The organism is Hymenobacter chitinivorans DSM 11115 (assembly GCF_002797555.1).
Taxonomy (GTDB): domain Bacteria; phylum Bacteroidota; class Bacteroidia; order Cytophagales; family Hymenobacteraceae; genus Hymenobacter; species Hymenobacter chitinivorans.
The window spans coordinates 1,604,083-1,661,753 of the sequence record NZ_PGFA01000001.1 but is presented as its reverse complement, the minus strand read 5'-3'; the positions used below and the strand labels follow the sequence as shown (position 1 = coordinate 1,661,753).

The window sequence follows — 57,671 nt, the reverse complement described above, 5'->3', positions numbered from 1 at the left end:
GATGTGGGGACGCTGTTAGGTCGGTCATCCTGAGCAAAGCGAAGGACCTTCCTCGCCTACCCCACTACAGCTTCTGCCAACGTGCAAAGCCCTTTACTGCCGTGCGGTGGTAGAGGGCTTTTGTGCGTTGAATACCGCTTATCAATTAGGGAAGGAAGGTCCTTCGCAAGCTCAGGATGACCGACGACCTATTATTGCGCGGGTCTTGCCTATTTTAGCCCGCGGCCAAACGCAACTGCGGGTGTCCTACGTTATGAGCACTGTGAATTCCTTCCGCCTCTTCGCCTGTCTGCTGCTGGTCCTGCTCGGGGCAGCCCGCCTGGTCCCGGCCCAGTGCCTGGACCCGCTGCCCAGCAACTGTGACCAGCCTTTCGAGGCCTTCGACGTGCAAACCAACCAGCCCGTGCAAAGCTTCTGCGTGGGCCGGCCGGTGCGCATCGTCATTACCTGCCCCGGCCGCGCCGGCGTGGACCGCAACGCGCTGTACTACCAGTTTGTGCCCGGGGCCCGTACCTCGGCACCCTGCACCGGCTACAGCAGCCGCACGGCCACCTTCACGCCCACCCAGCCCGGCCCGGTTACGGTAGCCGAAAACGCCCAGGCCGGAGCTGGTACCGGCACTATTTTCCTGCGGGTCTACGAAGTATTTGCCACCACCAAGCCCACGTTTCAGGTCGAAGCCTGCGCCCCCGGCTTCGTGCGCGTCAACGTTACCGACCAGGCGTATGATGCTTACTCCATCCGCATCAATGATGGAGCGGTGCAGCCCGTGAGCAAGGGCGCCGGTCCGCAGGTATATGCCGTGGGCAGCACTACGGGCAAAATTGTGGTCAAGGGATTTTACGCCTCGGGCGGCCTGTGCGTGGGCGCCGACAGCACCACCTACGCCACCCTGGCCGCCCCGCCCACCCCGGTTATTCGCCATTTGGCGCTTTCGGGCACAAGCTTGCAGTTGCAGCTCGATGCCTTGCCAACCGGCTACCGCTACGAGCTCCAGCAGGCCGATGCGGCTAGCCCCGGCGGCTACCGCTCCCTGCCCCAGGCCGTTTTCTCGGGCACCGGCGCCACGCTCAGCCCCGTGGCCGGCCCGGAGTGCTACCGCGTCGCCATCCGGGACGTGTGCCAGTCGGCGGCTCTGCCGGTGTCGCCGCCGGTCTGCGCCCTTTTCCTGGCCGCTACTTCCACCAACGGGCAAAACGAGCTGACCTTCGGCGGCACGGGCGCTTCATATTCGCTCCGGCGCAACGGCCAGGTGCTGGCCACATTGCCCGCCGGCTCTACCCGCTACACCGACGCGGCCGTGACCTGCGGGGTGCAGTACTGCTACCAGCTCGAAGCCCTGAGCGGCCCGGCCGTGGCCCGTACTACCGTGGTTTCCAACGAGGCCTGCGTGACGACCACGCCCAGCCCGGTGCGACCCGTGCCCCAGCTGGTGGCCAGCTTCACGCCCGCCAATCAGGTGCAGCTCACGGCCACCGTACCGGGTCTGCCAGCCGGCGGGCGGGTGCGCTACCTGCGCAGTACCGCCACCGGCACGCCCACCGAAATCGGGCTGACCGGCCGCCGCAGTCTGCGCGACTCCACCCAGCGCTTCACCCCCGAGGCCGTGGCCTGCTACCAGGCCCAGTTCGTGGACGACTGCGGCAATACCTCGGCCTTGAGTGCGCCCTTTTGCCCGGTGCTGCTCACGGCCAAAGCCGCCGACCTGGAGAGCAGCTCCGTGCAGCTGAGCTGGAGCGAGCTACGCGGCCCCGACCCGGCCGTGCAGTACACCGTGCAGCTCGTGGATGCCAACGGCGCGGTACTCAGCCAGCCCGCCGCCAATGCCACTGGCCAGGCGTTTCTGGACCAAGCTCCGCCCCCCGACCGGCAGGTATTGCGCTACCGTATTGCGGCCACCAGCCCCGGCCTGAGCCAGCCCAGCTACTCCAATATTGCCGTGGTAGCCCGGGAAATGAAAGTGGTGCTGCCCACGGCCTTTACGCCCAACGGCGACGGGCTCAACGACGTGCTGGAAGTGAAAGGGCGGTTCCTGTCTACGTTCACCTTCACCGTCGTGGACCGCAACGGCCAGCAGGTGTTCCGCGGCACCGACCGGACCCAAACCTGGAACGGGCGGGTGGGCAATGAGCAACCCGTGCCCGGCGCCTACGTCTGGCGCTTCGAAGCCACCGACGAAACCGGTAAACGCGTGGTGCAGCACGGCACCATCACACTGCTGCGGTGAGCCTTAGTTGGTAGTTGTCAGTTGTAAGTTGTTAGACCTGTCATCCTGAACGCAGTGAAGGACCTTCCTCGCCTAACTGACTACAGCCTCTGCCAACGTGCAAAAGCCCTTTTCCGCGTAGGCAGAAAAGGACTTTTCACATTTAATAAGGCTTGTGACTCAGTAAGGAAGGTCCTTCGCAACCTTCACCCGCAGCGGATTTGCCCGCCATTAATCATTCCTCTCCTGCTTTTGATGCAGGCCTGGACAACGCTTGGCTATGTCCGGCAGCCCTACGCCCGGAAAAGGTGTTTCACGCTCCGAATCAGGAGTAAACATCCTACTCCTATTTACCGGCACGCATACCAAACCCAACACCCTGGCATCTACCTTTTGCACAAAACAGGTATACAGTAAAATTAATTATCCGCATCTGTTTACGCAAATAGGTAACCAGGCAAGGCCAATTTGCTTTACTGTATATCCATCGGGATTAGCGGTGAATTCTACCAAAAGGGATGCTTGTGCCGCCTGATTTGTACATCATGCGGTGGCTCGTTGCCAGAAACTATTTCTCAATCATGAGCTTCTGGGTCTGAACTTGGCCGCCCAGCAGCAGGCGGCAGGTGTAGAGGCCGGCGGGCAGGGCTTTGCTGTCGAGGGGGCGCTGGTAGAGCTGGCCGGCGGTGGCGGGCTCGTCGTAGAGCGTGGCTACCAGCTGGCCCAGGGCGTTGAAGATCTGCAGGCGGGCGGCGGCGGTTTGCGCGCTGCGGAAGCTGATGGTGGTGCGCTCGGCAAACGGGTTGGGGTAGGCTTCAAATACGCCGGCCGATTCTGCTGCCGCGGTCCGGGCTTCGCCGGCGGGGTCGGTGGCGCAGGTAGCCAGCTGGTCCTGGTGATTAGTCAGGTGGGCGGCTACGGCGCTGTTGTCCACGCAGAGCAGCTTGCCGTGGTGGCACACCAGCACCTTGTCGTTCTTGTTGCCGCAGCGGGCCTCCACTACTTTCAGCGTAACCGAAGCCGTGGCCGTGCAGCCGTACTCGTTGGTGACCGTCACGGTATAGGCGTAGGTACCGGGCGTGGCGGCCGTGAATACCGGCGCGGCCGCCGCGGCATCACTGAGGCTGGCGGCGGGGCTCCACTGGTAGCGCAGGCCGCCCGAAGCCGTGAGCGTAACGCTTTGCGGACCGTAGCCCAAGTACAGTGTCGTGGGTGCGCCGCCAGTGTACACGGAGCTGCCTGGCGTCACGGTAATGGCCGCCGTGGGAAGGCTGCCGAGCACCGTCACCGTAGCGGGGGCCGTGGCGGAGTTGCCGTTGTCATCCGTCACGGTCAGGGTTACGGGGTTGGCGCCCAGGGTGGCGCAGCTGAACACGGCCGGGCTTACCAGTAGGGAGGCAATACCGTAGGCGTCGGAGGAGCCGTTGTCCACGTCGGCGCCGCTGATGCGGGCCTGGCCGGTAGCGTCGAGGGTGACCGAAATATCCTTGGCTAGGGCCAGCGGGGGCACATTATCCACGGTCGTGAAGGACCAGACTTCCCCGGCCACGGTTTCCCCATCCCGGCTTTCGTCGCCGTCGTAGAGGGCATCCACGCGCCAGTAATACTGCTTCAATTCAGCCTGGGCGGCCAGCAGCAGGCTGGTTTCGGCGGTGGTGGCTACCAGCTCCAGGCTTTGGGGCGAGGCGCCAACGAAGACGTGGTAGCGGCTGGCGGTGCCGTTCCAGCGCAGGGTCAGGTTGTCGGGCTGGGTGGCGGCGTCGCCGCTTACGGGCGCCACGTTGGTGGCGCTGCTGCCCAAGCGGGTGGTCGTGGCGCCTACCAACGTAATATTCGGAGTGGGCGGTGGGGCCATGCCGCCGCCGAGGTAGTAGCTGGGGTGGGGCGGCTGGTTGTAGGCCGAGTTCTGCAAAGCCACCTGGGTGCGGTACTGCGCGTCGTGCATCAGCGTGGGCAGGCGGTAACTAGTCGGAATCGTGGTGGTCAGCACAATCAGGCTCTGGTTGTCGAGGCTGCGGGTAATGACTTCCTCGCGCCAGTCGCCGAGCACGTCGGCACTGACGCCGGGGTTGCGCTTGGTGGAGTTGTTATAGCCCATGTTGAAGGGCTCGGCGTAAATCGAGGCCAGGCGAGTCACGGAGTTGGTGGCCGGGTTCCACTTGTCGATTTTGTCGCCGTCGAGCAGCTCGCGCTGCAGGTCGCCGTCCCACCACAAGCCGAAGTTGATGCTGGGCCGGGAGGTGCTGATTTGCTGGCCGGTGCAGGTATACACGCCGCCGGTGGAGCCCCATACTTCGGCGCCCTTGTAGCGGGGGTCAATGTCGGCGGCCATGGCCCGGCCGACGTCACCGGTGGTGGGCACGCCGAAGATGAGCTGGCCGGTGCGGGCGTCGCGCAGCTGCAGCCCGTTGGTGCCGTACTTAGCCGGCTCTTCCTGGCACTGCCACACTTCCTGGCCGGGCCGGTCGGGGCTCAAGTCACTCATGTGCAGGGCGTCGCCGTGGCCGGCCCCGCTGCTGAACAGGCCCCGGCCGTTGTCGTCAATCGTGCTGGCCCCGTTGCAGACTTCGTCCCGGCCGTCGCCGTCCACGTCGCCCACGGTGAGCTGGTGGTTGCCCTGGCCAGCGTAGGCCGAGTTGCCGGTGGTGTTGGAGTCGAACACCCAGCGCTGGGTGAGCTGCCCGCCGCGCCAGTCCCAGGCCACGCGCACCAGGCGGGTGTAGTAGCCCCGGCCCATGACCAGGCTGGGCCGCTGCCCGTCGAGGTAGGCAATGGCCGACACGAACCGGTCGACGCGGTTGCCGTAACTGTCGCCCCAGCTGCTCACGGTGCCCCGGGCGGGCACAAAGTTGGTGGTAGCCATGGCCGCGCCGGTCTGCCCGTTGAAGACGGTCAGGAACTCGGGGCCCGAGAGGATATAGCCCGCCGAGTTGCGGTAGTCGGCCCCGGCCGAGCCGATGACCTTGCCTTGGCCGTCCACGGTGCCGTCGGCGGTTTTGACGGCCACTTCGGCCTTCCCGTCGCTGTCCAGATCATAGACCATGAGCTGGGTGTAGTGGGCCCCGGCCCGGATGTTGCGGCCCAAATCGATGCGCCACAGCCGGGTGCCGCTGAGCGTGTAGGCGTCCAGGTAGACGTTGCCGGTATAGCCGCTCTGGGAATTGTCCTTGGCGTTGCTGGGGTCCCACTTCACCACGACTTCGTACTGCCCGTCGCCGTTGAGGTCGGCCACCGAGCAGTCGTTGGCCGAGTAGGTGTAGGCCTCCCCCGCGGGCGTGGTGCCGCCGGCCGGAACCTGGAGGGGCACTTTCAGAAACTGCTGGCTGAGAGTGGGCGCGGTGGCCGAGCCGGCCTGCTCCACCCCGTTGATTACCGCCCGCACGCTGTAGGTAGCGTTGGCGGAGGTGTTGTCCACGAAGTTGGTGGAGCCCGTAATCGGCGTCGGGTTGGCCTTGGTGGCCCCGCGGTACACGTTGAAGCTGATGCCGGCCGGGTCATTGCCGAACAGGCGCCAGCCCACGTACACCTGGCTGGGGCTGGTGCGCACGGCCACCACGCCGCGGTTGAGCTTTTCGAGAAACTTCTGGGCCTGGGTCGGCAGCGTGAGCAGCAGCCAGGCGAGGCAGAGCAGCCAGGCCCTGCGGCCTTGTAGTAAGGTTGTTTTCATAGTAGGAATTTTGGAAAGTGGAAGGTCGGGGCGGGGGCCGGCTTGGCGGCGGGCAGCGGGGTGAAAGTCCTGAATCCCAAGCGGGCAGGTGTCCTGCACTATCCTGCTACGCCATAATTATTTCCGGAGGCAGCGGCCCCTTCTCTTACAGTCAGCCGGCCAGTAGCGCGAACTTTAGCTACCAGCAGACGGGCGCGGGCATGACAGTACAGGGAAGCTGCGGGTAGGGCGGCGGCTACTTTTAGCTCCTTCCCTACCCCGCCCCATGCCGACCTTCTCTCCTACCGCTTTGCTGGCCGCTATGCTGCTCACCGGCGGCGCTGTGGCCCAGCCCACGTCGCCGTACAAATTCGACTTCGGCAGCGGCAAAACAGCGCCCGGCTATACCGCCGTGGCCGCCGATGCGGCCTACTCCCCCGCGCAAGGCTACGGCTTCGACTTTGGCACCAGCGTGACGGCCGTGGACCGGGGCGGCAAGGACGCGCTGCGCAGTGACTTCGTGACCAGCCCGCAGCCGTTTTACTTCTCGGTGCGCCTGCCCGAGGGCAACTACACCGTGACCCTGACCCTGGGCGACGCCCAGGGCCCTTCCACCACCATGCTCAAGGCCGAGTCGCGCCGGCTGCTGCTCGAAACCACCCCGACCACGCCCGGGCAGTTCACGACCCAAACCTTTACCCTCAACGTGAAAAGCCCCCGCATCAGCGCCACCGAAACCGTTGGCCTCAAGCCCCGGGAGCTGGGCAAGCTGGATTGGGACGACAAGCTGACCCTGGAATTTAACGGCCCGAATCCCTGCCTGGCGGCTTTGGAAATCAAGCCGGCCCCGCGGGCTACCACCGTGTTTTTGGCCGGCAATTCCACCGTCGTCAACCAGGATGATGAGCCCTGGGCCGCCTGGGGCCAGATGCTGCCGCGCTTTCTGGGGCCCGGGGTGGCCGTGGCCAACCACGCCGAGTCGGGCCTGACGCTGGGCTCGTTTCTGGGCTCCAGGCGCCTGCAGAAGGTGCTGAGCGTGCTGCAGCCCGGCGACTACCTCTTCATCGAGTTTGGCCACAACGACCAGAAAGAAAAAGGCTCAACCGACGGGGCCTGGCAGTCCTACTCCGAGCGGCTGCGGCTGTTTGTGCGCGAAACCAAGCAAAAGGGCGGCATTCCGGTGATTCTGACCTCCACCAGCCGGCGCTCCTTCGGCCCCGACGGCCGCATTGAAAATAGCCTGGGTGACTTTCCCGCCGCGGCCCGCCAGGTGGCCCAGCAGGAACAGGTGGCCCTGATTGACCTTACCCTTATGACGACGAAGCTCTACGAAAGTATGGGCCCCGAGGAGTCGAAAAAGGCCTTTGTGCACTACCCGGCTAACACCTACCCCGGCCAACCCCAGGCCCTGGCCGACAACACCCACTTCAACCCCTACGGGGCCTATGAAATTGCCCGCTGCGTGGTGGAAGGCATCAAGGCCAATAAGCTGGGCCTGGTCAAGTTCCTGCGCCCCACACCCGCCTTCGACCCCGCCCACCCCGACCCGCTCACCGCCTGGCAGTGGTACGGCAGCCCCCGCAGCGCCGTGACCAAGCCCGACGGAAATTAGAGCCGCGTGGCCCGCGCCCGTCGGCACCCGCTTCGACAACACACTGGACTTGTGGATTTTTTCCTGCGAGTACAGCGCATTTCCGCGGCCTTCCGCCCCTCCTATATGAAGTACCTCGTTTTTCTGCTGGTATTGCTGCTGCCCCTCGGAGTCCGGGCCCAAACCCATCCGCCCGGCCAGCTTGCGCCCAAGCCCCTGTTTCGGGACCCGGTGTATGACGGGGCCGCCGACCCGGTCGTTATCTGGAATAAAAGTGAGCAGAAGTGGTGGATGTTCTACACCAACCGCCGGGCCACCGATACTACCGCCACGGGCGTCACCTGGGTGCACGGCACCCGCATCGGCATTGCCGAATCGGCGGACAGCGGGGCCACCTGGCGCTACCGCGACACGGCCAATATCAACTACCGGCCCACGCCCCAGTACACCCACTGGGCCCCCGACGTGGTGGAGGATAAAGGCACCTACCACATGTTTCTGACCTACGTGCCGGGCGTGTTTGCCGACTGGAACCACCCCCGCCAGATCCTGCACCTGACCAGCCCCGATTTGCTCAACTGGCAGTACGTGTCGACCCTGGCGCTGGCTACCGACAAAGTCATTGATGCCAGCGTGTACCGCCTGCCCGACGGCACCTGGCGGCTGTGGTACAACAACGAGCGGGACGGCAAGAGCATTTACTACGCCGACAGCCCTGACCTCACCCACTGGCAGGATAAGGGCCCGGCCCTCAAGGAGCGCGGCGAAGGCCCGAAAGTATTCCGCTGGCAAGGCCAGTACTGGCTCATTATCGACCAGTGGCGCGGCCTGGCCGTGTACCGCTCCCCCGATTTGAAAACCTGGACGCCCCAGCCCGAGCGGCTGCTGGCGCTGCCCGGCACCGGGCCCGAGGATCAGGCCATCGGCGGGCACTGCGACGTGGTGGTGCGCGGCGACGGGGCCTATTTGTTTTACTTCACCCACCCCGCCCGCCGCCCGGGCACGCCCTCGGCCGCCAACCGTATAGCCACCCGGCGCAGCCTTATTCAGGTCGTGGAGCTGCACTACGCCGACGGGAAGCTGACCGGCAACCGCGACGAGCCGACCTACATGCAGCTGGGCCCAGGCGGCAAGCGGGGTCGGAGGCGGTAAGTGTGAAGGAAATTTCAGCACCATCGTCTGTCATCCTGAGCGCAACGCAGTGGAGTGAAGGACCTTCCTCGCCTACCCCACCACAGCTCCTGCCAACGCACCAAGGCTCGTTACCAGGCTAGCGGCAAAGGCATTTGGCACATTGATTTGGAGCATTGAATGACGTTTGTCACTGAGGTGAGGAAGGTCCCTCGCAAGCTCAGGATGACAGGTTTTTTTATTTACTCTCTTACGAATGCCTGCCCATGCCTCTTTCTCTCAACCCCCTGGTTGCTAAAGCTACTCTGGCGGCTAGCTTGTTGCTTGCACCACCAAGTATTCACGCCCAGCAACTGCCCAAGGGCCAGGCGCTGCTGTTTGCCTACTTCAAGGGCAACAGCCGCGACGGCCTGCACCTGGCCTACAGCCGCGACGGCTACCGGTGGACGGCCCTCAAGCAGGACAGCTCGTTTCTGCGGCCCGCCGTGGCCCAGGACCGCCTCATGCGCGACCCCTGCATTCTGCGCGGGCCCGACGGTCGGTTTCACATGGTCTGGACGGTGAGCTGGAACGACAAGGGCATCGGCTACGCCTCGTCTGCGGATCTGGTGCACTGGTCGGCGCAGCAGTTTGTGCCCGTGATGCAGCCCGAGGCCGGGGCGCGCAACTGCTGGGCCCCGGAAATCAATTACGACGCCAAAACCAGGCAGTACGTCATCTACTGGGCCACCACCATCACCGGCCGTTTCCCCGAAACTCAGGCCAAGGGCGAGAGCGGCTACAATCACCGCCTCTACTACACCACTACCCAGGACTTCCAAACCTACGCCCCGGCCCAACTGCTCTACGAGCCCGGCTTCAACGTCATCGACGCCAGTATTCAGCCGGATGGCAAGCGCTACGTCATGTTCCTGAAAGACGAAACTCTGGAGCCCACGCCCCGCAAAAACCTGCGCCTGGCCTACAGCCAGCACCTCACGGGCCCTTACAGCCAGCTTTCCGCCCCCATCACCGGCGACTACTGGGCCGAAGGCCCTACCGCCGTGCGCCTGGGCCCAGACTGGTTGGTGTACTTCGACAAGTACCGCCTGCACCGCTACGGGGCCGTCCGCTCCCGGGACCTGAAAACCTGGACCGACGTCTCGGACCAGATTCAGCTGCCCGCCGGCCTGCGCCACGGCACCATTCTGCCCATTTCGGAAGAGGAGTTGCAGGTGCTGCTGCGGGAGTGAGTTTTGGTTAGTTGTTGGTTGTTAGTTGTTCGTTGTTGGTTGTCAGTTGTTAGACCTGTCATCCTGAGGTGCAGCCGAAGGACCTTCCTCACCTGCCTCACTACAGTTCCGGCCAACGTGCCAAAGCCCTTTGGCTGTTCTTTAGTGGAGACTCCTACACATTGAATCGAGCTTGTTACTAAGGCGAGGAAGGTCCTTCGCTGTGCGTACGCCAGATGGAGGATGACAGCCGCCCAACAACTGACAACTAACAACTGACAACTAACAACTGACAACCAACAACCAACCCCAAGAACAGGAAACTACAGGACACCCGGCAACCGGCGGGGCAGTAGGTTAGCGTTTGGTAGCCCGGCTGCCGTTCTTCGCACCTTCCCCACCCTGCCGCTCATGGGCCTTTCTACTTCCTTCCGTACGCTTGCCGCCGGTCTGCTGGCCGGCGCAGCCTTGCTGACTATTCTGCCCGCCGCAGCCCAAACCGCGCCGACCAAGCAGGTGCAGTACCTCTCGGGGCGCGACAACAAACCCACCGTGCAGTGGGACTTCTACTGCACCGGAGGCCGAAAAAGCGGGTTCTGGACCAAGATTGCCGTGCCCTCCTGTTGGGAGCAGCAGGGCTTCGGGAGCTACAACTACGGCCGCGACTACAAAACCTACGGCAAGAATTTCCGCTTCGCCGACGAGCAGGGCCAGTACAAGCACCAGTTTACGGTACCCGCCGGCTGGCAGGATAAGCAGGTATTCATCGTCTTCGAAGGCTCGATGACCGACACCGAGGTGAAGGTGAACGGGCAGAGCGCAGGACCCATTCACCAGGGCGCGTTTTACGAGTTCAAGTACGACATCACCGACAAGCTCAAGCCCGCCGGCCAGAGCAATTTGCTGGAAGTAACGGTGAGTAAGATGTCGGCCGAGCAGTCGGTCAACAACGCCGAACGGCTGGCCGACTACTGGGTGTTCGGAGGCATTTTCCGGCCGGTGTATGTTGAAGCTTACCCCCGGCAGTTCATCACCCACACCGCCATTGACGCCAAGGCCAACGGCACGTTTGGCATGCGGGCCTTCGTGCGCAACGTGCCAGCTGGCAGTCAGGTGCAGGCCGAAATCCTGGACGCGGCCGGCCAGGTTATCGGCACGGCCAGCGCGGCAGCTTCTCCCCAGGATACCGTCGTCACGCTGCGCACCACGGTGAGCAAGCCCCGGCTCTGGACCTCGGAAACGCCGAATTTGTACCGGGTGCGCACTACTTTGAAGCAGGGCGCTACTACGCTCTACCAGACCACGGGCAAGTTTGGGTTTCGCACCATCGAGGTGCGGCGCGGGATGGGCATTTACGTCAACGGCACCCAGGTCAAGATGAAGGGTATCAACCGCCACAGCTGGTGGCCCGAAACCGGCCGCACCCTCAACGACTCCATCCAGCTGGCCGACGTGCGCCTGCTCAAGGAGATGAACATGAACGCCGTGCGCATGTCGCACTACCCACCCGACGTGAAGTTTCTGGACCTCTGCGACTCCCTGGGCTTGTATGTTCTGGATGAGCTGGCCGGCTGGCAGAAGGCCTACAGCACCAAGGCCGGCGAAAAGCTGGTGCGGGAGATGGTGATTCGGGACGCCAACCACCCCAGCATCATCTTCTGGAGCAACGGCAACGAGGGCGGCACCAACAAGGAACTCGACGACGATTACGCCCGCTACGACTTCTCCCGCCGGCCCGTGATTCACGCCCACCACCGCCCCGGCAACCAGCACAGCGGCATCGACTGCAACCACTACGAGAACTACTACAGCACCCAGAAAATACTCAGTGACTCGCTCATCTACATGCCCACCGAGTTTCTGCACTGCCAGGACGACGGCGGCGGGGCCGTGGGCCTCAACGACTTCTGGGAGCTGCACTGGAAGTCCCAACGCTCGGGCGGGGGCTTCCTCTGGGCCCTCGTGGACGAAGGCATCGTGCGCACCGACCAGCGCGGTATCATCGACGTGAACGGGGTAAACGCGCCCGACGGCGTGGTGGGCCCCCACCGCGAAAAGGAAGGCAGCTTCTACGCCATCCGCGAAATTTTCTCGCCGATTAAGATTGGCCTCCAGGAGCTGCCCGCCAAGTTCAGCGGCACGGTGGAGGTCGAAAACCGCTACCACTTCAACAACCTCAGCCAATGCTTTTTTCAGTGGGAGCTGGTAAACTACCGCAAGCCCACCGACCCGTTTGCCGGCTCGATTTCGGGCAAGAAAAGCCGGCTCAAAAGCCCCGATGTCAAGCCCCGGGCCACGGGCAAATTGAAGCTGGACTTGCCCAAGGACTGGAAAAACTACGACGCGCTGGTGCTTTCGGCCTTCGACCCGCAGAAAAACCTGGTGTATAAATGGACCTGGAAAACCGGCGGCAACCCCAAAGTCCTCGACGGCGTGGTGGCCCTGACGACGGCCGAGAAAAGCCCGGTGGAAATAACCGACGCGGATTCGTTGCTGACGCTGAAGGCCAACAACATCGTCGTCGTCTTCAACAAAACCACCGGCCGAATCACCGGCGTGAAAGGCAACAACGGCGACAAACTGTCCTTTGCCAACGGCCCGGTGCTGGTCAGCGGCACGGCCACCTGCACCGGCCTGACCCACCACGCCGAAGCCGACGGCGAAGTAGTGGACGTGGCGTACTCGGGGGCCATGAAGGCGGTGCGCTACAAGATGCACGGCTCGGGCTGGCTGCGCATGGACTACGAATACACCCTGCCGACGGGCGACTACGCCTTCAGCGGCTTGAGCTTTACCTACCCCGAAAACTACGTGCTGGGCGCCAAGTGGCTGGGCAAGGGCCCTTACCGGGTCTGGAAAAACCGTCTGCAGGGCGTCGGTGACAACGTCTGGGAAAACGCCTACAACAACACCCAAACCGGGGCCGCCCCCTGGATTTACCCCGAGTTCAAGGGCTACTTCGCCGACATTGCCTGGCTGGAAATGAACACCGTGGAAGGCAAATTCCTCATTGCCTCGCCCGACAAAGGCCTCTACGTGCGCCTGTTCGACTTCTACGGCCTCTCGGGCGTGAAGCCCTCCCCCGGCTTGCCCGCCGGCAACCTCTCCTTCCTGGACGCCATTCCGCCCCTGGGCACCAAGCTGGCTTTGAACATCGACTCGAACACCAAGAACCTGGGGCCGCAGAGCGAGCTGAACCACCTCAGCGGCTCCACCCGGCGCACGTTGTACTTCTACTTCGGCCTGCCGCAAACCACGGCCAAGCCCCAGCCCTACACGGCCCCGGTGAAGGACGACTTGTTCTAGACTTTTTTTGTAACGCGCGGCTTATTCCTCCCCTACCGAATACAACGTGACTTTACCCGAGGCTTCAAGCAGAGCAAACTGCTTACGGTCGGCAGTGGGCAGGGCGGCCAACAATTCAGCCTGGCTTTCGATGGTGCGCACCAGGCGTGGGCCTTCGGCGGCCAGGTAGTACAGCTCCGCGGCCTGAATATCGACCACGGCGACGTACTCGGGAGCTACAAAACGCAGGTCCATGTTGGCGGCGCAGGCCGCTTCGGTTTCCGGGCCGGGCTTGCGGTTGTGCGGCGTGTGGGGCTCCCAGAGCCGCAAGCCGTTTTGCGTAGCTACCGCCAGCTGCAGTTGGGCCGCGTAAGGCGAGCGGGCCAGCTGCACCACCGGGCCCGGCAGCTCGTGGGCCGCGAAAGGGCCCATTTCATCCAGAATCACCAGCCACTGATTCCAGTAGGAATAGTAGTTACCGGCCGATTCAACCAGCTCGCAGGGCCAGTTCCGCTCCACGGACGTGAAGCTTGGCGCTACTTCCTGCAGGTCGTAGGTGCGGGTTTCCAGAACCTGGCCGGCCCGGCTAAACACCTGCTCCTGCACCGTGCTGCCATCCTGCAGGCTGGCCACGGCTACTCGCTCACTCGTCAGCAGGGCCACCCGCGCGGGCCAGTCGGGCAACCAAATCGGGCACTCCACGGTGAGGCTCTGGGCGAAGTACTTGTTTTTGGGCAGCACCTTGGCTTCCAGCATTACCCCGCGGGACGGGCGCAGCAGCACGCGGGTACTGTGCCGCTCATCGGCTACCAGCACCACCCGCAGGCCGGGCTCCACGGGGTTGGACCAGGAGTAGTACTCCACGTTGCCGTACCAGTTGCAGCGGGCCAGGTACAGCTGGTTGTCGCGCTGCCCCACTACCAGCCACTGCGCCCCGTGGCTGGTAGCGGTGAGCCAGGTGATGGTAGCGTCCAGCTGAAAGCCGGCCGGTGCTGTCGGCAATGCGTCGCGCAGGCGCTTTTGCCGGCCCGTGGCGTAGCGGCTCACGTCGGCGGCCAGCAGCCGGTCTTGGGGCAGAAAGTGGCGCAGCAGGCCCAGGGGGGCGGTGTTGCCGGCGCCGGCTTCGGCACTCACCACTTCGTAGGCCACTTCCCGGGACGTGGCCAGCAGCTCGGCATCGGGGTGCTGCTCAGTCACGGCGGCCAGCACCTGGAGCAAGGCCACGCGCTGCCCGGCGGGCGTGTGCTGCCGGTAAACGAAGTTCACCTGGGCCCCCAGATCCGGCTCCGGCTCGGCCGCCGCCAGGGTAAAATACTGCTTCAGGCAGTTTTCCGCCTGCCGGGAATCGGCCCAGCCCGCCAGCAGAGTCTGCCGAGCCTGGGCCGGGTTTCCGAGCTTATCGTGGAGAATCCGGGCCGCGTCGAGGTGGTCCTGGTTGCCGAGCTGCACTTCCACGCTGCGCTCGTAGTGGCGGGTGGCCCGCTCGGGTTGCTCCAGCTGCTGGTACAGGTCGCCGGCTTTTTCGTGCTGCTGCAGCTCCTCGTAGATTTCCACGGCTTCGAGCAGCAGGCCGCCGTTTTCCAGGCACCGGGCCGCGGCGGGCAGGTTTTTGAGGTGGTCTTTGTGCAGGGCTGCCGCTTCGCGGTGGAAGCCGCCCTGCTCCAGGGCCTGGGCTGCGGCCAGGTAGTTGCCCAGCAGGTGGGCCTGGATGTAGGCGGCCTTTTTATGGCGGCCGGCCTCCATTTCCCGGCGGGCCGCTTCCTCGTAGCGCTGCCGCAAATTATGGCTGTACTGCCCAATATCCCAGGAATCGACGGCCCGGCCGCCGCCCAGATTCCAGAGGCTGAAGTCGGTGAGGCGGGGGCCCAGGTGGGCGGAGGGCGCCGCCGTGCCCCGGTCCTGGTAGGGCCCGCCGAGGGGAATGGCGTACTTGAGGGCCTCGTCCATGTTTTCCCCGAACAGGCGCAGCAGCCGCTCGATTTCGTTTTGCCGCTTCTGCTCCAGATTCTTGATGTTGCCGCCCAGCCAGTTTTCCAGGCGGCGCAGCACGCCGGGCCCCGCGGGCCGGTTCGCGGCGCGCGGCGCCGGCCGGTACGGAGCAGACGAAGCGGTGTCCCCGCTCTTCAGAAAACGAGCCACGGCCCCAACCAGTAGCAGCAGCACTACTACCAGGGTCCCGGCGCCGCTACTGGCCGCCTGCAAAGCCCCGTAGGCCAGAGTCACCGTAATCAGCAGGGCCAGCAGCAACCCCACGCCCAGACCCACCCCCCCAAGCACCGGGCCACCCAAAAACCCGCGCAGGGCCTGAATAAGTGCCAAGGCACCGGTCAGCAGCCCGTGGCGCAGGTTTTGCCAGAGCCGGACGGCGGGGCCGGGGTTCGTTTCGGTGGGGTCCAGCAACTGGGCCAGCGGCTCGGAGCCCACGTCTTCCCGGATGGCCTGCACCACTTCCTCGGCCGAGGGCCGCAGCACTTCCACCCGCTGCAGCCGCGGCTTGGGTGGTAGCCCGGGCCGGGCCAGGCCCCAGTCGGTGGCCCGGGGCGGACCCGTGCGCAGCAACGTGCTCAGGTCCAGCTCGTCGGTCTTTTCGAAGCCTACCAGGCCCAAACCAGGATGCAGCAGCTGCCGGGGCCAGAGCAGCAGGCGGCCCAGCTCCTCGGGGGTGGTGGCCGGCCACAAACCGGCCTGCACCGGCACGTAGAGCCGCCCGGCCACCACGCCGTAGGGCTCCAGCACATCGGCCGGCAGCGGGCCGTTGGCCACCACGAACAAGCCGCCCACCTGCCCCGAGCGAATGGACTCGGGCACCAGGTAGCACTGCAGCTGACTGGCCTCCAGGCCCCAGCGCCCGATTTCGCGCAGCCAGGCGGCCGGCTCGGCGCCGCGCAGAAAAGCCGCGCACCCCGGGCGCTGGGCGGCTTCGTGGTAGCGGAGGGTGAGTTGCATGGCGGGGGGGTTAGTCAATCAGGCTGCTGATAAAACGACGGAGATACTGCTCGTAGAATTCGGGGGCCGACAAGCTTTGCTCGCGCGCTACGCCGGTAAAGTAGGTGGGGCCGCACACGGTGCCATCGGCGGCCCAGAACGCCAGGGGCTGGCCCAGCACCAGCGTCAGGGTTATTTCGGGCACCGAGGCATCGGCGCTGCGCAGGTGGAGCAGGCCGCGGGAGTCGACGACGGCCTCGCTGCCGCCGGGCCAGCGGAACCGCTGCAGCCGCACCCGCTCGTTGCCCGGCAGCGTCGACTCGTCCACAAACTGAGCTGCATACGGAATGTCGGAAGCCCGGTGTGACGACGAATTCGGTGACGGGCTATTCAGGTAAAAATCGTCGCTGTGGGGGCTTTGCTTACGCCGCAGCTGGAGGACGTGGTGCTCAACAACGAAGTCACCGGAGCCATTCACGCCCAGGCGCTTGATGCGCAGCAGCGGAGTGTAGCCGTTGTTGATGTGGCGCTTCACACGGCCAAAATCGGGCTTAAATCCGCTGCTGGCCGCCTCCGGCAGCCGGGCCAGGGCTCTTTCCTTAATGTTCCAGGCCTGGCAGTCGAAAACCAGATTACTGGCCCCGCGCCGCACGTAAAAGCACAAGTCCTTGAACACCACCTCCACGACTTCCGAGTGGGTCAGCTCCGCATCCAGGTCCACGGACTCGACCTCCATTTCCGGGCCGCCGATGCCCAACCGGTACACGCGCAGCACCTCGGCGCTGCTAACCAGCACGTAAAGCTCCGTAGTACAGTTGGTGCCAACGGAATAGTCGCCCGGCTCGATTTCGGGTAGCAGTTCCCGGGCCCCGGTGTGGGGGTAGGGCCAGTACAGCACCCGCTGCACATCGGTAACGGCCAGCACGCCCACGGCCCGCTGGTAAAAGGTGTTGCGCGGCGACACGCGCAGGCCGGTGGTCGGGAACAAGAGCGGGGCCGGCTGCTGCTGCAGAAAAGCCGGGCCACTCGTCGGGGGCAAGTTGCGCTGCGGGCGGCGGGGCGCGGGCGCCAGCAGCAGTTCCTCCAGGGCAAAGCTACTGGTGCTAAGCAAGGTGCGGTGGCCGTTGTGAAACTCATAGAGCTGCAGCTCCCCGCTCCGGCTCACCGTAAGCAGGTAGTGCAGCGCCGTTTTGGCCTCGGCCAGGGCGTCCAGGAACTCCGGCGCCCGCAGCAGCTCGGCGTCGGTAATGAGCAGGGAATCGGCAGCGGCGGGCTGGGAGCGGGCAAAGTCCAGCAGGGCCGCCCCGGCGTGCAGGGCCACGTCCAGCCGGCTCAGCGTTTCCACCACGCCGTCGAAGGAAGCCAGGTCGATGGGCTCGGCCTGCTGCCCACCCAGGGCGTAGGCCTGCACCGGGGCCGGCGGCCGGCCGTGCTGGGAGTTGCGCGTCCAGGCCAAAGCGGCGGCCAGGGCAAACACCCGGGGCACGCCCCACATTCGCAGGGTGGTATCGAGCAGCACGGCGCGGGGCCGCACTTCCGGCGCGGGCGGGGCCTCGCGGCGCAGGTACAGCGCCTCGTTGTTGACCAGGCGGGCCATCAGCGTCAGGTCGTCGTGGGCCAGCTCGCTGAGCAGGAGCCGGTCGAAGTTGCCCCGGTTGGTTACGTCAGCAATGCCTCCGAGCGGCTGCTCACTGGCCTGGCGGGTGTGCAGCGGAATGCGCAGGGCCGCTACCAGCCGCTGGGTAAGCCGGGCCAGGCCGGCCGTGCGCGGGTCCTGGGTGAGCTGGTCGAGCAAGTCGGTGGGCTCCTCGGCCGGGACCTCGGGCACCACCGGCTCGGGCAGGGGCGCGGGCACCTGGTCGAGGCCGGTGCGCAGGCGCAAGGCCAGCAGCTCGGTGCTGGGAAAGCGCTGAAAGGCTTGGTCGAGGCACTGTAAATCGGCCAGCAAATACTCTGCCCCCACTACCGGCCCATTCTGGCGCAGCGCCTCGTCCAGGCGGCCACTGGCCCATTGCGCCAGCGCCCCCTGACTTTCCTCAAAGCTTAACGTGCGCCCTACTGTCGGCTTTTGGCCTTTAGCTCCTCCGCGGTGAGTAGTTGCGGGCGGAAACACTTCCTGAAACAAGTGCAGCTTCTTCGGGCCCGTGCGCAGTTCCGGCGGCAGCGCGTGCACCAGGTCCATAAAGCGGCAGGCCTGGTTGAGGTAAAACTGCAGCTCAGCGGTGCCCTTCCGGCCCTTGAACACGGAAGCCAGGCCCGCCAGCACGCCCTGCCCGCCCGACGTGGGCCACCCCTCGGAGCAGGCCGCCAGCAGCAGCAGCACGGCTCCCAGCGGCGGCACCCCCCGGGCGGCCAGCGCGGCCACGACTACCTGCAGTTCGTCGCGGTAGCTGATGGTGACGCCGTTTTCCCACTCCGCAATTTCGCCCGCCTCGGCCCAGCGCCAGAAATAGTTGGTGGGCGCCTGAAAGTACAGCCGGGCGGGGTCATGGGTCGGCGGGGTTGACTGATTACTCATGCTGCGAAGCCCTCGGCGGTTAAGCGTACGGCACCGCGCGTCACGGGCACCACATCGGTGGCCAGAATTTGCTCCCAGCGGCCATCCGCCCGAAACAAGACCACCCCATCGGCGGCCGGATCAAGCTTGCGGGCCAGCAGGGGTGCCAGCAGCGGGGCTTCCAGGTCGAAGCCGGCGGGCAAGAGCAGACCGTGCTGCAGCCAGTATTCCTGCCCGGCTACCGGGGGCAGCGGCGTACCCAGCACCAGCACTTCGGCGTCGGAGGAAACGGCAAAACGCAGGCCCCGCAGCCGGATTTCGGGCGCGGTTTCGACGTAAGCCAGCCACTGGGGCAAAGTAGTGAGCAAGGCCGCGCCGGCTTGGGCCCGCCCCGAGGGCAGCAGCCGCACGCGGTACGAGGGCACCGTTCGGGCCGGCACGGCCGCCGTGGGTAGTTCTAACGGCACGAATTCGGCAATGGGCTGCCACACTAGCGCCGGCAGCCGGCCGGTGGGCGTGCGGTGGCCCGCCGGGAAAAGCCGCTCCTGGGCGTCGGCCGCGTAGGTTGCCACGGCGGGCAGGGCCCGTACGGCCACGGGCAGCTCACCCGTGGCCGGCAAACCGCGCAGCCACAGCTGCCCGGCGGCTTCGGCCGCCCGCAGGCCGGGCACGGTGCGCACGTGGCCCAGGACCGGCCGGTCGGCGCTGGCCAGCACGATGACGCGCTCCGTCATCATGCCTGCAATACTTTCTGCCACAGCGCGTCCAGGGGCTCCTGCACGTAGCTGCGCTGCACCTCGTTGGGCAGCCACTGGGTGCGGCCGTGCAGGTAGCGCAGCTGGTCCTTGATGACGGTGCGCTCCGCCAACGACGTTTCGGGCTGGTCCCACTGGGCCGTCAGGGCCTGGACTTCACTCAGAATGGCGTCGGCGTTGGGGGCTTCGGAGCCGGCGGCGCGGGGGTGCTGGCCGGGCTGCTCATCGGCCAGCACCACGGCATCGACGATACCGGCAATGATTTCGCGCTGCTCGTCGGTGTCCCAGATATAGCGCAGCACCCACATATCGGAGGCAATAACGGTGGGGCGCTGGCAGAGCAGGGCGCTGGCAGCCAGCAGGCGCTGCAGCTTCACGGCCCGCCGGTCCGACACGGCCACGCCGGCCAGGCGCAGCTTGCTGATCAGCTCCACGTACTGGCTTCGGATGGGCCGCAAATCAATGGTAGGAATGAGGGCCTGCAGCTGCAGCACTTCCGCCGCCGTAATAGTTGGCGCCTCGGCCCCACCCCGCTGCTCCAGGTTCCAGCCGGCTTCCAGCACGTCGGCCAGGGCGTCGGGGGCCACGTAGTCGCAGTGCACGCGCACCAGGAACCGGTCGAACAGCGCCTGCAGCGCTTCGTCTTCGGGCAGGTGGTTGCTGGCCGCCACCATGAGCAGGGCCGGCAGGGCGCGGGTTTCGCGGCCCCGCCGGAACACCCGCTCGTTGAGCACCATCAGCAGGGAGTTGAGAATGGCGCTGTTGGCGTTTAGCAGCTCGTCGAGGAAAATCAGGTTGGCCTCGGGCAGCATGCCTTCGGTGTTGGTTACCAAGTCACCCTCGCGCAGCTTACGAATGTCGAAGGGGCCGAACAGCTCGTTGGGCTCGGTGAAGCGGGTGAGCAGGTATTCGAAGGTTTTGCCCTCCAGGCGCTGGGCCAGGGCCCGCACCAGGGCGCTTTTGGCCGTGCCGGGCGGACCCAGCAAAAACAGGTTTTCGCGGCCCACCAGGCACAAACTCATCAAGTCAATGATGTCGTCTTTGCCCACGAAGGTGGTTTTGAGGTGGCGGGTTACCTGGTTGAGCTTTTCGACCAGGGGCCCAGACTCAGTCAGCATGTTTTCCATCGGTGGTTACAAGAGTAAAGGCCTGAAAATCGGGCCAGAGCGTGGCGGCGTGGGCACCAAGGGCCGCCTGTACCAGGGCCCGCAAGTGGGGCTGCCCCGCCCGGCGCCGGTCCTGGGCCCGGATGAGACGGTCCACGTATTCCTGGCGCAGAGCCGGGTGGTCCAGCACCCGGGCTTCGGCGGCCGGCTCGGGCAACTCGGGCCCGCCGAATGAGAGGGGCCACTGCCGGGCCAGGGCTTGCAGGCGGGCCACCAGCGCGTCACCGGGGGCCAGGCCCTTCGCCAGACGCAGCAAATCGGGTAGGTAGCGCAGCAGCAGGTCGGCCGAGTACAGCACCTCGGGCGTGATGAGGCCAGCAAAATCGGGCAGGGTTTCGGCAATAACGGCTTCGTCGAGCTCCCGCACCAGGGTCAGCTGCACGGTGTGGTAGAGCAAGCCGGCCGCCCACAAAGCGGCAGGAGCGTCAAAAGCCGGGGCCGAGTACGGAATTTCGCGGGCATCGGCGGCGTAGTAGGCTTGCAGCAACTCGGTAGCAGCCAGCAGGTCATCGGGCGCAAACGCACTGGGCCGGCCCACCAAGGTTACGCTGCCGGTGGTTAGCAAATCCTGTAAAAAACTAGTGAGCAACATGATAAGCAAACGAGGATAGCGCAGCTGCCCTTCGGGAATAAGCCTTCGGATAAACGACTCCTAAAGTATTCTATTTCCTCTGTAGTTGGGCAACAAAAGGCCTTTTCCCCCGAAATTAAGCTTTTCGCCCGCGGGCCGCGGCGGAGCCTGCCGGAACAAAAAACGCTGCTAACTTGGGAGGTCAGCAGCGTTGCAGAGTGGGTTTGCCGGGCAATGCGGCGGGACAGACTATTGCACCTGCACCTTCATGTCGGAGAAGTCGCCGGTGAGCAGAATGGTGGTTTTCTGCTCCGGGGCGTCACTGACTGGGTCCCGCTGGTCGGGGGCGGTTACTTCGAAGTGCCCGCTCAGCAGCTGGCGCTTTTCGTCGTAGGCCGTAATGGTCACGTCGCCGGTGAGGGTCTGGGTTAAGTCGCTGAAGCGGTAGATGCGGGAGCCGCCGTTGTTCTGGTAGGAGTACGAGACGAATACCGGGTCGGTGGCGCGGGTGCGGCAGCGCAGGGCGTAGGTACCCACCCAGCCGGGCTTGAGCTGGGAACGGTAAATTTCCAGGTGGGGGGCATCAGGGCCGGCGCTGAAATCGAGGGCCAGCACCACCGGAAACAAGCGGGCTTCGGCTTTGATATCCTTGCTGGGGTAAATGGTCCCCGAGCCGGTATTGGTCGTCGGGTCGTGGAAGAAGTGGGTCAGACGGTAGATGGGCGTCGGGTCGGCGGGGGCGGGGGCGTCCGTGTTTTTATCGGAGCAAGCCGTGAGCAAAGTGGTGGCCGCCAGAGCCGCGGTGAAAAGGGAACGGGTAAAGATGGACATAGAAGCGGGATATAACGGAGAGAAGATTCGGCTGGACGGGCCTTTCCAAGGACTATACCAAACCACTCCACCCCCACCCGGCACCGGGCCCGCCATGGGGCTAACTGAAGCCAGATACCCCGCCGCTCAACCCGTAAACAGCTGGTTATCTGCCTACCAACAAAAGGTCCGTTTTTCGCCAGCAAATTGCGCAAGGCCCCGCAGTCTTCGTGGCCCGCCCCGCGGAAAACTTAGTTGACAGCCTTGGCGGTGGGCAACTTCATCCCCTGGCCCAGGTAAAAGCCCGGGTGGGGCGGCTGGTTGTAACCCACGTTTTCCCGGGCCACGCCCAGGCGGTAGGCCCGGTCCTGCATCAGGGTCACGAAGCGGTGCTCGGTGGGAATGGTGGTGGTAAAAATCAGCAGGGCCGTGTTGTCGGTGGTGCGCCAGATGACTTCCTCGCGCCAGTCGCCGAGCAGGTCGGCCGAAAGGCAGGGCGTGGCTTTGGTCCCGTTGCAGGACGCGGCATTCTGCGCTTTGCCGTCGAGCAAAGTCGTTAGTTGCCCGTTTAGATAATCCCACTTGTAGACGGAAGTGCCGTCGAGCAATTCGCGCTGCAGGTCGCCGTCCCACCACAGCCCGAAGTTGACGGAGCGCGGGGCCGGCCCGATTTTCTCGCCCTTGCAGGAAAGCAGGCCCAGCTCGGGGTTGCTGACCCACAATTCGGCGCCGGGGTAGCGGGGGTCAATGTCGGCGGCCATGCCGCGGCCCACATCCTGGCCCGGCAGCGCGGCCACCAGAATTTTGCCGGTACCGGCGGCGTAGAGGGCCGCGCCGGGGCCGTTTTCGTGGCCGGGCACCTTGTCCTCGTTTTCGTGCACGCCCCAGGCCTCCAGGCCCGGCGCGCTGGGGTCGAGGTCCGAAACGTGCAGGGCGTCGCCGTGGCGCAGGCCGGTGCTGAACAGGCCGCGGCCGTCGTCGTCCACGACCATCGAGCCGTACACGATTTCGTCACGGCCGTCCTGGTCCACGTCGTTCACGCTCAGGCCGTGGTTACCCATGCCCGAAAACGGGTTTTTCTCGTCTTGGGAGTCGAACACCCAGCGCTGGGTGAGCCGGCCGCCACGCCAGTCCCAGGCGGCCAGCACGGTGCGGCCGTAGTAGCCCCGGCACATAATGACGCTCGGCTGCTGCCCGTCGAGGTAGGCTACGGCGGCCAGGAACCGGTCGGCGCGGTTGCCGTAGCGGTCATTGCCGCCGTTGCCCCCGATGCCGCCCCAGCCGTCGAGCGGGGCGCGGCCGGGCACGTAAGCCGTGGTAGCCAGGGCCGCCCCGGTTTGCCCGTTGAAGACGGTGAAATATTCCGGGCCGGCCAGGATGCGGCCAAACTTACTGTCGCGGGCCGTGGCCACCAGTTCGCCGTCGGTGGGCACGGTGAGGCTGCGGTAATCCTTGCCGGCGTCGCCGATGGGTTTGCCTTGCCCGTCTACGGTACCGTCGGCGGTTTTGCAGGCTACTTCGGCTTGGCCGTCGCCGTCGAGGTCGTAGACCATAAACTGGGTGTAGTGCGCCCCGGCGCGGATATTGCGGCCCAGGTTGATGCGCCAGAGCCGCCGACCAGCAAGGGTGTAAGCATCGAGCAGCACGGGGCCGGTGAGGCCGGCCGAGCCATTGTCGCGGGCGTTGCTGGGCTCCCACTTCAGGATGATTTCGTACTGCCCGTCGCCGTCGAGGTCGGCCACGGAGGCATCGTTGGCCGCGTAGGTGTAGGTGCTGGTTTCGGGGCCGCTGCTCACGCTACCGCCCGGCGGGGTTTGCAGCGGGACGCGCAGGAAGTTCTGGGCCCAGACGGCGGCCACTCGCTCAGGCTTGCCGGCCTTCCCTCCCACCACTTCGACCGAGTACCCCTGCGGCAGCGGCGACTTATCGGTCAGCGGCACTTTATCCAGCCAATTGGTGCCGGTAATAGGCTGGCTGGTGATTTTTACTTTCTGGCCGGTGACCAGGTGACGGTAGAGCGTGAACCGCGCATCGGCCGGATCGGAGGCCAGCAGGCGCCAGCTCAGGAAAATGCGGCCGTCGGGCTGGGCTACGGCCACCAAACCCCGGTCCAGCTGCTCGGGCAGGGCTTGCGGCGCAGTGGGCCGGGCTCCGGGCAGCAGCGGCTGCCCCGCCCCGGCCGGCGTCAGGCCGGCGGCCAGCAGCAAGGCCCACACGGCGCCCCGGATGGCCAAACGGCCGAAGCGGGCCGGGCCCGAGCGTTGAACCCAGGGCGAATACACGGTGCTCATAGAAAGGGCTGGAGGAAAGAAGAATAGGCCAATGAACCGCAACAAAGCGCTAAGCCGGGTAAAAAAGAAGCTGCCCCAACCGAGGCAGCCTCTTCACTGCATGAAATAAATACTTATTCAACCAGGGCTTAGTTGTAGCCGGGGTTTTGCTCCCAGAAGCCGGGGTTGATGCGCAGCTCCTGCTGGGGAATCGGAAAGAGCAGGTCGTGCTCATCCAGGACGCGGCCCGTGCCCACGGCGTTGTCTTTCAAGAACTTGTTCATCACCGGCAAGGCCCGCTCGGTGCGCACCAGATCAAACCAGCGCAGGCCTTCCCCGGCAAACTCCCAGCGCCGCTCCCGCTCCAGGGCCAGGCGAAAGTTTTCCTTGGTCATGCTGGCCAGCACGGGCACCCCGGAGCGGGTCCGGATACGGTTCACCAAGGCTAAGGCGGCCGAGGGCACCGGGGCACCGGCCCCGGCTTCCTCGTTGAGCACCTCGGCCTGCATCAGCATCACGTCTTCGAAGCGGATGATGGGAAAGTTGTTGGGGTAGTCGCGGTTGTTGACCGGGTCCTTGGTGCCTTTTTCCAGGAACTTGATAAACTGGGCCCGCAGCGTGGCCGTGCCCACTTTGGTAATGGAATCGACGGTTGCGGCCTTGCGCTTGTCGGCCTTGGGCCAGCCGGCGCCGAACAGGTCGGGACCGGGCAGGGCGTCAATCTGGCTGGGCTGGAAGGGCGCGTAGGTAATGGGGAAGTTGTTGCCCTGGTCCCAGGGCACGGTGCTGCCCAGGCCGGTGCCGCCGGAAATGTACTGCACCTCAAACACGCTGAACTTGTTGTCGTTGGCCACCTTGAACAGGTCGGCGTAGCTGGTAGCCAGGGCCCCGGCCGAGCCTTCCTTGGCCAGCACCTCGCTGAGCTGCTGCTTGGCCAGCGGCAGGGCGCTGCTTTGCTTGAGCGGGTAGCCGTACATGGTCAGGTAGACCTTGCCCAGCAGGGCTTTGGCGGCCCACTTGGTGGCCCGGCCCTTGTCGGCCGCGGCGTAGGTTTCGGGCAGGGAATTAGCCGCGTACTGCAAATCGGCCACGATGAAGCTGTAAACGTCGGCCACCGAGGAGCGCGGCACTTTCTTCGACTCCTCGATGCTGAGCACCTTGTCGGCAATGGGCACCGGGCCCCAGTAACGCACCAAATCGAAGTAGGCCAACGCGCGCAGGAAGCGGGCCTCGCCCTGGAACTGGCTGGTGCGGGCAAAGGTGAAGGGCTGAATCTTTTCCAGCAGCATGTTGGAGCGGAACACCAGCTCGTAGAGGTCGGTCCAGGTGGCCTGCAGCTGCCCGGTCTGCGACACGGCCGTGAAGTTGCTGATGTCGCTGTAGTCGCGCTGCACGTTCAGGTTGCCGATGAGCACGTTGTCGGACCGGATTTCGGAGATGTTCCAGTGGGAGCTCTGCGGAAACGACAGGGCCGCGTTGTAAATAGACAGCACGGCCTGGTTGAGCTGGCCTTCATCCTTGTAAAAGTCGTCGGAGCTGTTGTTGGCCGCGGGCGTAATGTCGAGCACGTCTTCGCTGCACGAGGTCAGCACGGGGCCGCTCAGGCCCAGCAGGGCGGTAAAGGCCAGGAGTTTAAATGCTTTCATGGGAATGGCGAGTCTTGGAGAGAGTGGACAACCAGCTTACAGCGTCACGTTGAAGCCCAGCGTGAAGGTGCGGGCCTGGGGGTAGCCGCCGTAGTCGCCGCCCTCGTTGTTGGCCGCCTCGGGCGTAAAGCCGCCGGAGTACTTGTGCCAGATGTAGGCATTTTCCACGGCCACGTAGAAGCGGGCCCGGTCGTAGTACTTGAGCTTAGGCAGGTTGTAGCCCAGGGTAATGTTTTTCAGGCGGATGTAGTCCGAGCTATACAGCCAGCGGGTGTCGTAGTAGGCGCCGGTGGTAGCGTTGATGCTAGGCGTCATCCCGTCGCCCTGGATTTCCTCCGACTGCCAGCGGTTTTCCCACTTGGCCAGCTTGTTATAGAGGTAGCCCATGCCGGGCCGGTCGATGCTGCGGCCAATCATGGAGTAGATCTGCCCGCCCTGCTGGGCGTTGATCAGAAAGCTCAGGTCAAAGTTGCGGTAGGTGAAGTTGTTGGTGATGCCGAAGATGAACTTGGGCTGGGGGTTGCCCACGATGGTACGGTCGGCCTCGGTGATGATACCGTCGCCGTTCACGTCGCGGTACTTGGAGTCGCCCACCTTGGTGCCGCTCATGCGGGGGCTGTTGTTCACTTCTTCCTGGGTTTTATACACCCCCACCACGTCGTAGAGCAAAAAGGCGTTCAGGGGCTGGCCCACCTGAATAATCTGGGTCAGGTTGCTGAAGCCGGCCACGATGGGCGTGTTGTTGTAGTCCAGGGCCAGCACCTCGTTGCGGTTGTAGGAGGTGTTGAAGGAGGTGCCCCAGGTGAAGGCGCCCACCATGTTCTGGCTGTTGATACCCACTTCCAGGCCCTGGTTGCGGATGTCGCCCACGTTCTGCCAGCTGGTAGTATAGCCGGTGATGGACGAAATCGGGGCCCGCAGCAGCAAATCCTTGGTGCGGCGGTTGTAGGCGTCGGCCGAAATCTGAATCCGGTTGCTGAGCATCCCGAAGTCGAAGCCCACGTTGAAGCTGCCCGTCCGCTCCCAGCCCAGGTTTTCGTTTTTGTAGGAGCCCGGGGCAAAGCCGGTCTGGGCCACGCCGTTGAGCGAATAGTTGGTCGAAGCCAGGATGGAAAACTGGGCGTTGCTGGGAATCCGGTTGTTGCCGGTCACGCCGTAGGAAGCGCGCAGCTTCAGGTCGCTGATGGCCGTGATGCCGCGCATAAACTCCTCGCTCGACACGCGCCAGCCCACCGACACGGCCGGGAAGTAGCCCCAGGGCTGCCCAAACTTGGCCGACCCGTCGCGCCGCAGCGAGGCCGACACCAGGTACTTTTCCTTGTAGTCGTACTGCACCCGGCCGAAGTAGGACAGCAGCCAGTTGATGTCGGGGGCCTGGAAGTCGGAAATGCTGGGCGTGGCGTTGTTGCGGTTCACAAATGGCGACCAGTCGTTGGGCAGGGGCGTAAATTCCTGCACGCTGCCGTCGTTGCGAAACCGTTCCACCGAATAGCCGGCAATGGCGTTGACGCTATGGTCGCCGAGCTTGCGGGTGTAGTTGAGCACGCTCTGGAACAAGTAGCGCGTGCCGCTGCCCTGCGTCAGGCGGGCCCGGCTGAGCTGACCCACGTAGGTGGCCGTGGCCCAGTCGCGGCTGGTGTTGGTCGGGAAAAACTGCTGGTCGTTGAGGTAATTGTTGTCCATGGCGCCCAGCAGTTGCAGCTGCAGGCCTTTGTAGATATCCACATTCAGCCCCATGTTGGCGTTGAGGCGGGTGCGGGTCGTGTTAATGTCGCTGCGCTCCATCACGGCCACCGGGCTGATGTAGCGGCCCGACCAGGCGTAGGCCGGAAACGGCTGGGCGCCCACCAGCACGCCGGCGCCTTTCTGCGACACGGGCGGCATCTGCACGGCGTTCATGGCCTGGTTGTCCTTGCCATCTACCCGGCCCAGGCTGCTCCATTCCGTCGACGGGGCCAGGGTCATCGTGAGCTTAATGCCCTTGCGAATCCGGGCGTCGAAGTTGGCCCGCAGCGTGGCCCGCTTCAGGTTGGTGCCCACGAAAATACCGTCCTGGTCGAGGTAGGAGCCGTTCACGTTGTAGCTGAAATCGTCGCTGCCGCCCGATACCCCGATCTGGTACTGCTGCATCACGGCTTTGCGAAACACCGCATCCTGCCAGTCCACGTAGTCGAGCGAGTCGGTACCGTAGGCCCAGCGGGGGTCGTACATGTAGGTCGGGTTGGGCGTAGAAAGCGGAATATTCAGTTCCTTGGCGCGGTACTCCATCGGGTCACTAGCCTTGTAGGGCTTGTTGACGGCGGACGTTTTGCCCCGGTTCACCCAGGCTTCGTCCACACCTTCCTGGCGCTGCTTAATCCACTGTTCGGGCGTCATCATGTCGATGCGGCGCTCCAGGGTCTGCACGCCGGTGTAGCCCGAAAACTGCAGCTTGGCCTTGCCTTTCTTGCCCCGCTTGGTGGTCACGAGCACCACGCCGTTGGAGCCGCGGGAGCCGTAAATAGCGGCCGAGGCGGCGTCTTTGAGCACTTCAATGTTGGCTACGTCGGTTGGGTTGATACCGCGCAGGTTTTCCACCGGCACCCCGTCCACCACGTAGAGCGGCTCGTTGGAGGCGTTGATGGAGCCCGTGCCCCGCACCCGGATCTGCAGCTCGGCCCCCGGCTCCCCGGTCACGGTCTGCACCGTGACGCCGGGCATCTGCCCGGCCAGGGCATTTTCGATGCGGTTGACGGGCCGCTCCTCAATTTCCTTGGCCGTGACGCCGGCAATGGCGCCGGTGACGTTGCTGGCCTTCTGGGTGCCGTAGCCCACGACCACCGTTTCGGCCAGCATCTGGGCATCTTGGCTGAGTACTACATTAACGTTTGTGCTAGTCCCGAGGGCAACTTCCTTGGTCAGGTAGCCTACGAAGGAAAAAACCAGGGTGCCGCCGGCGGCCGGGATACTCAAGGAGAAAGTACCATCGGGGTTGGTACCGGTGCCGATGGTAGTCCCCTTGAGCACGACCGTCACGCCGGGCAGGGTTTCGTTGTTTTCGGCCGTCGTCACCTTGCCGGTGATGGTGCGGTTCTGGGCCAGCAGCGGCCCGGTCAGCAGCAGCAAGACCAGCAGCGGCAGTACTCGGACCACGTAGTACAGCTTTTTCATAGGGTGTGGGTATTTAGAAGTGCGGGAGAGTTTCAGGCAGTTATTCAACTTCATGAAGGTAGAGTGAGTATTCACTTTCGGTGTCCCGCACTCTCCTGCTCTTCAGAATTTTATTCCGCATCTTTGCTGGGCACAAAAAAAGCCCGGCACGAAGCCGGGCTTTTTTGGAAGGCCGCTGAGGATTTATACCCTCAAGTCGACGGCTAAAAATGTACAACGCTACAAGGCAGAACCGGCACTCTCCTGCCCTACCCGGCCTGCTTATTCTCCTATTCTCAGTTGTTGTCTGTAGCAGCCAGGGTGGCCTACTCCACTTCGCTGACCGTAGTAGCCACCGGGGCAGCGGAGGTTTCCCGGGCCGGGACTTTAGCTTCTTGCGGAGCCGCCGTTTCCGAGCCCAAATAGTTGCCGTAGCCCACAATAACGGTGCTCAGCACCACGGCCAGAATACCCAGGGACACGGTGCGCATGGTCAGGCGGTTGGCGCCCCGCCACTCGTGCAGGTACAGGCCCCAGAACGAGCTGAAGGCAATGATAAAGGCCATGTGCAGCGTCCAGCCCGAGAAGCGGAACTCGCCCATCTGCGAGTCGCCCATACCGTAGAAAAAGAATTGCAGGTACCAGGTGAAGCCGGCCAGGGCGCAGAACAGGACGTTGCGCAGGGCCGGGGCGGTGGGGTTAAGGTAGTCGGTGTAAGTCTTGTTCCTCAGGTTGAGGTAGATGCACCAGACGGCGTTGGTGGTTAGTCCGCCGAGGAGCACCACCACCAGCACGGCGTTGTTCATGTAGAGCGGGTCGGTGCCGGAGGCCTTGGCCAAATCGGCAATGGGCTGCCCGGCGGTGAGGCCAAACGACATGCAGGCACTCATTACGCCCGAGAAAATGGCCACACCCAGGCCCTTGCGCAGGTCAAACTCGGCCACGCCCGCCTTTTTCTGGTCGGCTGTCAGGTGCTTTTCCTTCATGATGCCGGCCAGCCCGCAGATCAGGATTCCCATCACGCACACCACCAGTCCCATCAGGATCATCTGCCCGGAATCAGAATGCACCAGGGCCGGAAACGTGCCGAGCCAGATGGGCGGCACCACCGTGCCAAACACGGCGCACAAGCCCAGCGTGACGGCCATACCCAGCGAAAGGCCCAAGTAGCGCATGGCCAAGCCGAAAGTCAGGCCGCCGAAGCCCCAGAGCACGCCCCACATGTAGGTCCAGGCCAGGGTGCTGCCGTCGGCCTGGGCCAGCACGCCAAACAGGTTCTTGACCGTGAGGGAGCCCATGATGAGGGGCGCAAACACCCAGCTCACGATGCCGCCCACCAGCCAGTAGCTTTCCCAGGACCAGCCTTGCACTTTCTTGTAGGGCAGATAAAAGCTGCCGGAGGCGAAACCGCCCAACGCGTGTAGGATTACTCCCCAGATGACTGCCATAACGGTAAATGTGGTGGGTTTAGGCAAATCTGCCCTTCTCACGGCACCCAACTATCCTGTGCTCTCCTGCCAAAAATAAAGTAATGGCTCACTCATTTTCAAGCTAGCTTTCAAGGCCGGCAAGTAACAATTATTTTACTCCTGAGCAGGAGAGTGCAGGATGTTGGCCCGAAGGCAGCCCGCGTAATTTGTTGAAAAGCAATCCTTATCTGTTTTCCAGAACACCCATAACAGAAGCGCCATCATGGAAAAAACGCTGACCTTTCAACACGTTAGTTACCTCTGGGACGAAGCCAAGGCGCTGGAGATGAGTGGCGACGAAGTAGCCCTGTTCCTATACCGCTCCAACCTGCTCGGGGCCGACCTGCGCCTGACCAACTACGCCGGCGGCAATACCTCGTGCAAACTCACCGAAACCGACCCCGTCACGGGCCAGCCGGTGGAAGTTATGTGGGTGAAGGGCTCGGGCGGCGACATCGGTACGCTCACCAAGGCTGGATGCGCCAACTTATACGTCGACAAGCTCCACGCCCTGAAAAGCCGGTACCGCGGCCTGCAGTTCGAGGACGAAATGGTGGCCCTGTTCGAGTACTGCCTCTTCGACCCCAAGTGCGCCACGCCCTCCATTGATACGCCCCTGCACGGTCTGCTGCCCTTCCGCCACATCGACCACCTCCACCCCGATGCCCTCATTGCCATTGCCGCCAGCAAGGACGGCGAGCAAATCATGCGCGCCATTTGGGGCGACACCATGGGCTGGCTGCCCTGGCAGAAGCCCGGCTTCGATTTGGGTTTGCAGCTGGAGAAAATCGTGGCCGACAACCCGAACCTGCGCGGCGTAATCCTGGGCGGGCACGGCCTGTTTACCTGGGGCAATACGAGCTACGAATCCTACATCAACACCCTGGAAGTCATTGAGATGGCGGCCACGTATCTAGAGGCCAACTACGGCAAGCACAAGCCCGTCTTTGGCGGCGTGAAGCTCGAAAACGGTCCCGACACCGCAACCCGCCGCGCCCAGGCCGCCGAGGTAATGCCGATGCTGCGGGGCCTGGCCTCCGGGCAGCGCCGCATGGTGGGCCACTACACCGACGACGCCCGGGTGCTGGAGTTCGTCAATTCCCACGATTTGGCCCGCCTGGCCCAGCAAGGCACCTCCTGCCCCGACCACTTCCTGCGCACCAAAATCCGCCCCCTGGTGCTCGACGAGGCCACCATGCGCCAGCCCCTGGCCGCCGTGAAAGAGTACCTGCAGGAACAGTTTGCCGCCTACCGCCAGGACTACGCCGCCTACTACGAGCGCAGCAAGCACCCGAACTCCCCGGCCATGCGCGACCCGAACCCGGTGGTGATTCTGTGGCCCGGCGTGGGCATGTTCTCCTTCGCCAAAGACAAGCAGACTGCCCGCGTGGCCGCCGAGTTCTACACCAACGCCATCAACGTCATGAAGGGCGCCGAGGCGGTGAGCGAGTACACCGGCCTGGCTGAGCAGGAAGCCTTCAACATCGAGTACTGGCTGCTGGAAGAAGCCAAGCTCCAGCGCATGCCCAAGCCTAAGAGCCTGTCGGGCCAGATTGCCTACGTCACCGGCGGCACCGGCGGCATCGGCCTGGCCATCTGCGAATTGCTGCTGCAACACGGCGCCGTAGTCGTAGCCACCGACCGGGACCGGCTCGACGAAACCCAGGCCACGCTGCGCAAGCGCTACGGCCAGGACAATGCCCTGACCGCGCCCATCGACGTAACCGACGCCCCGGCCATTGCCGACTCGCTGCGGGCCACCGTGCTGCAGTTCGGCGGCGTGGATATCGTGGTGAACTGCGCGGGCCTCTCCATCAGTAAGCCGCTGAGCGAAACCACCCAGGCCGACTGGGACCTGCTCAACGACGTGCTGGTCAAGGGCCAGTTTCTGGTAACCCAGCAGGCCGTGGAGATTCTGCGCAAGCAAAACCTGGGGGGCGACGTGGTAAACATTGCCAGCAAAAACGGCCTGGTGGCCGGGCCCAACAACGTGGCCTACGGCACGGCCAAAGCGGCCCAGCTGCACATGTCACGCCTGCTGGCCGCCGAGCTGGGCGCCGATAAAATCCGCGTCAATACCGTGAACCCCGACGCCGTGCTGCGGGGCTCCAAAATCTGGGAAAGCGGCTGGGCCGAGGGGCGGGCCAAGGCCTACGGCGTGAGCGTGGAAGAGCTGCCGGCCCACTACGCCAAGCGCACGTTGCTGGGCGAGGAAGTCCTGGCCGAGGACATTGCCAAAGCGGTGCTGGTCTTCGTGGACGGCTCGTTGAGCAAGAGCACCGGCAACGTGCTCAACGTGGACGGGGGCGTGGCCATGGCCTTCGTGCGCTAAGCTCGGCCATTGGCAAAAACAGCCCTGGCAAGACCTGGCAGGCCGATTTTCGGATTGGTTTGCCAGGTTTTTTGCTGACCGGGAAATTCCGGCAAATCGTTAAATTTAGGCTACCCAACCACCTGACTCCCAACTCCCTATTCGGCAGTAAAACGATTGTTTAGCTTCCTATCAGTCCTTGGCCAGCGGAGTAGCGCCGGTTCGGGCGTTGCCAATCCGCGCTTTATCCGTTATCATGACCTTCCCTTTCCCACCCACGCTCTTTTCCTGTCATGCTAGTAAACTCGGATTTTCGGAGTCGGAATGCTGCTTCGGGCACTAAAGAAACCTCCCGTGACGCAGCCCCCGGCATGTATACTCTCCAACTGAAGCCCCAGGATAAAACCCCGAAGTACAAGCAGATTGTGCAGTCGGTTATCATGGACATTGAGCGCGGCATCCTACGCAACGGCGACCAGCTCCCTTCTATTTCCGAGCTCAGCGTGGAGCACTACCTGGCCCGCGACACGGTGGAAAAAGCCTACCGCGAGCTGCGCGAGCGGGGCTTTATTACCTCGGTGCAGGGCAAGGGCTACTACGTGCAGGCCAACGACGCGGCCAAGCTCAAAATCCTGCTGGTGTTCAACAAGCTGAGCTCCTACAAGAAAATCATCTACTACGCCTTCCTCGAAGCCCTCGGCGACCAGGCCACCGTCGATTTGCAGATTCACCACTACAACGTGAACCTGTTCCAGGAAATCATCGAGAAGAACCTGGGCAAGTACAACTACTACGTGGTGATGCCCCACTTCACCCTCGACACGCCCAAGGCCACCTACCAAGCCATCCTAAACACGATTCCAAGCCAGGAACTGGTGCTGCTAGACCGCGACGTGCCCGAGCTCCAGCACGACTGCCTGCGCGTGTTCCAGGACTTCGACAAGGACATTTTCAACGCCCTGGAAAACGCCCAGGACCTGCTCGACAAGTACTCCCGCCTGGTCCTGATTCTGCCCTCCGACGCCAACCACCCCGAGGAGCTGCCCTGGGGCTTCCGCTCCTTCTGCCTGATTCACAACAAGACCTTCGCCGTGGTCGAAAACGCCATGAGCGAGGTGCTCGAAACCGGCACGGCCTACGTCGTCATCCGCGAAACCGACCTGGTGGAGCTGGTCAAGAAAATCCGCCAGACCAGCTACCTGCTGGGCCGGGAAGTAGGCATCATCTCCTTCAACGAAACCCCGCTCAAGGAACTGCTCAACATGACCGTCATCACCACCGACTTTGAGGCCATGGGCCAAACCGCCGCCACCAAGCTGCTGGAAAAGCACCGCGGCAAGGTCAAAAACCCGTTCTACACCATCCGGCGCGGCTCGTTGTAGAAAGAACAAAATCGTCTGTCATCCTGAGTGCAGCGAAGCGAAACGAAGGACCTTCCTCACCTGAGTGGCAAACTGTATTCAACGCACAAAGCCCTTTACTACTCACCCAGTAAAGGGCTTTTACATCTGATAAATGCAAGCCACATATGGTCGAAATACACGGTTGGATAACCTTACGCTACAGCGACTATCATTCCGAGGAAGCGCCCCAACGGGAATTTATAGCCAGGTTCAAAAGCTACTTAGAGCAAACCAACATCTGGCCTGGATTTGCCCACTTGTGCCAGCTCACTGTGTACAATGGAATGGAATGCTTTACCATCACGGCCCAGCACAACCACCCTGGCCAGCCTTTTTACCCGCTGGAAATCTTCACTTGGGTCGCCCAGGAGTCTACGGGCAGCTATGGGCTGTTGCACTTCCATGACGACGAAGACCGGGCCTTACACAACGAGTTTCAAGTGTATGTTCTAAAGCGCGGGAAACTCAGCAAGGCGGCCGACACTTTTCTGTCGCCTTATGTTGAAGAGGTCGAGCGGGAGTACGATGAAGAAAACCCGCCCCTGGATTAAAGCCGACGACCTACCGATGTCTGTGGTGGCCAATCAGAATGAGGCTTTTCACATTGAATAACCCGCAGTGGGTTAGGTGAGGAAGGTCCTTCGCTTTGCTCAGGATGACAGACGGGTTCAAAATAAAACCCCGAATGCAGGAGAGTTCAGAACAGTTTGAGCAGCCCCAGATGGCTAATTTGCTCCTGTTAAAACCTGGTTCCCACCACTGGCTCCCGATAAGCCCCAGCTCTATCCGTCGAGCCCCCAACCCCTCCTGCCCATGTTCACCGCCCAACGCCTCCACGACCTCAATCAGCCCTTGCAGGCCGAGCATCAGCTGCAATTCCAGTACCTGGCCGATTTGCTGAGTCGGCGTAACCAGGACGCCCAGGAAGTCGTGCGGGAGCTGGTCAAGTTTCAGGTGGCTATTCCGAGCTGGGCCCTGGGCACCGGCGGCACCCGCTTCGGCCGCTACCCCTTGGGCGGGGAGCCGCGCAACCTGGAGGAAAAACTGGGCGACGTAGGCCTCTTGCACCAGCTCAACGGCTCGTCCAACTCCATTTCCCTGCACATTCCCTGGGATATTCCCCAGGACATTGCCGGCCTCGAGCAGCTCCAACAAGAGTATGGTCTGGTCATCGACTCGGTCAATTCCAACACCTTCCAGGACCAGAAAGACCAGGCGTTTTCCTACAAGTTTGGCTCCCTGAGCCATACCGAGCCGGCCGTGCGCCAGCAGGCTATTCAGCACAACATCGACTGCATCAACTACGGCCGGCAGCTGGGCGCCCGCACCCTGACCGTATGGCTGGCCGACGGCTCCAACTTCCCCGGCCAGCAGCACCTGCGCCGCGCGTATCTGCGCACCCAGGAGTCGTTGGCGGCCATCTACGAGGCCATGCCCTCCGACTGGCAGATGCTCATCGAGTACAAGCCCTACGAGCCCCACTTCTACTCCATGGTCATTCCCGACTGGGGCACTTCCTACTCGCTGTGCCAGAGCCTGGGTAAAAACGCCAACGTACTCGTCGATTTGGGCCACCACCTGCCCAACACCAACATCGAGCAGATTGTGGGCCGCCTCCAGCAGTTCGGCCGCCTGGGCGGCTTCCACTTCAACGGCTCCATGTACGGTGACGACGACCTCACCACCGGCAGCATCAAACCCTTCCAGCTCTTTTTGATCTTCAACGAGCTGGTCGACGCCGCCCGCGACACCTCGGTTACCAACCCGCTGGTAGCCTACATGATTGACGCCAGCCACAACACCAAGGACCCGCTGGAAGACCTGCTGCAATCCGTGGAAAACATCCTCGGCGCCTACGCCAAGGCGCTTTTAGTTGACCGCGAAGCCCTGCACGAAGCCCAGGAAACCAACGACGTGGCCCGGGCCGAGGAACTCCTGCGCGACGCCTTTCTGCTCGACGTGCGCCCCTTAGTAGCCGAAGCCTACCGCCAGAGCGGCGGGGCCCTGAAGCCCGTGCAGGCCTACCGCGCCGCCGGGGTGCGCGAGCAGCTTATTCAGCAGCGGGGCAAACGCAGCGTATCGACCGGACTATGAAAAAGCGCATGAAAAAGTCGATTTACGCCGTCTTTGACATCGGCAAAACCAACAAGAAGCTCATCCTCTTCGACGAAGACCAGCAGATTATCGACGAGCAGCTCCACGTCTGCACCGACGTGCTCGACGACGACGGTTTCGACTGTGACCATCTGCCCCGCCTCACCGAGTGGGTGCTCCGCCACTGGCAGGATTTGCGCCAAAGCCCCCACTACTCGGTCAAGGGCGTCAACTTCACCGCCTACGGGGCCAGCTTCATCCACCTCGGTGCCGACGGTCAGCCCGTGGCCCCGCTCTACAATTACCTCAAGCCCATTCCCGAGCACATCCAGCAGCAATTCTACGCCGCGCTGGGCCAGTCGCCCGACGAATTCGCGGCCGATACCTGCTCGCCCCGGCTGGGCATGCTCAACTCGGGCCTGCAGCTCTACTGGCTCAAATACGCCAAACCCGAGCTCTACGCCCAGATTCATACCTCCCTGCATTTGCCCAACTACCTCTCCTACCTGCTCACGGGTGAGAAGTTCAGCGACTACACCTCCGTGGGCTGCCACACCGCCCTCTGGGACTACCAGCGCCGCCAGTACCACGACTGGGTGCGGCGCGAAGGCATCGACGAAAAGCTCGCCCCCCTCACCAAAGACTCCATTGCCTCCGTCGTGGACGGCATTATGGTGGGCGTGGGCCTGCACGACAGCACCTCGGCCGTGATGCCCTACCTGGCCGAAAACGACGAGCCCTTCGTGCTCATTTCCACCGGCACCTGGTCCGTCACCATCAACCCCTTCAACAGCCAGCCCCTCACCCCCGAGCTGCTGCGCCGCGACTGCCTCAGCTTTATGACGCCCCGGGGCCAGGCCACCCGCGCCTCCCGCGTCTTCCTGGGCCGGGAACACGACCACCAGGTGGAACGCATTGCCAGTTACTTCCACGTCAAGCCCGATTTCTACCGCAGCATCGTGCTGGCCCGCCCCTACGACGAAACCTCCACCCTCTTCACGCCCGCCTGCATGGCCGGCACCGGCCCCTTCCCCGACCAGCCCGCCGCCGACTGGGACCTCTCCGGCTTCCGCACCGCCAGTGATGCCTACCAGCACCTCATGCACGGCCTGATCAACATCCTGCTCGAATCCATCCACCTGGTCTGGCAGGGCGAGAAAACCATCTTCGTCGACGGCGGCTTCGCCCGCAACCCCCTGTTCATGCAAACCCTGAGCTGGAACTTCCCCAAAGCCGAAATCCGCACCCTGGAAGTCCCCCAAGCCACCGCCCTCGGCGCCCTGGTCCACCTGGAACAAGGCGAAGCCTGGAAAAAAACCCAGCTCCTGTTTACTTGATGATTGCTGATTGTTGGGAGTTGATTGTTATCGTTGAACGGCAACAATCAACTCCCAACAATCAGCAATCAGCAATCATCAATCATCCTACTCCTTCAAACTGGTATTGGTGTATTTGATGAGCGTATTGATGCTTTTAGGTAGTAGTTGCAGTTGAGTAAAGATGTGCGTGTATTGCTCAATGGTTAACAACTGACGGACTTTAGCTTTTTCATTCCAGTCCAGCGCTTCCATTAGCGAGCCTCGTGCTATCCGGTAGAATTTGATTTTATCCTTCTTCCCGTAGCGCCCAAATCCTTCTGCCAGATTAGCCGAAACACTATCGACAGCCCTGATAAACTGCGAGCCGACTGTGTTCTGCGCCAAATAATTCCAGCACATTACAGCATCCCACACGCAATTGCTCAATGCAAAGCTGATCCGGTATGCTTCGACATCTCCCAACCGAAAATGGCGCGCAGCATCTTCCATGTATAAATAAACCCAATAATCCAGAACAATAACAATCAACTCCCAACAATCAACAATCCCCCAATGCGCGTCGCCCTCTTCATTCCCTGCTACGTCGACCAGTTCTACCCGCAGGTGGGCATAGCCTCCTTGCAGCTCCTGCAAAAGCTCGGCGTGCAGGCCCACTTCCCCGCCCAGCAAACCTGCTGCGGCCAGCCCCTGGCCAACAGCGGCTGCGAGCGGGACGCGCTGCCCATCTACCGCCACTTCGTCGACACCTTCCACCGCTACGACTACATCGTGGCCCCCTCCGGCAGCTGCGTCTACCACGTGCGCCAGCACTTCGACAAGCTCGCCCAAACTCCCGAAGTACAACACGTCCGCGCCGCCACCTACGACCTCATCGACTTCATCACCCAAGTCCTCGGCGTCACCGAGCTCCCCGGCCGCTTCCCCCACAAAGTCGGCCTGCACCTGAGCTGCCACGGCCAGCGCGGCCTGCATCAAGCCAACGAATCGGAAATAACCCCCGTGCGCGACGGCCAACTGCGCCGCCTGCTCGCTTCCCTCGATGGCATCGAGCTCACCGAGCTGGACCGCAACGACGAGTGCTGCGGCTTCGGGGGCACCTTCTGCATTTCGGAAGCCGCCATTTCCGCCCGCATGGGCCAGGACCGCGTCCAGGACCACCTGCGCAACGGCACCACCGTCCTCACCGGCGGCGACATGTCCTGCCTGATGCACCTGCAAGGCCTCATCCGCCGCCGCCAGCTCCCGCTGAAGGTGCTGCACGCCGTGGAAATCCTCAATGGGATTAGTTGTTAGTTGCTCGTTGTCAGTTGTTAGGCTCAACGAATCCGAACAACGAGCAACCAGAACCTAACTAACAACTGACAACGAACAACGAACAACTAAACATGAGCCATTCCGCCCGCGCTGCCACCTTCGTTGCCGATGCCGAGCGCACCACCTGGCACGACGAAACCTTGTGGTTCGTGCGTCAGAAGCGCGACAAGGCCGTCTACGCCGTGCCCGAGTTTCAGCAGCTGCGCGAGCTGGCTTCCCAAATCAAGGACCACACCCTCAGCCGCCTCGATGAGTACCTGCAGCAGTTCGAGGCCGCCGCCCGGCGCAACGGCGTGCACGTGCACTGGGCCGCCGACGCCCAGGAGCACAACGCCCTGGTCCTCGACCTCATCCGCCGGCACGGCGCTACCCGCATAGTCAAGAGCAAATCCATGCTCACCGAGGAGTGCCACCTGAACCCCCACCTGATTGGGCACGGCATCGAGGTCATTGATACTGACCTGGGGGAGCGAATTATTCAGCTGCGCGAGGAAGCCCCCAGCCACTTGGTGCTGCCGGCCATTCACCTGAAAAAGGAGGACGTCGGCGACACGTTTCACCGCCACTTAGGCACCGAAAAGGGCAACCACGACCCCCAGCAACTCACTGAAGCCGCCCGCCAGCATTTGCGGGCCAAATTTCTGGCCGCCGAAGTAGCTATTTCGGGCGTCAACTTTGCCGTGGCCGAAACCGGCGGCGTGGTTATCTGCACCAACGAGGGCAACGCCGACCTGGGCGTCAACCTGGCTAAAGTGCACATTGCCAGCATGGGCATCGAAAAGCTGATTCCCCGCCTCACGGATCTGGGCGTATTTACCCGCCTGCTGGCCCGCAGCGCCACCGGCCAGCCCGTGACGACCTACACCTCGCACTACACCCAGCCCGCGGAAGGCAGGGAAATGCACATCGTCATCGTCGACAACGGCCGCACCCAGCAGCTGGGCCGCCCCGACTTCCGGGCCTCGCTCAAGTGCATTCGGTGCGGGGCCTGCATGAACACCTGCCCGGTGTACCGGCGCAGCGGCGGCCACAGCTACGACTTCACCGTGCCCGGCCCCATCGGGGCCATCCTGTCGCCCAACATCGACCTGAAAAAGCACAGCTCGTTGCCCTTTGCCAGCACGCTCTGCGGCTCCTGCACCGACGTGTGCCCGGTCAAAATCGACATTCACACCCAGCTCTACAAGTGGCGCCAAGTGCTGGCCGAAGCCGGCGAAATTCCGACCGCCAAGAAGTGGAGTATGAAGTTTATGGGTCGTTTCCTGGCCAGCCCCAAGGCCTTTGGGCTCGGCGGCAAAATGGCCCGCACCGGCCTGCGCCTGCTGCCCTACCAGCTCACCCACGCCACAGCCTTCAACGCCTGGGCCGTAGCCCGGGAGCTGCCCGAGCCCCCCCAGCAAAGCTTCCGCGACTGGTACCGGGAAACGGTGAGATAGTGAGACGGTGAGTTTTTGTTCTTATTTCCTTGCGAGGCGCCGCCGAAACAATCCGTCCTCTGCGCAGGTAGTCACGTTTTTTACCCGGAAAGCCTTTTGTCGTTGCTAGGCAAGAAAGGACTTGTCACGGAAGGATGCTCGGCACCTTTCGGAGGCCGGATGGCTTCGACTGCGCCCCGTAAGGACACATTCCCCACATTTTGCACATTAAGCGTTAGCGCATTCCCCACATTCCAACACCTTAGCACATTACCTGTCTTGTCTTCTTCGCGCGAAAAAATCTTGGCAGCGGCCCAGGCCAACAAGCCCGCCCAAACGCCTTTGCCGACTATCCCGGACTTTGGCGGTGATGCCTCCGTGGAACGGTTCACCCAAGTGCTGGGCAGCATTGGGGGCCGGGTGGTGTGGGTGGCCAGTCCGCAGCAGCTGGTGCCCGTGCTGCACCAGCTGTTTCCCGAGGCCGAGCGGATAGCCTCACCCCTGTTTGCCAGCTCGGTAGCGGTGAATGCTCAAACGCCCACCCAGGTGCTGGCCAACGTGGACCTGGCCGTGCTGCCGGGCGAAATTGGAGTGGCCGAGAATGGGGCCGTTTGGCTGCCGGAGGCCAACATGTTGCACCGCGCCCTGCCTACCGTCACCCAGCACTTGGTGCTGGTTCTCGACCACCGCCGCATCGTGGCCACCATGCACCAGGCTTACGCTCAGCTGCCCGGCACCGGCGGTTACGGGGCTTTCGTGGCCGGCCCGTCCAAGACGGCCGATATTGAGCAGTCGTTGGTAATCGGGGCCCACGGCGCGCGCAGTTTGGTGGTGCTGCTGTACTAAACCTGCCCTACTGCACCGGCCGGTAGGCGCACAGCTGCCCAAGACCTGGAACCGGCGGGGTATTGTCTAACTAGCAAACAAAAAGTCCCTGACCACGCGGCCAGGGACTTTTTTGTCAGCAATTAGTAGCTAACAATTACTGGATAACGATGCGCTGCGTGCGGGTCTGGCTGCCGTGGAAACGTAGCACGTAGATGCCCGGCCGCAGCAGGCCCCGGGCAATGCTCACCTGAGTTTGCGGCCCCACGTCCACCGTCGAAAGTACGCGGCCCGTTACGTCCAGCACCTCGATGCTGCGCACTTGCAGCGGGTTGGCACCCAAAACCACCGTGAGCTTGTCGTGGGCCGGGTTGGGGTATACCTCGATGCCGCTGGCTACTGCCGAGGGGGTGTTGGCCGTAACCGTGCAGTTGGTAGCCGCCCCGCCCAGGCCGCTGATAGAGGCCATGGAAGTAGCCAGCACGAGCTTATCCAGCTTGGCCCCGCCGCCGGTGTTATAGGCAATGGTCAGCGTGTGGGCCCCGACGGGCAACACCAGGTCCTTGAGCTTCGTCCAGCTCCAGCCGCTGCCGGCATTCACTTCCTTCACGCTGACGTCGTCGATATAGTAGGTGGTAGCTACCTGGCCCATGTCGAACAGGAAGGTAGTCGACGCCAATGACGCCGTGATGGTCCAGGTGACCTGCTGCCAGGCCGTACCGATGGTTTGGTCGGCCTGGTACTGGGCGCCGCTCGGGCCGGTAGAAAGGCGGATGGAGCCCCCGGCCGCCGCGGCCCGCACCCAGTACGAAATGGTGTACTGCTTGCCAATGGTGGTCGAAAAAGCCGCGCTGCTCACCTGCACCCGCCACTGGTTGCCGGGCTGGGCCGTCGGGTTCACCACTTTCATCGAGCCCGTACCCGTATGCGCCTCGGCCGCCACCGTATTGGCACTGATGGTGGCGCCGGTCGAGTTCAGGGTCGTCCAGCCGGTCAGCCCGTTTTCGAAGCCCGCATTGCCGATCAGCTGGCTGCCGATGGACTGGAAGGCCTCGTTATCTACCTTGAGCCAGTAGCCGCACTCTTCCCCGGCCGGCACGTTTTGCCGGGCCACCACATTGTAGGTAGCGGCGCTGTCGATGGTAAAGGGCATAGTCAGGTAGGAAACCGTGCTGGTAGGAGCCGCAGTGGAGCTGCTCAGGCCGGCCTTCACCCGCACCGATTTCCCATTTGAGGCATCGGCATCATTTACTACGTCCCAGCTCGAGCCCACGGTGGCGCACTCGGCTTCCAGCCACAGGCGCTTGCCCAGGGGCTCAGCGGGCAGCACCGGGTTATTGGTGCCCCACCACTGGTACCAGCGCTGGTAGTTCAGCTGCGGATAGGGGTGCACCATGATGTTGGTATTGACGCTGGTGTTGCCCACCAGAAACTTGTCGACAAAGGCCTCCACGGCCGGCCGCTGGGTGGTCGGGATGGCGCAGTGGTTGTGCCCGCCGTCGATGTAGAACCCAAACCGGTCCCCAATGCCGAAGGTCTTCCACACCTCGTGGGCAGCCCGGGCCGATACGTAGGCCGAGGGGTTGGCCAGCCACTCGAAGTCGGTGTTGCCGGTTACGAGCAGGGCCCGGGGCGCAATCATAGCCATCAGCTCGTGGTGGTCGTGGGGCAGCTTGGCCACGTTGGCATCGGCAAACTGCTTCATGTCCTCGCGAAACCACTTGTAGTCGGTAGCGCCCAGCTTTTCCACCGCGCCCAGGGTTTCCGACACCCGCCACGCCGGGGCCCCGCCCCCACCCGATTCCTGAGCAATAGTCAGGGCAATCCGCTCGTCGAAAGCACCCGAGAACAAAGCCATTTTCCCGGCGTAGGAGCAGCCCGTTACCCCAAGGCGGCTTAGGTTGACGGGCAGGCTGGCCTGCACCAGCTCCAGGCCGTCGATGAGGCGGCTCACGCCCCAGGCCCAGGCACTGTACTGGCCCGCGTTATCCAGGTTCTGGTCGGGATAGAGCCGGTAGTAGGGGTCGGTGAGCTGGGGGTTGCCGTAGGTTGTTACCTGGTTGTGATTGTAGCGAATGGTGGCAATGTTGCGGCTGGTAAAAATGTCGGCCGGCACGCTGCCCGAGGCGCTATTCATGCCGATAATGGCCGGGAAAGGCCCGCTGCCGGTGGGCAGCACCACTTCCGAGGTCAGCGTCAGGGTTTGGCTGCTTACCGTCACGTTCACCGTCAGAATGCCGGCGGCGTAGCTGGCCGTAATGTTCTGGGGCCGAGTGGGCTTGGCACCGATTTCGTAGTTCTCAATTTCGGCCTTGATTTCATTGCGCCGGCACTCCCAGGTGCTGAAGCTCGTGGAGCGGCCCCGCCCATCGGACCACATAAACGGGTCGGTGAGCGGCTGCACCACGGGTAGCTGGCTAAAGGTGGGCAGCGGCGGGGCCGTGCAGGTTGCGCCCGTGTTTTCGGCCGAATATACCAGTGGAATCTGGGCCCGCAGGCTCAGGTGCAGTAGCGTAAAAGCTAGCACCAAGAGCCCGGTTTTGGCTTGGCGCCAGCGGTGCCCGGCTGAAACCTCAGTAACGAGTAGTGCGGAAAGATTGATTTTCATAGAGAAAGGGTTTGGTGGGTAAGGAAGCGTACAGTAATCGGGGGACGGAACCGGCGGCTGGGTGCGGTAGGTGGCGCAATGCTGGACTTATTCCGCAAACGTTTCCGGGAATAAATCCAATTGCTTCACCCCATTAACCCAGCCTGGGCCTCACAGCTAGTTATGCCGCTAATGACCACCTAGAGCCGTTTCTACCGGAAGATACTGCCCCGCCATAGCCACGCTACCCCGCGGCCCGAACCGAGGAAAATGAAAGTACCGCAACCGTTTGCGGAAACGTTTGGATATCCATCGGGCCGCAAACTATTTTACTCAGTCTCTCCCCCCGCCGGTACCGAAGCCGAGGGCTGGTTTCGCCGATTGACTACCTACCGGCAAAGAATAATGCAAGTTTTCCAAGTCGGTAGCCGAGGCCCTACCCTTCTACCCCGACCTAGATTCCGGACCAGCACAGGGGCGCCCACGGGTACTTTCTCAAGGACGTAAAACGACCCACCGGGCCGGCAAACAGCCAGCCCGGTGGGTCGTAGCAACGAAGTCCGCCGTTTAAACCAGTACGTTGCCGCCATCCACCACGATGCTCTGACCGGTACCGTAGCGCTGCTGCATCAGGTAGAGGTAGGTCTGGGCAACGTCGGGAGCTTCGCCCACGCGGCCAACGGGCAGGCTCTGACCAATACCGGCGTACATGGCAGCCCGGTCGGGGGCGGGCATAGCGGCCCAGAGGTCGGTTTTTACCACGCCCGGCGCCACGTTATTGACCCGAATCGGGGCCAGCTCCACGGCTAGGGCCCGGGTAAGGGCATCGATGGCCCCGCAGATGCTGGCTCCCACGGCCCAGCCTTTACCGGGCCGCCGGCTGGCAATGCCGGACGTTAGGGTTATGGAGCCGCCAGGCCGCACGTACGGCTGGGCGTGCTTCACCGCGGCCAGGGCGCCGTAGTAACGCAACTCAAACGCCCGCCGGATGAGGGATAGGTCGGTTTGGACCAGCTCGCCCAGCAGCAGCGACTCGCCGGCGGTAAAGACGAGGTGGTCGAAAGCGCCGATTCGCTCGAATAGAGCATGCAGCTGCGCTTCCTGGGTAAGGTCGGCGAGGTGGCCGGTGCTGGCTCCGGGCAAACTCTGTAAGGCCGCCTCGAGGCGCGGCTGGTTGCTGGAGACGATGACAACCTGGGCGCCGACGGCGGCAGCCAGCTGGGCCGTGGCCAAACCGATACCGGCGCTGCCGCCGAGCACCACAACGCGCTGGCCGATTAATACTCCTGGGGTGATTTGCTCGTGCATGGGGTTGAAGGACGTTGGTTGAACCCGACAAAGGTCCGCGGCGGCCCCGCCCCAGCTACTTACCAAATGGTAAAAACGGCCCTAGCGGCTGCCCCGGCGAATCCGGCTCAAGGACTGGGGCGTGATGCCCAGGTAGGAGGCCACATCGGTGAGCGACACGCGGCGGGCAATGTCAGGCTGCCCCTGCAAGAAGCGTTGGTAGCGCGTGGCCGAGTCCTGGCCCAGATAGGCGTTGCGGGTTTGAATCTTGTCGAGCAGGCCCTGCTGAATGATTTGGTCGATGCGGGGGCGCAGGTAGGGCAGCTGCTGGTAGAGTGCCTCCAGCCGGGGCTTACCGATGACCAAGACCCGGGCCGGGCAAGCCGCCAGTATGCTTTCGGCGGCGGGCACTTCGTGGGTAAAGCTGCGCAGAATGGTGCAGAACCGATTTTCAGCCAGAAAAAAGTGGGTCACCTCCTTGCCCGTTTCCTGGGTTACCACAATGCGCAACACGCCCTGGTCAATAAAAAACAGCTCCCGGCACACTGCCCCCGCCGCAAACAACGTCTCGCCTTCGGCCAGGGACCGGGGCGTCCAGGCGCCGGCAATCAACGTCTGGTCGGGGGCCGGCAGCGGTCCAAACAGTTGCAAATACGCCAGCAGAGCAGCCGCCATGGGAATAGGATAAAAGAACAGAAATAGTGGGGCAATATCCCAAAAACAAAAAAGCGGCCCCTACCAGAGGCCGCTTTTTTCTCCCAATCCAATAAAAAGCTCTAAAATTTCATGCCCGTGCTGTTGATGACGGCCACCGGCTCCTGGTCCTGGGCCGTGATGTTGATGTTTTTCACGTGCCAGCCGGTGCCATAGTTGATGCCGCCGGCAGTTTCGGCCGTCATGGTAATATTTTCGAGGGTCATATTTTCCAGCAGGGAATTGGCCTGGCCCTCGGCCGAAATGGCGGTTTTGGCGTTGCGCACCCGCACGTTGGTGATGGTCACGTCCTTGAAGTGGGGAATGCCCTTCTCGGCGGGCTCCACCTTGGTGAGCATGGCTTTCCAGTGGGCGGGCAGGGTTTCCTGGGTGTAGCCCTCGGGCAACGACGAGTAGCTGTAGGCCGGGTTCCAGTTCATGGTCATTAGGATGGCCGTGCCCACGCCGTCCATTTCGATGTTGTCGACGGTAATATCCTCCACGGTGCCGCCCCGGGTGAGGGCCGACTTGATGCGGATGCCGACCTTGGTGCCCTTGGCCGTGAGGTTGCGGGCAATGACGTGACGGATGCCACCGGAAGTTTCCGAGCCGCAGGTAAAAAGTCCGTCGCCGGCCCCGGCCACGCAGTTCTGAATCAGGATGTACTCGGCGGGGCGGTTCACGCGCAGGCCGTCGGCGTCGCGGCCGGCCTTGAGGCAGAAGTTGTCGTCGTTGCAGTCGATGTCGCAGTTCTGGACCAGCACGTAGGAGCTCGAATCAATGTCGATGCCGTCGGTGCTGGGGCCGTGGCCGCCGATGTTGTTGCGAATCGTCAGCCCGTCGGCCGTTACGTTTTTGGAGTAGAGAATGTGGACCGTCCAGAACCCGGCCCGCTGCAGGGTAATGCCCTGGAGCGTCACGTTCGAGGAATTAGCCACTAGCAGGGTGCGGGGACGCTTGGCGTCGTAGTCAATAATCCAGCGCAGGCCCTTGGGGTCGTAGTCTTTGCGCATGGCCCAGTAGTTGTCCCAAAACGGCTTGCCCTGCCCGTCCACGGTGCCTTCGCCGGTAATGGCCACGTTGTCCTGGTCGAGCACGTTGATCAGGGCGGCGGGCCACTTCATTTCGATGCCGGCCACGCGGGTGGGTAGTTCGGGGTAGTCTTTCAGGTCCTGGCTGCCGAGCAACGTCACGCCCTTGGGCAGGTTCAGGGTCACCCCTTTCTTGAGGAAGATGGAGCCCGTCAGGTACTGGCCGGGCGCAAACGTAACGACGCCACCTTTCTTGGCCGCCGCGTCAATGGCTTTCTGAATGGCTTGGGTATTGAGGGTTTTGCCGTCGGCCACGGCCCCGTACTTGGCCACCAGAAACGTGTTTTTGGTGGCGGGTCGGGTTTTGGCGCCGGTTTCCTTGACCCAGGCCGGGTCAGTAGCGGCCGGAGGGACGGTAGAAACGGGAGCCGAAACAGGCTCGGTGAAGCTGCCGAGCCAAGTGAGTAACGGCAGCAGGAAAGTCAGGTTGAGCAGCATACGGGTGGAGCGAAAAGCGGAAAGGCCAGGTAATGGGTAAGCCGAGGTGACGCGTGGCCGGCGGCAGGAAGTCAAATTCCCACATAAGCTTTCCGGCTACCCTGTGGCCACGCGTCGGTCAACTAGGCTCTCCAATTATTCCAAAGGTGGGCCTTGCCGGTGCCCGAACCCTCCCGTACCCTCCTGCTGCCGGCGGTTTGGCGCCGAAGCCGGCCGGTAAACCGGGGTTTGCGTGAGCAAGTACTCACTGCGGCACTTCGCTGAACCGCATTGCCAGGGCTAGACGCAGCCCGTTTTTTAGTGTGACGCCAGCGGCTCGGGGCTGATTCAGCGGCTACTCTATCCAATTTATGGCCAGCCTGGTATTTGCACGGCTGAGGCGACCTGCGGCCAAATATTCTATTGCCGAGCTATTTACCGCTGAAACTGCCGCTCTGTTCTGGTCCAGACGTAAAATTACATCCCCAAATAATCCCACCCAGCAGTCTACAGGAGAGTTTGGGGTGAGTGAAGGAATAATTTGGCAACGCCTTGCGGCTTTCGGCCCCATTCATTTCACCTCTCACCCCGCGTACCCATGAAAAAAACTTCTACCTGGTGGCTGGCTGGTCTGGCAACCTTCGCGCTGCCCGGGCCCCTGCTGGCCGAGCGGCTGCCGGCCCTGACGCTGGCCGTAGCCCGCCCGGCGGCCGTGGCCGAGTGGCAGGTGACGGGCAAAGTAACGGCGTCTAACGGTGAGGCCCTGCCCGGCGTCACGGTAGTGCTCAAGGGCACGACCCGCGGCACGACCACCGGACCCGACGGCAGCTTCGCGCTGGCCGTGCCCGAAACGGCCGGCACCTTGGTTTTCAGCTACATCGGCTACCAAACCCAGGAGCAAAGCTTCAGCGGGGCCACGACGCTCAGCATCCGGCTGGCCGACGACGCCAAGGCCCTGGAGGAAGTGGTGGTAGTGGGCTACGGCACCCAGAAAAAGGCCGACGTGACGGCCGCCATTGCCCGCTTCGACGCCAAGCAGCTCGAAGAGCGGCCCATTGCCCGCGTGGATCAGGCCCTGATCGGGCAGCTGGCCGGCGTGCAGGTCAAGCAGACGACGGGCGTGCCGGGCCGGGGCTTTTCGGTGCAGGTGCGGGGCTCGGGCTCCATTACGGCCGGCAACGAGCCGCTTTACGTCATCGACGGATTTCCGCTGGAAACGGCTGCCCAGAATGCCGGAGGCCGCTTCGGCACGGGCAGCCCGCTGGACAACATCAACCCGAACGACATTGAAAGCATCGAGGTGCTCAAGGATGCCGCGGCGGCCGCCATCTACGGTTCCCGGGCTTCCAACGGCGTGGTGCTGATTACCACCAAAAAGGGCAAAAGCGGCAAGCCCCGCATCAACCTGAACACCTACGCCGGCTACAGCCAGGCCGTGCGCACCCTGCCCATGCTCAGCGCCGAGCAGTGGGTCGACCGGGCCACCGAAATCATCAACGCCACCTGGGTCGGCTCGGGGACGGGCCGCACCGCCGCCCAAACCACAGCCGAGCGGATGAAGATTCTGGGCGTGAACACCATCAACCCCACCTACATGGTCGACGACCGGTGGTTTGAGCCCGGCCACCCGGGCCTGACCTACGTGGACTGGGAAAAGGAAGCTTTTCAGAAGGGCGCCACCCAGGACTACCAGGTGTCGGCCAGCGGGGCCAACGACTTCGTGAACTACTACGTGTCGGGCGACTATTTCACCCAGACCGGGATTCTGCCGGGCCTGGGCTATAAGCGCTACTCGGGCCGGGCCAACCTCGACATCAAGGCCACCGACAAGCTCAAGTTTGGCCTCAACCTCTCCCCTTCCTACTCCGTGGCCAAGGACCCCGGCGTGGAAGGCAAGGACGCGCTGATTCACCTGCTCACCTCGATTACGCCCGTCGTGGAGGCCGAGGCCGGCCTGAACACCAACACCGGCGACTTTACCAGTTACCGCTGGGGCGCCACGCGCAACAGCCCGCTGCGGCAGCTGGAAAACAACACCGGCGAAACCCGCACCATGCGCACCCTGGCCACGCTTTACGCCGAGTACCAGCTGGTCAAAAACCTGAACCTGCGCTCCACCCTGAACCTGGACAACAGCGACGGGGCCACCAAAGCCTACAGCCCGGCCTTCGTGAACGGCAGCCTCGGCAACCGCCAGGCCCAGGGCTCCTACAACGGCTACCGGCGCACCACCTTCGTCAACGAAAACACCCTGGCCTACAGCTTCAACCTGGGCGGCAACCACGACTTTTCGGCCCTGGTGGGCTACGCCTATAACGTGACCAAGCTCGATGCCCAGCGCCTGACGGCCGCCGGGGGCTTCGTCAATAGCGCCGTGACGACCATCAACGGAGCGGCCAGCGTGTCGGGCACGGCCAACAACTTTACCACCGAAACCCGCAACGTGCTGGTGTCTTACTTCGGGCGGGTGCAGTACTCGTATCTGGGCAAATACCTGGTGTCGGGCACGGTGCGCCGCGACGGGTCTTCGCGCTTCGGGCAGAACCAGCAGTTCGGCGTGTTTCCGTCGGTGTCGGCGGGCTGGCGCCTGTCCCAGGAAAGCTTTCTGCAGAGCCTCAGTGCCCTGAGTGAGCTCAAGCTGCGGGCTTCCTACGGCCTGTCGGGCAACAACAACATCGGCGACTACAGCAGCGTGGCCACCCTGGGCAGCTACGGCTACAGCTTCGGCACGACGCCGGTGAACGGACAGGCGCCGAACCGGGTGAATAACCCCGATCTGAAGTGGGAAAAGTCCCAGACCCTGGACGTGGGCGTAGACTTCGGGGTGCTCAAAAACCGCCTCACCGGCTCGTTCGACTACTACACCAAAACCAGCAAGGATTTGCTGCTCAACGTGCCCATTCCGTCCTCGGCGGGCTTTACCACCCAGCTTACCAACGTGGGTGAAGTGGTGAACAAGGGCTGGGAACTGGAGCTGAGCAGCCGCAACCTGACCGGCGCCTTCCAGTGGAACACGGCCGTGAACCTGGCCCACAACACCAACAAAGTAGTGCACCTGGGCCAGGGCGACGCCCCGATTCAGGTGGTGTCGGCCTTCGATATTCCCAACAACATCCTGCAGGTCGGTCAGCCGCTCTACAGCATCTACGTCGTCAAGCAGATCGGCATTTTGTCGCAGGCCGACCTGGACAGCAAGGCCGCGCTGTACGGCTCCCAGACCGTGGGCGACCCGAAGTACTTCGATGCCAACGGCGACGGCAAGATTGACCCCAACGACCGGGTCATCGTGGGCCACCCGAATCCCGACTACGTGGCCGGCATCACCAACAGCTTCAAGTACAAAGGCTTCGATTTGAGCGTGCTGGTTCAGGGCCAGTGGGGCGGCTCGATTTACTCGCTCTTCGGCCGGGCCATCGACCGGACCGGGCAGGGCTACGTCGACAACGTGCCGGCCTTCTACACCGAGCGGTGGCGCTCGGCCGACAACCCCGGCGCGGGTGAGCGGGGCAAGGCCTACTCGACGTTCGGCCGCATCAAAAACACCGACTGGCTGTATTCGTCCGACTACTACCGGGTGCGCAATATCACCCTGGGCTACGATCTGGGCCTGGTTATTAAGAAAAGCATTGCCCAGGGCGCCCGCATCTACGTGACAGCCGAAAACTTCTTCGGCCAGGACAAATACGACGGCGGCTACAACCCCGAGGCGGTGAACACCGACGGCGGCGACGCAAGCTTCCCCGTGGGCGTCGACTACGGCGGCCTGCCCCTGACCAAGTCCCTGGTACTGGGCCTGAACCTGACTTTCTAACCGCAATTGCTGCCACAGAGCTTTTCACCCATGAAAAACCGCTATACCACCCTGGCCGCGGCCCTGCTCCTGACGCTGAGCGCCTGCGAAAAAGACCTGGACCAGGCCCCGCTTTCGAGCGGCTCAGTGCCCACGTTCTACCAAACGCCCAACGACTTCGACCAGGCCCTGACGGCCACTTACGCCGGCCTGGTGGCCTACCCCGACCGGCTCTACAACCTCTCGGAAATGCGCTCCGACAACATCTACGGCGTGGGCGAGGCCGGGGTGCGCGACTGGGAGCCCATCAACAACTTCCAGACCACGCTGGCCACCAACCCCTACATTGCCGAGGCCTGGACCACGAATTACAACGCCATCCTGCGGGCCAATACCGTGCTCGATCAGCTGGCCGGCACCAACGGCAGCGTGCTGAGCGCGGCCGTGCGCAGCCGCACCGAGGGCGAGGCCAAGTTTCTGCGGGCCTTCTACTACTTCGACCTGGTGCGCACCTTCGGCCGGGTGCCCCTCATCGATAAGGCCCTGGTGCCGAGCGAGGTGCTGAAAGTACCCCGTACCCCGGTAGCGCAGGTGTACGAGCTGATAATTTCGGACCTGCAAACGGCCATTGCCAACCTGCCGCTCATTTACGACAACGCCGTGACGGCCGACAAGGGCAGCGTGGGTCGGGCCACGGCCAGCGCCGCCAAGGCCCTGCTGGCCCTGGTCTACCTCACCCGCTCGGGCCCGACTTACGGCATTCAGGGTCCGGGCCTGGGCAGCAATGAGTACGGCAAGGCGGCTACGCTGCTGAACGAAATCATTGCCAGCGGCAAGTTTGGCTTCGTACCCAAGTACGCGGATATTTTCAGCTACACCAACGAAAACAACCGGGAGGTGATTTTCGACGTGCAGTACATCAGCGGGGGTACGGGCCGGGGTGGCACGCTGCCCACGCTGGTGTCGCCGGGCGTGTACTTCGCGGCGGTGAAGATTCCCTTTGCCGGGGCCGAGGAAATCAAGCCCGTGGCCAACGACCTGCTCAACTCCTACCCCACCGGCGACGGGCGCAAGGACTTCAACTTCCAGATGGGCTACACCACGCTCACCAACATCAAGGAAACCAGGGCCTTTGAGCGCAAATACCTGAACGAAACCCTGCGCGGCGTCGACCGGTTCGACTGGCCCATCAACTTCATCGTGCTCCGCTACACCGACGTGCTACTGATGCGGGCCGAGTGCATCCTGCACGGTGCCGGTGGCACCCCGGCCGACGTGGACGCGGCCGTCAACCAGGTGCGTAGCCGCGCCGGACTGGGCCCAATTACGGGCGTCACGCTGGCTCAGCTGCTGGAGGAGCGGCGTCGGGAGTTTGCCGGTGAGGGCCTGCGCTGGCACGACTTGGTGCGCGAGGGCGTGGTGCTGGATGTGATGAACGCCTGGATTCCCAAGGAAGACACCCGCAACAAAATCACCCGCAACATCTCGGCTAACAGCATTATTTACCCCATCCCGCAGGCCGAGCTCAGCGCCGCCCCCGGCCTCTACGACCAGAACCCAGGGTATTAACTGCAGCTTACGACTGTGCTAAAACGGCCCGCATCCGGAACTCCCAGGTGCGGGCCGTTTGCTTGTAGCGCGAACTTTGGCTACGCCGACCGTTGGCTGTAGTTCGCGTGGCTGAACGACAATCGTTGATTCAGCGCGGGGCACACGAACTACAACCGTAGGTCGGCGCAGCCACAGTTCGCGCTACGGATAGGTTAGTCCTGATGAAACACCCGAGCCAAGGACTGCACTACGGGCGAGTTGTCGGGGTTGGTTTCCATCAAATCGGCCATGTAGGCCCACCAGTGCCGCATGATTTCCTGGCTCGGGAGCTGGTCGGTGGTGTGGCCGGGCCGGCGCTTTTGCACGGCAAACAGCCGGCCGCTGGCCTCGTCCAGGAAGATGGAATAGTCGCGGATGCCGGCTTCGTGCAGGGCCTGGGTTAGCTCGGGCCAGATTTCGTCGTGGCGGCGCTGATACTCGGCCGCTACGCCGGGCTTGAGCTGCATGGTAAAGGCAATTTCTTCCATGATGACGGATAAGGGTTAAGTAAGTGAATTAGCGTAGACCGGAAAAACTGCCGAATTGATGTACTCCCTGTCATCCTGAATGCAGCGCAGCGGAGGGAAGGACCTTCCTCCCCTACCCCGCCGAGCCTGATACCAAAGCTCTTCCCTGACCAGTAGTAATGGGCTTTAGCACGTTGAATGATGCTTGTCACTGAGGCGAGGAAGGTCCTTCGCTCTGCGTACGCCAGATGGAGGAGGACAGGCGCAGTAACTCCCTGCTACTCACCTTACAGCAAACCCTGGGTTTTGAGCTTCCACTGGTCGGTGCGGAAGGGCGTGGCGGGCAGGCCGGCGGCGTTGTAGAAGTTGGGGTTGGGAATGGCCCGCCAGGCGAAGCGCACGGCCACGGGCTGCTTTACCTGCTCGTTCCAGACCACCACCGAGTTGCCCTCGATACGGGCCTGGGCGGGGCGAAAAACGCTGTCGGGGCCGGCAATGGTGAACTCGCGCAGGGGCCCGTTCCGGGCTTGCAGGCCGCCGGCGGCGTAGTCGAAGCGCAGGCGCACCTGGCCGCCGGCTTCCACTTTCATACTGTGGTAGATGGGGCCCGAATACACCGTTTTCTTCGCGCCGTAGTCTTTGGCCAGGGCCCACTGGGCCAGGCGGTGGCCCACCACCTGCTTGTTGCGGGGGTGAATATCGAGTGAGTCGCCCCAGTCGGTGATGACGGCCATGCCGGTGCGGGGCACGGTTTGCAGCGTCAGCAGCTGGGCCTCCCGGATTTCGGGATTCTGGCTGCGGTGCGGGGCAATCTGGACGAAGTAAAAGGGCATTTCGGGCTGCTGCCATTCCTGCCGCCAGCTTTGGATCAGGGCCGGAAACAGACGGCGGTACTGGTAGGCCCGGTCGGCGTTGTTTTCGCCCTGGTACCAGAGTACGCCCCGGAGCGTGTAGGGAATCAGGGGCCGAATCATGCCGTTGTAGAGCTTGTAGGGCGACTTATTCGAGGTAACTCCCACCGGCGCGACGGGTGCCATACGGGCCGTTTGCGGGTTGGCGGCCCGCTCCTGCTGAAACTCGGCCAGTTGCTGCTTGTAGGTGGCCTGGTCCTGCTCGAAGGTCGTCAGGCCCCGCTCGTAGCGGCGCAGGATGGGCCGGAAGTCGGGGTCCTGCTCCAGCACGTCCTTACGGGTCCAGGACTCGGCCGGGGTGCCGCCCCAGGTCGAGTTGATCAGGCCGATGGGCAGCCGGGTGTGCTCGTGGATTTCCTGGGCAAAAAAGTAGGCCACGGCCGAGAATTCGCCCACGGTCTGGGGGCTACACACCTGCCACTGGCCCTGGGTGTCGCGCTGGGGCTCGTTGGCCACGGTATTCTTCACGGTGAACATCCGGATGGCCGGGTAGCTGGCCTTGGGCACCACCTCGGCCTCATTGATAACGCCGGTATAGGAGCCGCTGTTGGGCTTTTTACTGACGGAAAACGCCATGTTCGACTGCCCCGAGCACAGCCAGACCTCGCCCAGCAGCACGTTGCGCACCGTCAGCTCATTCCGGCCCTGAAACCGGATGGTATACGGCCCGCCCGCCTGGCCCGTGGGTACCCGCACCAGCCAGTTGCCCGCCGCATCGGCCGTAGCGTTGACCGGGGCTTTCTGCCAGCTGGCCGTTACGCTCACCGTTTCTCCGGCCTCGGCCCAGCCCCAGAGGGCCACGGTGCTTTTCTGCTGGAGCACCATGTTGTCGGCAATCAGGGCGGGCAGCGTGACGTTGGCTTGGGCCGAGTAAGTCAGGGTCAGCAGGAAAGCAGACGTAAGGAGCCGGGAAATGCGCATAAGCCGTTAGAAACGAGGAGTAAGCGTTGTAGTCATGCTGAGCTCGTCGAAGCATCTCTCCCGCTTCGGTGCGAATTAGCACTGCGGTAGAGATGCTTCGACTGCGCTCAGCATGACGTTCTTATAATTTTATTCGGTTCCGGCCCTACTGCACCTGCTGGCCGGTGGTGGTTGGGGTCAGGGTGACGGGGCCAAGCAGGCCCGACTCGCGCGGAGTCCATTTCTCGGCGGTGAACAAGCCGTTGGGGCCGCGGTTTTCGGCCAGCTTGCTCGACATGTTGATGTTGTAGGCGTTTTTGTAGGACTCGTGGCGGCGGTCCATATCCGCAATGCGGTTGGCCATGCCGTTGCTCACGGCCACGGTCAGGGTGTTGGTAGCTTGGAGCTGGGCTTTGGGAATAAAGACCTGATACGTGGGGCCAATGAGCGTAGCCAGGGGCTGGCCGTTGAGGTGCACCCGGGCCGTTTCGGCCACCCGGCCCAGGTCGAGCAGCCAGCCGTCGGCCGCGCCCTGGGGCCGGGCAAAAGCCAGGGTGTAGGTGGCCGTGCCGGCGAATTTCTTCACCGCGTCGCCTTGCCAGGTAGTCCAGGAGCTCAGGCTTTCCACCTGCGTCGGGGCCGGCAGCTCGGGGCCGCCCACCCCGAATTTCACGTCCCAGCGGCCGGTGAGCGGCTGGGCCGGGCCGGCGGGTTTCTGGTAAGCGTAGGCCGGGGCAATTACCGCTGCCGTCGAGGTTTCCAGCAAACAGGACTCCCCCGGGGCCAGCTGCACGTACACCTCGGGCTGGCCTTTGGCGGAAGTGCGCACGGCGGCCATTCCCAGCTGCTCGGTCATGGGGTTGTAGAGCGCCACCGACTTAGCCGCAGTTTGCAGCGGCACCCAGGCGTGAACGGGCTTGGGGCTCCAGTTGGCCACGAAGTAAGTAAGGCCCTTGGCCGAGCGGCGGCGCTCAAACTGCAGGCCGGAGTCCACCATCGTTTCGCGCTTCACCCCGGCCTGGGCCAAAAGCTGGTCGACGTTGGCGCCCACCAGCACCGCGCCTTTGCCGAGCACGGCCTTTTTGCTGCCCTTGGCCCCGGCCGTGAATTTGAGCTGGGCCAGTTGCTTTTTAAACGCGGCGCGGCGGGCGGCCAGGTTGCCCCAGCCGGGCACGTCGGTGGGCAAGCCGTTCTGAAACACGATGGTGGCGCCGCTGCTGGCCAGCTTCAGCAGCTGCGCCAGCGTGGGCAGCGGCAGGGTGCGGGCATCGGGCACGAGAATGGTCTGGTAGGTGGCTCCCCCGCCGGTTTGCAGGGTTTTGCCGGCCGCCGTGACTTGCAGCAGCTGCTTGTCGGAAATAAAGTCGAAGCCGTAGCCGCGCTTGAGCAGCTCTTCGCCGGTGGTGCCCACGGTCATGCCCTTGAAGCCGTGCTCGATGCCGTCGAAGTGCTGGAGCAGGACCTTGCCGGGCTTCTGGTAGGCGTCGTAAATAGGCAGATACACCAGCACGTCGTTGGCGGGCTTGCCGGCCTGCAGAAACGACTGGCAGTGGGCCACGTAGCGGTTCAACTGCCCGAAATCCGGCCAGAACGTGTTGTTGGGGTTGAAGTGGACGGCCGCGTAAAACAGCCAGCCGGGCCAGGGCGCCGATTGGGGAGAGTAGTTGGTGCCGTGGTAAAAGGTGTGGTTGATGCCGCCGAGCAGCATCCGGTCCAGGGCCTTTTTTACGTCGCCGAGCGAGGACAGGAAATGGTCGTTTTCCCAGGTGGCCGTTTCCGAGGAAGCCAGCTTTTTACCCGTGACGTGGGCCGCCGAGGAGGCAAACTTGATGCGCAGCAAATCCTCCCCTTCCGTTTCGGGAATGTCGGTGGCGGCGTACAAATCCAGGATGTTGGCCGGGGAGCCGTGGGCCTGGTTGCGAATCAGCGCGCCATGGGTTTTGGCCCAGGCGCCCCAGGTCTGGGTGTAGTTTTCGAGCAGCAGCTCCGATATGGTCTCCCGGTAGTCGGTCAGCACCCGCTGGTTTTCGTCGGCCGAGGCCTGCCCAAACAACGCCGGCAGGTGCTGACGCAAGTCGTAGCCGCGGCGCTTCTGAAACTCCGAGAACATAAGCGGCGTCCAGTTGGCCTCGCCCTGGGCATCGTCCACCTCGTAGGAATCGTTGAAAAAGGCGCGCAAGCCCTTAAGGCTACGGCCCTTGAAGGCCTCGTCGAAGTGCTGCAGATAGTGCTGGGTGGCAGTTTTGGAGAAGTGGTCCACCACGTCGCCTTCCCCGCCGGGGCCGGCCCGCTCCACCTGCTTGCCGTGCCAGCCCTCGAACAGGGCATACAACTTCCAGCGGCCGGGCGGGGCGGTCCAGTTCAGCTTACCGGCGGCGTCTACCTTACTGGTCAAATCCAGCATTTCGCCCTTCTCCGAATAGGCCATCAGGGCCTGCAACGGCAGGGGCTTTTCGAAGCGGACCTGGTCGAAGGCGTGGAGCTGCAAATCGGGGTTGCTGGCCACCGGCTCCTTGAGCTGCTTCAGGTCGATGGGCTGGCCCACGGTGCGCACAATGGGCTTTTGCACGAAAGTCACGGCCTGCTGGAGCTGCTCGCCACCCTGCATGGCGTAGGTCTGGTAGGTGGCGTACTTGCAGGCGTCGGCCGAGCTGACCCAGGGCCCGCCGAAGGGCCAGCCCGAAGCCTGGGCCATATCCACGCCCAGCCCCAGCCGCCCGCTTTCCTTGAGCGTGTGCTCCAGCATATCCACCCACCTGGGCGAGAGGAAGTTGATAAACTGCGGCTCGGCCCCTTGCTGCCCGTAAATTGTGGTGATTTCGACCCCGCCCAGGCCGGCCTGCTGGTACTGGGTCAGCAGGCGGGTCAGGTCCTGCTCGTTCACGGCGCTGCCCTGCCACCACCAGCGCGTCCAGGGCTTGGCCTGCTGGGTTATTTCGGGCCATTTGG

34 protein-coding genes (1 of these 34 running past the window's edge) are annotated in these 57,671 nt (G+C 63.3%); 15 read left to right on the top strand and 19 right to left on the bottom strand.

All coding sequences use genetic code 11. The annotated features are described in order from the left end of the window. Window positions 1-253 precede the first annotated feature (253 nt). Window positions 254-2,227, top strand: a complete 1,974-nt coding sequence (locus CLV45_RS06875; protein WP_157807337.1) for a T9SS type B sorting domain-containing protein — start codon at window positions 254-256, stop codon at window positions 2,225-2,227. A 547-nt stretch (window positions 2,228-2,774) separates the two neighbouring features. Here CLV45_RS06875 and CLV45_RS24850 read toward each other — a convergent pair. After that, window positions 2,775-5,873: a rhamnogalacturonan lyase family protein gene (locus CLV45_RS24850; RefSeq protein ID WP_157807336.1), complete on the bottom strand. Its 3,099-nt coding sequence runs from the start codon at window positions 5,871-5,873 to the stop codon at window positions 2,775-2,777. Between the two features lie 265 nt (window positions 5,874-6,138). Here CLV45_RS24850 and CLV45_RS06865 point away from each other — a divergent pair, with 265 nt between their 5' ends. The 4 genes from CLV45_RS06865 to CLV45_RS06845 all read left to right on the top strand — a co-directional run bounded on the left by CLV45_RS06865 (window position 6,139) and on the right by CLV45_RS06845 (window position 13,091). Continuing rightward, window positions 6,139-7,464 (top strand): rhamnogalacturonan acetylesterase, encoded by a 1,326-nt coding sequence (locus CLV45_RS06865; protein WP_100335625.1) that lies wholly within the window; start codon window positions 6,139-6,141, stop codon window positions 7,462-7,464. A gap of 105 nt (window positions 7,465-7,569) precedes the next feature. Then, on the top strand, window positions 7,570-8,595 hold the full coding sequence (locus tag CLV45_RS06860) for a glycoside hydrolase family protein (protein ID WP_157807335.1): 1,026 nt from the start codon (window positions 7,570-7,572) through the stop codon (window positions 8,593-8,595). A 245-nt stretch (window positions 8,596-8,840) separates the two neighbouring features. After that, window positions 8,841-9,806, top strand: coding sequence for a glycoside hydrolase family 43 protein (locus CLV45_RS06855; protein WP_100335624.1), 966 nt, complete (start codon window positions 8,841-8,843; stop codon window positions 9,804-9,806). 390 nt (window positions 9,807-10,196) lie between these two features. After that, window positions 10,197-13,091 (top strand): glycoside hydrolase family 2 protein, encoded by a 2,895-nt coding sequence (locus tag CLV45_RS06845; RefSeq protein ID WP_100335622.1) that lies wholly within the window; start codon window positions 10,197-10,199, stop codon window positions 13,089-13,091. A gap of 21 nt (window positions 13,092-13,112) precedes the next feature. On the opposite strand, the gene CLV45_RS06840 is transcribed toward CLV45_RS06845, so the two are convergent. The 10 genes from CLV45_RS06840 to rhaT form a co-directional block, all read right to left on the bottom strand. After that, window positions 13,113-16,016 carry a hypothetical protein gene (locus CLV45_RS06840; protein ID WP_100335621.1) on the bottom strand — a complete coding sequence of 968 codons (2,904 nt, stop codon included), beginning with the start codon at window positions 16,014-16,016 and terminating at the stop codon, window positions 13,113-13,115. A gap of 10 nt (window positions 16,017-16,026) precedes the next feature. Beyond that, complete coding sequence (locus tag CLV45_RS06835) at window positions 16,027-18,513, bottom strand: hypothetical protein (protein ID WP_100335620.1); 2,487 nt, start codon at window positions 18,511-18,513, stop codon at window positions 16,027-16,029. After that, entirely contained in the window at window positions 18,510-19,226 is a 717-nt protein-coding gene (locus CLV45_RS06830; RefSeq protein ID WP_100335619.1) for a hypothetical protein, read from the bottom strand. The genes CLV45_RS06835 and CLV45_RS06830 overlap by 4 nt, the downstream gene beginning before the upstream one ends. Continuing rightward, window positions 19,226-20,365: an AAA family ATPase gene (locus tag CLV45_RS06825; protein WP_211289913.1), complete on the bottom strand. Its 1,140-nt coding sequence runs from the start codon at window positions 20,363-20,365 to the stop codon at window positions 19,226-19,228. Before CLV45_RS06825 ends, CLV45_RS06830 begins: the two co-directional genes overlap by 1 nt. Continuing rightward, window positions 20,355-21,005 (bottom strand): hypothetical protein, encoded by a 651-nt coding sequence (locus CLV45_RS24845; RefSeq protein WP_157807333.1) that lies wholly within the window; start codon window positions 21,003-21,005, stop codon window positions 20,355-20,357. Before CLV45_RS24845 ends, CLV45_RS06825 begins: the two co-directional genes overlap by 11 nt. A gap of 228 nt (window positions 21,006-21,233) precedes the next feature. Then, window positions 21,234-21,815, bottom strand: a complete 582-nt coding sequence (locus CLV45_RS06820; RefSeq protein WP_100335617.1) for a hypothetical protein — start codon at window positions 21,813-21,815, stop codon at window positions 21,234-21,236. A gap of 230 nt (window positions 21,816-22,045) precedes the next feature. Next, window positions 22,046-24,085, bottom strand: a complete 2,040-nt coding sequence (locus CLV45_RS06815; RefSeq protein WP_100335616.1) for a rhamnogalacturonan lyase — start codon at window positions 24,083-24,085, stop codon at window positions 22,046-22,048. Between the two features lie 128 nt (window positions 24,086-24,213). Next, complete coding sequence (locus tag CLV45_RS06810) at window positions 24,214-25,710, bottom strand: RagB/SusD family nutrient uptake outer membrane protein (RefSeq protein WP_100335615.1); 1,497 nt, start codon at window positions 25,708-25,710, stop codon at window positions 24,214-24,216. Window positions 25,711-25,746: 36 nt separating this feature from the next. Continuing rightward, window positions 25,747-28,860, bottom strand: coding sequence for a SusC/RagA family TonB-linked outer membrane protein (locus tag CLV45_RS06805; RefSeq protein WP_157807332.1), 3,114 nt, complete (start codon window positions 28,858-28,860; stop codon window positions 25,747-25,749). Window positions 28,861-29,165: 305 nt separating this feature from the next. Beyond that, a complete protein-coding gene (gene rhaT, locus CLV45_RS06800) occupies window positions 29,166-30,287 on the bottom strand; it encodes an L-rhamnose/proton symporter RhaT (RefSeq protein WP_100335613.1) in 1,122 nt (373 codons plus the stop codon). Between the two features lie 244 nt (window positions 30,288-30,531). On the opposite strand from rhaT, the gene CLV45_RS06795 reads away from it, so the two are divergent. The 5 genes from CLV45_RS06795 to CLV45_RS06775 all read left to right on the top strand — a co-directional run bounded on the left by CLV45_RS06795 (window position 30,532) and on the right by CLV45_RS06775 (window position 37,453). After that, the gene (locus CLV45_RS06795; protein ID WP_100335612.1) at window positions 30,532-32,640 is read left to right on the top strand and encodes a bifunctional aldolase/short-chain dehydrogenase; all 2,109 of its coding nucleotides are present in this window, start codon (window positions 30,532-30,534) and stop codon (window positions 32,638-32,640) included. A 350-nt stretch (window positions 32,641-32,990) separates the two neighbouring features. Continuing rightward, complete coding sequence (locus CLV45_RS06790) at window positions 32,991-34,001, top strand: GntR family transcriptional regulator (RefSeq protein ID WP_100336978.1); 1,011 nt, start codon at window positions 32,991-32,993, stop codon at window positions 33,999-34,001. Window positions 34,002-34,147: 146 nt separating this feature from the next. Next, a complete protein-coding gene (locus CLV45_RS06785; protein WP_100335611.1) occupies window positions 34,148-34,573 on the top strand; it encodes an Imm7 family immunity protein in 426 nt (141 codons plus the stop codon). A 262-nt stretch (window positions 34,574-34,835) separates the two neighbouring features. After that, a complete protein-coding gene (locus tag CLV45_RS06780; RefSeq protein ID WP_100335610.1) occupies window positions 34,836-36,116 on the top strand; it encodes a TIM barrel protein in 1,281 nt (426 codons plus the stop codon). Continuing rightward, window positions 36,113-37,453 carry an FGGY-family carbohydrate kinase gene (locus tag CLV45_RS06775; protein WP_100335609.1) on the top strand — a complete coding sequence of 447 codons (1,341 nt, stop codon included), beginning with the start codon at window positions 36,113-36,115 and terminating at the stop codon, window positions 37,451-37,453. Before CLV45_RS06780 ends, CLV45_RS06775 begins: the two co-directional genes overlap by 4 nt. A gap of 87 nt (window positions 37,454-37,540) precedes the next feature. On the opposite strand, the gene CLV45_RS06770 is transcribed toward CLV45_RS06775, so the two are convergent. Further along, window positions 37,541-37,924, bottom strand: a complete 384-nt coding sequence (locus CLV45_RS06770; RefSeq protein ID WP_100335608.1) for a four helix bundle protein — start codon at window positions 37,922-37,924, stop codon at window positions 37,541-37,543. A gap of 63 nt (window positions 37,925-37,987) precedes the next feature. Here CLV45_RS06770 and CLV45_RS06765 point away from each other — a divergent pair, with 63 nt between their 5' ends. The 3 genes from CLV45_RS06765 to CLV45_RS06755 all read left to right on the top strand — a co-directional run bounded on the left by CLV45_RS06765 (window position 37,988) and on the right by CLV45_RS06755 (window position 41,010). Then, the gene (locus tag CLV45_RS06765; protein WP_100335607.1) at window positions 37,988-38,728 is read left to right on the top strand and encodes a (Fe-S)-binding protein; all 741 of its coding nucleotides are present in this window, start codon (window positions 37,988-37,990) and stop codon (window positions 38,726-38,728) included. A 92-nt stretch (window positions 38,729-38,820) separates the two neighbouring features. Continuing rightward, the gene (locus CLV45_RS06760) at window positions 38,821-40,185 is read left to right on the top strand and encodes a lactate utilization protein B (RefSeq protein ID WP_100335606.1); all 1,365 of its coding nucleotides are present in this window, start codon (window positions 38,821-38,823) and stop codon (window positions 40,183-40,185) included. A 258-nt stretch (window positions 40,186-40,443) separates the two neighbouring features. Beyond that, a complete protein-coding gene (locus CLV45_RS06755) occupies window positions 40,444-41,010 on the top strand; it encodes a LutC/YkgG family protein (protein ID WP_157807331.1) in 567 nt (188 codons plus the stop codon). Window positions 41,011-41,146: 136 nt separating this feature from the next. Here CLV45_RS06755 and CLV45_RS24840 read toward each other — a convergent pair whose 3' ends face one another. The 4 genes from CLV45_RS24840 to CLV45_RS06735 form a co-directional block, all read right to left on the bottom strand. Beyond that, the gene (locus CLV45_RS24840) at window positions 41,147-43,597 is read right to left on the bottom strand and encodes a glucuronyl esterase domain-containing protein (protein WP_157807330.1); all 2,451 of its coding nucleotides are present in this window, start codon (window positions 43,595-43,597) and stop codon (window positions 41,147-41,149) included. 546 nt (window positions 43,598-44,143) lie between these two features. Further along, window positions 44,144-44,884 carry an SDR family oxidoreductase gene (locus tag CLV45_RS06745; RefSeq protein ID WP_100335604.1) on the bottom strand — a complete coding sequence of 247 codons (741 nt, stop codon included), beginning with the start codon at window positions 44,882-44,884 and terminating at the stop codon, window positions 44,144-44,146. Between the two features lie 81 nt (window positions 44,885-44,965). Then, window positions 44,966-45,538, bottom strand: coding sequence for a Crp/Fnr family transcriptional regulator (locus CLV45_RS06740; RefSeq protein ID WP_100335603.1), 573 nt, complete (start codon window positions 45,536-45,538; stop codon window positions 44,966-44,968). 101 nt (window positions 45,539-45,639) lie between these two features. Further along, the gene (locus CLV45_RS06735; RefSeq protein WP_100335602.1) at window positions 45,640-47,085 is read right to left on the bottom strand and encodes a glycoside hydrolase family 28 protein; all 1,446 of its coding nucleotides are present in this window, start codon (window positions 47,083-47,085) and stop codon (window positions 45,640-45,642) included. 577 nt (window positions 47,086-47,662) lie between these two features. Between CLV45_RS06735 and CLV45_RS06730 the strand changes: the two genes are divergently transcribed. Continuing rightward, window positions 47,663-50,875 (top strand): SusC/RagA family TonB-linked outer membrane protein, encoded by a 3,213-nt coding sequence (locus tag CLV45_RS06730; protein WP_100335601.1) that lies wholly within the window; start codon window positions 47,663-47,665, stop codon window positions 50,873-50,875. A gap of 30 nt (window positions 50,876-50,905) precedes the next feature. Beyond that, entirely contained in the window at window positions 50,906-52,423 is a 1,518-nt protein-coding gene (locus CLV45_RS06725; RefSeq protein ID WP_100335600.1) for a RagB/SusD family nutrient uptake outer membrane protein, read from the top strand. 194 nt (window positions 52,424-52,617) lie between these two features. Here the strand turns inward: CLV45_RS06725 and rhaM are convergent, their stop codons facing one another. The 3 genes from rhaM to CLV45_RS06710 all read right to left on the bottom strand — a co-directional run. Continuing rightward, window positions 52,618-52,932: an L-rhamnose mutarotase gene (gene rhaM, locus CLV45_RS06720; protein ID WP_100335599.1), complete on the bottom strand. Its 315-nt coding sequence runs from the start codon at window positions 52,930-52,932 to the stop codon at window positions 52,618-52,620. 266 nt (window positions 52,933-53,198) lie between these two features. Further along, entirely contained in the window at window positions 53,199-54,743 is a 1,545-nt protein-coding gene (locus CLV45_RS06715) for a sialate O-acetylesterase (protein WP_100335598.1), read from the bottom strand. A 145-nt stretch (window positions 54,744-54,888) separates the two neighbouring features. Further along, on the bottom strand, window positions 54,889-57,671 hold the 3' portion of the coding sequence (locus tag CLV45_RS06710; RefSeq protein WP_100335597.1) for a glycosyl hydrolase. 70 nt of this gene lie beyond the right edge of the window; only the last 2,783 of its 2,853 coding nucleotides appear in the window; its start codon lies beyond the right edge, outside the window — the gene reads right to left on this strand; the stop codon is at window positions 54,889-54,891.

What these genes read in the sequence shown, in the direction of transcription:
- CLV45_RS06820 (WP_100335617.1), bottom strand. Translation starts at nt 21,815, where the DNA reads ATGTCCATCTTTACCCGTTCCCTTTTCACCGCGGCTCTGGCGGCCACC.
- CLV45_RS06825 (WP_211289913.1), bottom strand. Translation starts at nt 20,365, where the DNA reads ATGCTGACTGAGTCTGGGCCCCTGGTCGAAAAGCTCAACCAGGTAACC.
- CLV45_RS06780 (WP_100335610.1), top strand. Translation starts at nt 34,836, where the DNA reads ATGTTCACCGCCCAACGCCTCCACGACCTCAATCAGCCCTTGCAGGCC.
- rhaM (WP_100335599.1), bottom strand. Translation starts at nt 52,932, where the DNA reads ATGGAAGAAATTGCCTTTACCATGCAGCTCAAGCCCGGCGTAGCGGCC.
- CLV45_RS06775 (WP_100335609.1), top strand. Translation starts at nt 36,113, where the DNA reads ATGAAAAAGCGCATGAAAAAGTCGATTTACGCCGTCTTTGACATCGGC.
- CLV45_RS24845 (WP_157807333.1), bottom strand. Translation starts at nt 21,005, where the DNA reads ATGTTGCTCACTAGTTTTTTACAGGATTTGCTAACCACCGGCAGCGTA.
- CLV45_RS06805 (WP_157807332.1), bottom strand. Translation starts at nt 28,860, where the DNA reads ATGAAAAAGCTGTACTACGTGGTCCGAGTACTGCCGCTGCTGGTCTTG.
- CLV45_RS06745 (WP_100335604.1), bottom strand. Translation starts at nt 44,884, where the DNA reads ATGCACGAGCAAATCACCCCAGGAGTATTAATCGGCCAGCGCGTTGTG.
- CLV45_RS06855 (WP_100335624.1), top strand. Translation starts at nt 8,841, where the DNA reads ATGCCTCTTTCTCTCAACCCCCTGGTTGCTAAAGCTACTCTGGCGGCT.
- CLV45_RS06830 (WP_100335619.1), bottom strand. Translation starts at nt 19,226, where the DNA reads ATGACGGAGCGCGTCATCGTGCTGGCCAGCGCCGACCGGCCGGTCCTG.
- CLV45_RS06835 (WP_100335620.1), bottom strand. Translation starts at nt 18,513, where the DNA reads ATGAGTAATCAGTCAACCCCGCCGACCCATGACCCCGCCCGGCTGTAC.
- CLV45_RS24840 (WP_157807330.1), bottom strand. Translation starts at nt 43,597, where the DNA reads ATGAAAATCAATCTTTCCGCACTACTCGTTACTGAGGTTTCAGCCGGG.
- CLV45_RS06730 (WP_100335601.1), top strand. Translation starts at nt 47,663, where the DNA reads ATGAAAAAAACTTCTACCTGGTGGCTGGCTGGTCTGGCAACCTTCGCG.
- CLV45_RS06785 (WP_100335611.1), top strand. Translation starts at nt 34,148, where the DNA reads ATGGTCGAAATACACGGTTGGATAACCTTACGCTACAGCGACTATCAT.
- CLV45_RS06865 (WP_100335625.1), top strand. Translation starts at nt 6,139, where the DNA reads ATGCCGACCTTCTCTCCTACCGCTTTGCTGGCCGCTATGCTGCTCACC.
- CLV45_RS06795 (WP_100335612.1), top strand. Translation starts at nt 30,532, where the DNA reads ATGGAAAAAACGCTGACCTTTCAACACGTTAGTTACCTCTGGGACGAA.
- CLV45_RS06770 (WP_100335608.1), bottom strand. Translation starts at nt 37,924, where the DNA reads ATGGAAGATGCTGCGCGCCATTTTCGGTTGGGAGATGTCGAAGCATAC.
- CLV45_RS06715 (WP_100335598.1), bottom strand. Translation starts at nt 54,743, where the DNA reads ATGCGCATTTCCCGGCTCCTTACGTCTGCTTTCCTGCTGACCCTGACT.
- rhaT (WP_100335613.1), bottom strand. Translation starts at nt 30,287, where the DNA reads ATGGCAGTCATCTGGGGAGTAATCCTACACGCGTTGGGCGGTTTCGCC.
- CLV45_RS06760 (WP_100335606.1), top strand. Translation starts at nt 38,821, where the DNA reads ATGAGCCATTCCGCCCGCGCTGCCACCTTCGTTGCCGATGCCGAGCGC.
- CLV45_RS06790 (WP_100336978.1), top strand. Translation starts at nt 32,991, where the DNA reads ATGTATACTCTCCAACTGAAGCCCCAGGATAAAACCCCGAAGTACAAG.
- CLV45_RS06845 (WP_100335622.1), top strand. Translation starts at nt 10,197, where the DNA reads ATGGGCCTTTCTACTTCCTTCCGTACGCTTGCCGCCGGTCTGCTGGCC.
- CLV45_RS06740 (WP_100335603.1), bottom strand. Translation starts at nt 45,538, where the DNA reads ATGGCGGCTGCTCTGCTGGCGTATTTGCAACTGTTTGGACCGCTGCCG.
- CLV45_RS06735 (WP_100335602.1), bottom strand. Translation starts at nt 47,085, where the DNA reads ATGCTGCTCAACCTGACTTTCCTGCTGCCGTTACTCACTTGGCTCGGC.
- CLV45_RS06860 (WP_157807335.1), top strand. Translation starts at nt 7,570, where the DNA reads ATGAAGTACCTCGTTTTTCTGCTGGTATTGCTGCTGCCCCTCGGAGTC.
- CLV45_RS06725 (WP_100335600.1), top strand. Translation starts at nt 50,906, where the DNA reads ATGAAAAACCGCTATACCACCCTGGCCGCGGCCCTGCTCCTGACGCTG.
- CLV45_RS06810 (WP_100335615.1), bottom strand. Translation starts at nt 25,710, where the DNA reads ATGAAAGCATTTAAACTCCTGGCCTTTACCGCCCTGCTGGGCCTGAGC.
- CLV45_RS06875 (WP_157807337.1), top strand. Translation starts at nt 254, where the DNA reads ATGAGCACTGTGAATTCCTTCCGCCTCTTCGCCTGTCTGCTGCTGGTC.
- CLV45_RS06765 (WP_100335607.1), top strand. Translation starts at nt 37,988, where the DNA reads ATGCGCGTCGCCCTCTTCATTCCCTGCTACGTCGACCAGTTCTACCCG.
- CLV45_RS06840 (WP_100335621.1), bottom strand. Translation starts at nt 16,016, where the DNA reads ATGCAACTCACCCTCCGCTACCACGAAGCCGCCCAGCGCCCGGGGTGC.
- CLV45_RS06815 (WP_100335616.1), bottom strand. Translation starts at nt 24,085, where the DNA reads ATGAGCACCGTGTATTCGCCCTGGGTTCAACGCTCGGGCCCGGCCCGC.
- CLV45_RS24850 (WP_157807336.1), bottom strand. Translation starts at nt 5,873, where the DNA reads ATGAAAACAACCTTACTACAAGGCCGCAGGGCCTGGCTGCTCTGCCTC.